41 protein-coding genes and 5 tRNA genes are annotated in these 51,784 nt (G+C 57.9%); 18 read left to right on the top strand and 28 right to left on the bottom strand.

Annotation, left to right across the window (positions count from 1 at the left end):
• Positions 1 to 619: 619 nt before the first annotated feature.
• The 5 genes from F4Y00_00615 (at position 620) to F4Y00_00595 (ending at position 6,520) form a co-directional block, all read left to right on the top strand.
• Positions 620 to 1,201, top strand: coding sequence for an SPOR domain-containing protein (locus F4Y00_00615; GenBank protein MYE03468.1), 582 nt, complete (start codon positions 620 to 622; stop codon positions 1,199 to 1,201).
• Between the two features lie 199 nt (positions 1,202 to 1,400).
• Positions 1,401 to 2,435, top strand: coding sequence for a polyprenyl synthetase family protein (locus F4Y00_00610; GenBank protein MYE03467.1), 1,035 nt, complete (start codon positions 1,401 to 1,403; stop codon positions 2,433 to 2,435).
• Between the two features lie 59 nt (positions 2,436 to 2,494).
• Positions 2,495 to 3,340: a hypothetical protein gene (locus F4Y00_00605; GenBank protein MYE03466.1), complete on the top strand. Its 846-nt coding sequence runs from the start codon at positions 2,495 to 2,497 to the stop codon at positions 3,338 to 3,340.
• Positions 3,309 to 5,900, top strand: coding sequence for a hypothetical protein (locus F4Y00_00600; GenBank protein ID MYE03465.1), 2,592 nt, complete (start codon positions 3,309 to 3,311; stop codon positions 5,898 to 5,900). The genes F4Y00_00605 and F4Y00_00600 overlap by 32 nt, the downstream gene beginning before the upstream one ends.
• Entirely contained in the window at positions 5,897 to 6,520 is a 624-nt protein-coding gene (locus F4Y00_00595; GenBank protein MYE03464.1) for a cytochrome c, read from the top strand. The genes F4Y00_00600 and F4Y00_00595 overlap by 4 nt, the downstream gene beginning before the upstream one ends.
• Before the next feature lie 49 nt (positions 6,521 to 6,569).
• Here the strand turns inward: F4Y00_00595 and F4Y00_00590 are convergent, their stop codons facing one another.
• On the bottom strand, positions 6,570 to 7,016 hold the full coding sequence (locus F4Y00_00590; GenBank protein ID MYE03463.1) for a hypothetical protein: 447 nt from the start codon (positions 7,014 to 7,016) through the stop codon (positions 6,570 to 6,572).
• 164 nt (positions 7,017 to 7,180) lie between these two features.
• Here F4Y00_00590 and hemG point away from each other — a divergent pair, with 164 nt between their 5' ends.
• Complete coding sequence (hemG, locus tag F4Y00_00585; GenBank protein ID MYE03462.1) at positions 7,181 to 8,578, top strand: protoporphyrinogen oxidase; 1,398 nt, start codon at positions 7,181 to 7,183, stop codon at positions 8,576 to 8,578.
• A gap of 33 nt (positions 8,579 to 8,611) precedes the next feature.
• On the opposite strand, the gene F4Y00_00580 is transcribed toward hemG, so the two are convergent.
• From F4Y00_00580 to queA, 24 genes are all read right to left on the bottom strand, one after another.
• Positions 8,612 to 8,938, bottom strand: a complete 327-nt coding sequence (locus tag F4Y00_00580; GenBank protein MYE03461.1) for an XRE family transcriptional regulator — start codon at positions 8,936 to 8,938, stop codon at positions 8,612 to 8,614.
• Positions 8,939 to 8,942: 4 nt separating this feature from the next.
• Complete coding sequence (locus F4Y00_00575) at positions 8,943 to 9,311, bottom strand: addiction module toxin RelE (protein ID MYE03460.1); 369 nt, start codon at positions 9,309 to 9,311, stop codon at positions 8,943 to 8,945.
• 249 nt (positions 9,312 to 9,560) lie between these two features.
• Positions 9,561 to 12,047, bottom strand: a complete 2,487-nt coding sequence (locus F4Y00_00570) for an acyl-CoA dehydrogenase (protein MYE03459.1) — start codon at positions 12,045 to 12,047, stop codon at positions 9,561 to 9,563.
• 14 nt (positions 12,048 to 12,061) lie between these two features.
• Positions 12,062 to 13,243, bottom strand: coding sequence for a thiolase family protein (locus F4Y00_00565; protein MYE03458.1), 1,182 nt, complete (start codon positions 13,241 to 13,243; stop codon positions 12,062 to 12,064).
• 3 nt (positions 13,244 to 13,246) lie between these two features.
• Complete coding sequence (locus tag F4Y00_00560) at positions 13,247 to 15,661, bottom strand: 3-hydroxyacyl-CoA dehydrogenase/enoyl-CoA hydratase family protein (GenBank protein ID MYE03457.1); 2,415 nt, start codon at positions 15,659 to 15,661, stop codon at positions 13,247 to 13,249.
• Positions 15,662 to 15,701: 40 nt separating this feature from the next.
• A complete protein-coding gene (locus F4Y00_00555; protein ID MYE03456.1) occupies positions 15,702 to 17,630 on the bottom strand; it encodes a long-chain fatty acid--CoA ligase in 1,929 nt (642 codons plus the stop codon).
• 404 nt (positions 17,631 to 18,034) lie between these two features.
• Positions 18,035 to 18,955, bottom strand: a complete 921-nt coding sequence (locus tag F4Y00_00550; GenBank protein MYE03455.1) for a hypothetical protein — start codon at positions 18,953 to 18,955, stop codon at positions 18,035 to 18,037.
• A gap of 138 nt (positions 18,956 to 19,093) precedes the next feature.
• Positions 19,094 to 23,398 carry a DNA-directed RNA polymerase subunit beta' gene (rpoC, locus tag F4Y00_00545; protein MYE03454.1) on the bottom strand — a complete coding sequence of 1,435 codons (4,305 nt, stop codon included), beginning with the start codon at positions 23,396 to 23,398 and terminating at the stop codon, positions 19,094 to 19,096.
• Between the two features lie 74 nt (positions 23,399 to 23,472).
• The gene (gene rpoB / locus F4Y00_00540; GenBank protein MYE03453.1) at positions 23,473 to 27,306 is read right to left on the bottom strand and encodes a DNA-directed RNA polymerase subunit beta; all 3,834 of its coding nucleotides are present in this window, start codon (positions 27,304 to 27,306) and stop codon (positions 23,473 to 23,475) included.
• A gap of 87 nt (positions 27,307 to 27,393) precedes the next feature.
• Positions 27,394 to 27,777 (bottom strand): 50S ribosomal protein L7/L12, encoded by a 384-nt coding sequence (locus tag F4Y00_00535; protein MYE03452.1) that lies wholly within the window; start codon positions 27,775 to 27,777, stop codon positions 27,394 to 27,396.
• Between the two features lie 117 nt (positions 27,778 to 27,894).
• Complete coding sequence (locus F4Y00_00530) at positions 27,895 to 28,422, bottom strand: 50S ribosomal protein L10 (protein MYE03451.1); 528 nt, start codon at positions 28,420 to 28,422, stop codon at positions 27,895 to 27,897.
• Positions 28,423 to 28,521: 99 nt separating this feature from the next.
• Entirely contained in the window at positions 28,522 to 29,232 is a 711-nt protein-coding gene (locus F4Y00_00525; protein ID MYE03450.1) for a 50S ribosomal protein L1, read from the bottom strand.
• 91 nt (positions 29,233 to 29,323) lie between these two features.
• The gene (gene rplK, locus F4Y00_00520; protein MYE03449.1) at positions 29,324 to 29,758 is read right to left on the bottom strand and encodes a 50S ribosomal protein L11; all 435 of its coding nucleotides are present in this window, start codon (positions 29,756 to 29,758) and stop codon (positions 29,324 to 29,326) included.
• Positions 29,759 to 29,950: 192 nt separating this feature from the next.
• Entirely contained in the window at positions 29,951 to 30,505 is a 555-nt protein-coding gene (gene nusG / locus F4Y00_00515) for a transcription termination/antitermination factor NusG (GenBank protein MYE03448.1), read from the bottom strand.
• Between the two features lie 54 nt (positions 30,506 to 30,559).
• Positions 30,560 to 30,739 (bottom strand): preprotein translocase subunit SecE, encoded by a 180-nt coding sequence (gene secE, locus F4Y00_00510; GenBank protein ID MYE03447.1) that lies wholly within the window; start codon positions 30,737 to 30,739, stop codon positions 30,560 to 30,562.
• A gap of 44 nt (positions 30,740 to 30,783) precedes the next feature.
• Positions 30,784 to 30,856, bottom strand: a tRNA-Trp gene (locus F4Y00_00505).
• Positions 30,857 to 30,916: 60 nt separating this feature from the next.
• Positions 30,917 to 30,988, bottom strand: a tRNA-Thr gene (locus F4Y00_00500).
• A gap of 20 nt (positions 30,989 to 31,008) precedes the next feature.
• Positions 31,009 to 31,084 (bottom strand) — tRNA-Gly (locus tag F4Y00_00495).
• An 82-nt stretch (positions 31,085 to 31,166) separates the two neighbouring features.
• Positions 31,167 to 31,248, bottom strand: a tRNA-Tyr gene (locus tag F4Y00_00490).
• Positions 31,249 to 31,307: 59 nt separating this feature from the next.
• Positions 31,308 to 31,380, bottom strand: a tRNA-Thr gene (locus tag F4Y00_00485).
• 113 nt (positions 31,381 to 31,493) lie between these two features.
• On the bottom strand, positions 31,494 to 32,147 hold the full coding sequence (locus F4Y00_00480) for a DedA family protein (protein ID MYE03446.1): 654 nt from the start codon (positions 32,145 to 32,147) through the stop codon (positions 31,494 to 31,496).
• Complete coding sequence (locus F4Y00_00475) at positions 32,140 to 32,625, bottom strand: 2-C-methyl-D-erythritol 2,4-cyclodiphosphate synthase (GenBank protein ID MYE03445.1); 486 nt, start codon at positions 32,623 to 32,625, stop codon at positions 32,140 to 32,142. The genes F4Y00_00480 and F4Y00_00475 overlap by 8 nt, the downstream gene beginning before the upstream one ends.
• Entirely contained in the window at positions 32,622 to 33,296 is a 675-nt protein-coding gene (gene ispD / locus F4Y00_00470; protein ID MYE03444.1) for a 2-C-methyl-D-erythritol 4-phosphate cytidylyltransferase, read from the bottom strand. Before ispD ends, F4Y00_00475 begins: the two co-directional genes overlap by 4 nt.
• 126 nt (positions 33,297 to 33,422) lie before the next feature.
• Positions 33,423 to 34,469, bottom strand: coding sequence for a tRNA preQ1(34) S-adenosylmethionine ribosyltransferase-isomerase QueA (gene queA / locus F4Y00_00465; GenBank protein ID MYE03443.1), 1,047 nt, complete (start codon positions 34,467 to 34,469; stop codon positions 33,423 to 33,425).
• Between the two features lie 276 nt (positions 34,470 to 34,745).
• On the opposite strand from queA, the gene F4Y00_00460 reads away from it, so the two are divergent.
• Together F4Y00_00460 and F4Y00_00455 are read left to right on the top strand one after the other, a co-directional pair.
• Positions 34,746 to 35,261, top strand: coding sequence for a hypothetical protein (locus F4Y00_00460; GenBank protein MYE03442.1), 516 nt, complete (start codon positions 34,746 to 34,748; stop codon positions 35,259 to 35,261).
• Positions 35,258 to 37,507, top strand: a complete 2,250-nt coding sequence (locus F4Y00_00455; GenBank protein ID MYE03441.1) for a TonB-dependent receptor — start codon at positions 35,258 to 35,260, stop codon at positions 37,505 to 37,507. Before F4Y00_00460 ends, F4Y00_00455 begins: the two co-directional genes overlap by 4 nt.
• Positions 37,508 to 37,546: 39 nt before the next feature.
• On the opposite strand, the gene tkt is transcribed toward F4Y00_00455, so the two are convergent.
• From tkt to F4Y00_00440, 3 genes are all read right to left on the bottom strand, one after another.
• Entirely contained in the window at positions 37,547 to 39,604 is a 2,058-nt protein-coding gene (tkt, locus tag F4Y00_00450) for a transketolase (GenBank protein MYE03440.1), read from the bottom strand.
• On the bottom strand, positions 39,565 to 40,860 hold the full coding sequence (locus tag F4Y00_00445) for a vitamin K epoxide reductase family protein (GenBank protein MYE03439.1): 1,296 nt from the start codon (positions 40,858 to 40,860) through the stop codon (positions 39,565 to 39,567). Before F4Y00_00445 ends, tkt begins: the two co-directional genes overlap by 40 nt.
• 250 nt (positions 40,861 to 41,110) lie before the next feature.
• Positions 41,111 to 41,689 (bottom strand): hypothetical protein, encoded by a 579-nt coding sequence (locus tag F4Y00_00440; GenBank protein MYE03438.1) that lies wholly within the window; start codon positions 41,687 to 41,689, stop codon positions 41,111 to 41,113.
• 429 nt (positions 41,690 to 42,118) lie between these two features.
• Between F4Y00_00440 and trpE the strand changes: the two genes are divergently transcribed.
• From trpE to F4Y00_00390, 10 genes are all read left to right on the top strand, one after another.
• On the top strand, positions 42,119 to 43,603 hold the full coding sequence (gene trpE / locus F4Y00_00435; protein ID MYE03437.1) for an anthranilate synthase component I: 1,485 nt from the start codon (positions 42,119 to 42,121) through the stop codon (positions 43,601 to 43,603).
• Positions 43,604 to 43,649: 46 nt separating this feature from the next.
• Positions 43,650 to 44,114 carry a hypothetical protein gene (locus tag F4Y00_00430; GenBank protein ID MYE03436.1) on the top strand — a complete coding sequence of 155 codons (465 nt, stop codon included), beginning with the start codon at positions 43,650 to 43,652 and terminating at the stop codon, positions 44,112 to 44,114.
• 60 nt (positions 44,115 to 44,174) lie between these two features.
• A complete protein-coding gene (gene trpS, locus F4Y00_00425; protein ID MYE03435.1) occupies positions 44,175 to 45,200 on the top strand; it encodes a tryptophan--tRNA ligase in 1,026 nt (341 codons plus the stop codon).
• Positions 45,197 to 45,811: an aminodeoxychorismate/anthranilate synthase component II gene (locus F4Y00_00420; GenBank protein MYE03434.1), complete on the top strand. Its 615-nt coding sequence runs from the start codon at positions 45,197 to 45,199 to the stop codon at positions 45,809 to 45,811. Before trpS ends, F4Y00_00420 begins: the two co-directional genes overlap by 4 nt.
• A 27-nt stretch (positions 45,812 to 45,838) precedes the next feature.
• Complete coding sequence (gene trpD, locus F4Y00_00415) at positions 45,839 to 46,873, top strand: anthranilate phosphoribosyltransferase (GenBank protein MYE03433.1); 1,035 nt, start codon at positions 45,839 to 45,841, stop codon at positions 46,871 to 46,873.
• On the top strand, positions 46,870 to 47,664 hold the full coding sequence (gene trpC, locus F4Y00_00410) for an indole-3-glycerol phosphate synthase TrpC (protein ID MYE03432.1): 795 nt from the start codon (positions 46,870 to 46,872) through the stop codon (positions 47,662 to 47,664). The genes trpD and trpC overlap by 4 nt, the downstream gene beginning before the upstream one ends.
• Positions 47,661 to 48,350, top strand: a complete 690-nt coding sequence (locus F4Y00_00405) for a phosphoribosylanthranilate isomerase (protein MYE03431.1) — start codon at positions 47,661 to 47,663, stop codon at positions 48,348 to 48,350. The genes trpC and F4Y00_00405 overlap by 4 nt, the downstream gene beginning before the upstream one ends.
• Positions 48,351 to 48,408: 58 nt before the next feature.
• Positions 48,409 to 49,599, top strand: a complete 1,191-nt coding sequence (trpB, locus tag F4Y00_00400) for a tryptophan synthase subunit beta (protein MYE03430.1) — start codon at positions 48,409 to 48,411, stop codon at positions 49,597 to 49,599.
• A gap of 5 nt (positions 49,600 to 49,604) precedes the next feature.
• On the top strand, positions 49,605 to 50,438 hold the full coding sequence (locus tag F4Y00_00395) for a tryptophan synthase subunit alpha (GenBank protein MYE03429.1): 834 nt from the start codon (positions 49,605 to 49,607) through the stop codon (positions 50,436 to 50,438).
• Positions 50,439 to 50,520: 82 nt separating this feature from the next.
• On the top strand, positions 50,521 to 51,651 hold the full coding sequence (locus tag F4Y00_00390; protein MYE03428.1) for a DUF4837 family protein: 1,131 nt from the start codon (positions 50,521 to 50,523) through the stop codon (positions 51,649 to 51,651).
• Positions 51,652 to 51,784: the final 133 nt, after the last annotated feature.

Genomic DNA, 51,784 nt, shown 5'->3' with positions numbered 1-51,784 from the left:
TTCACTTCTTTTTCGCGTAACTCCGTTTCGCGAACTCCGCTTCACTTCTTTTTCGCGTAACTCCGTTTCGCGAACTCCGCTTCACTTCTTTTTCGCGTAACTCCGTTTCGGCGGTAAATCCTGGCGAAAAATGAAGGCGGTCACATCCTCTCCGCTTTTCGGCGCGGTCTTGACGGTGAATATGCGCCCGTGATGTTTCATCAGGTATGCCTTCAAGGGTTGTACCTGCTTCTTGGGGATAACCACCCGGAGAACGGTATCTTCCGTTAATAGAGCAGCTCTTTCGGATATGCCGGCATACTTGCTCCGCCGGCCGGGACGGTTATTGCCGCTGCGCGAACGCATGGATGCAAGTTGTGACAGTGCATCATCCTTGGAAAGCGTGGAAGTACGAAATGCCATGATCAGGGTAGGTAGATGAACAGGGAATACATAATGCGTAATGTGTTGTCAGGTATGAAACCAAATCAATGACCCGGACCGGGACACCTCTGTAAGATATTCACACATTTACTCCACAAAACGCGCTAACAATTTGCCAATATAAAACGCGTCAACGAACGGCGCAAATCTTCGGTATAGCAAGGAACCATACTTTTCCTTAAGTCATTCCACGGGCATGTTTATTCGGGACAACAAGCGTGATGGCCGAAATCTGAAAACAGGGATGAATGCGATGCGATACGGCACGGTGGTGCTGCTGATTACGATCACAGGGGGCTGTGCTTCTTCCGAGAGAAGCACTACCGTGGATGTACGCGCTGTGCCGACGCCGGTTGTCGATATTTCCCGCTACGAAAACTTTGATCCTGCCCTATATCCCGATACCCCCCTCGACACGCTGGCGGCCATTACACACGATGTTCCGGCCCACCTCATGGAAGGCCGTGCTGCCGAGGGTCTCCGATCGGAAGTGCCGGGATTCCGGGTACAGATATTTTCGTCCATAGAGCGCAACGCAGCCACAGAGGCACAGGAAAACATACAGACATGGTGGCGAAGACAGCATGACGAAGGCGCTGTGCCCGAGGATATTTTTCCCGAGGGACTCCCTGTCTACAACGTATACAGCCAGCCGTATTACCGCATTCGCGTCGGGGACTTTCTGTCGCGCGAAGAAGCCCGGGCGTTGCATAGTGTCCTTGTCCGACATTTCACGGATGCGTTCATTGTGCCGGACACGATCATTATTACCCGGTAACGCACGGCATGGCCCCCGCCGAGGCATGGTGCCTTCCGGAATACCATGTCCGGGGCGATAGGGCAACAGGCCACGCACCTGCCCGCACAAAAGCCCGGTTTCCTTGCCGCAGAGCAGGCAAACATCTGCAATAAATCGGCGTATATGTTACCTTTCGCCCAGGATAAGCGCACAGCAACTCTTCGCATTTCATCTCTGTATGCCGGAAACGGATACTCTCTTGCCCGAACGTTCCGATACGCTGCCGGCCGTCGGGGATATTCCCGGCACGCTACGGGACATTCGCGCTACAGTCGATGAGGAACTCGGTGTCTTCCGCCGGTACTTTCGAGACTCCGTACATTCCGACGCCAATCTGCTTGACAAGGTGACGCGGTACATGCTGCGCCAGAAGGGCAAAGAGATTCGCCCCATACTTGTTCTTCTGTCGGCGAAAATGTGTGGAGGCATCACCGAAACCACCTACAGGGCGGCAGCGCTGGTCGAATTGATGCATACCGCTACCCTGGTGCATGACGATGTGGTGGACACCGCCGAAAGACGGAGAAGCGCCTTCTCTATCAATGCACTCTGGAAAAACAAGATCGCTGTCCTCTTCGGCGATTTTCTGCTCAGCCGCGGCCTGTTGCTGTCGCTCCGGTACGGGGACTACGAAGTGCTTCATATACTCTCCGACGCGGTACGCCGCATGAGTGAGGGGGAACTGCTTCAGATCGAAAAGACCCGCCGCCTCGACATCGACGAAAAAACCTACTTCCGGATTATCTCGGACAAAACGGCTTCGCTCATTGCAGCCTGTATGGGATGCGGCGCCCTGAGCGCTTCGGCCGACCGCGACATATTGCACACCATGCAGGAAGCCGGCGAACATCTCGGATTGGCTTTCCAGATACGGGATGACCTTTTCGACTACGGCGCCAAAGATATCGGCAAGCCCATCGGGATCGACCTGCAGGAAAAGAAGATGACGCTCCCGCTTATTCACGCACTGACGGAAGCCGCCCCCAAAGAACGACGCGAGATTCTGCGCATTGTCCGTAAAAAAAAGCAGAACCGCCACGACAGACAGGCCATATATGCCTATGCCGAACGCCGGGGCGGCATAGCCTATGCCCGTCGAAAAATGCACGAACACGCGGATACGGCCCGCAAATTGCTCCAGGATATGCCCCCGACAGAAGCGCGGAACGCCATGCTCGGTCTGGTCGATTATACCATACAGCGCGACAAATAACCGGCTCGTACACGATAAATTGCAACGATTCTAATCCGCTCTGCCTGAACTCAGTTGCCATGAAAAGCCCTACGCGATCCCTTGCTCGTCGCTTTTTCGCCTGGTTCCTGCCCATCCTGCTCTGCGGAGGACCTTCCCTGGCGGCATCCGGACAGGACATCGGCCCGATCCTGACCGAACTCCATGATCTCACAGCAGGTGCGCTGGAGGCCGCACGGCAGGCCGCCGAAGCGCCTACCGTCGAAGCGGTTAAGGAGCATGCGGACAAGGTATTCGAAGCGGTCTGGGGCATTCCCTCCGGCCTGACGCAGGAAGAGGCCTCCGGAGCCGCCCACATGCATGGCTGGATGACTCGCTGGCAAGTGGCCTTCGCCGACTATGACAGGGCCTTCGCCATACGATACGAATCGGAAACGCCCGCTATCGACGACCCCTTGCTTCTTGGCATTGTGGGCAGAGGGCGGCACATCCGCCGCATCATCGAAAACAACATGCGGAGCGGATCGGCAGATCCGGCCATCGTTACGCACGGCCCCCATGTCGTGCATTCCCTGAACAATGTGATCGGGTGGATGAAAATCGACGACGGTGTCACAAAAGGAGAACGGCAACCTCGAGTAGATCTCACCTACGAATGGGATGCTCCCATCGAATTCTGGATGTCCACTGCGGACACGGGCTGGCTCCACGAAGCATTCGCTCAGGCGCTGAATATCCTGAAAACGGACTATGGCGACGATGTGGCAATGGCGCGGAGCCATGCTGCAGACATGGTTGGCCTCCTTGAAAAAAGCATGCAGGGGGTGGACGCCAACGGCAACGGCAGTATCGAACCCGTTCGCATGGAGGGCGGCCTTATGACCGCCCTGCAGCATGCCGGTTTCGCCGGAATCACAGGTAATTGACCCCGCTGCCGGACATTTTTCTGCGCTGCTTAGCCCCATCCCGCTACTTCCCCACCGTACAGACACCGTATACGCTATGAAGACACGCCTGCCCGGCATATTCCTGCTCCTCGTTTGTCTTCTCGGCACGGCTCGTGCGTTCCCTGCACATGCTCAGGATGCGGATGCCCCGCCGCCCATCAATGAACAACTCGACCCTGAAACGGTCGCACAACATCTTGCCGTATCCGAAGATCGCGCCCCCATTCGGGTGCTTGCCATAACGACGACGCACGGATTCCGGCACAGCTCCATCGAAACCATCAAGGAATTGTTGCCTGCGATCGCCGCGACCACCGAATTCGATTTCGATATCACAGAAGACCTTACCCTTCTCAACGACGAAAATCTCGCCGGATACGATCTGCTCCTGTTCGCAAATTCGACATTACGCGTCCAGGCAGAAGACGAGGAAAGCGAAGAAGAAGCCGAACCGGCAATCTACGGATTCACATTCCAGACCCTTGAAGGCGCTGCGGAAGCCTCTTTCTCCTTTGAAAACCTCGACAGCGACAGCCCTTCCGGCGCGATCCTGACCGCTCCCGGCGCCCCTCCCATACCGCTGGAGGATCTGACGTACGACCCGCCGATGCTGGAATTCAGTTTCGATACGCAATCAGCATACGGACACATTTACGTTTCCGGCGAGCTGACGCCCGACGCATTCGATGCCCGCTGGCGTTCCGGTCTCGGGGACGGCATCCTTCCCGTGCCCGCTACCCGCCTGAACCCGGAGGACACGGCGGTCCCCGACGGCATGACGGAAGATCAGCGTGAAGCAATCCGTACCTTTCTCGCTTCGGGCAAAGGCATCGCCGGCGCGCATGCCGCGCTGGATGCGTTGTACGGGTGGGACTGGTACCGGAATATGGTCGGCGGCGGACTGTTCAAGAATCATCCCTGGACACAATCCGTCCGCATCAAAATAGAAGATCCGGAGAATCCCGCCGTGGCCCACTTCGGGGACGGTTTCCAGATACACGACGAGATATACGTCCTCGATGAAAATCCGCGCTGGAACGTCCATGTGCTGGCTTCCCTCGACATGCGAAGCGTCGGTATTGAAGAAGGACCGGCAAGCATCCTCGCTAACGACTACCCGATTTCATGGCTCCAGGAGTACGACGGCGGACGCGTCTTCTACACCAAGCTCGGGCATTTCGAGGATGTCTGGACCACGCCCGCGTTCATGCAGCATCTGCTACAGGGCATGCGAATTGCCGCCGGGCGTCTCCCCGCCGATATGGGAGGTGGAAAGCGGACCTATGAAGTGCTCGCCGAAGACATATGGCCCGATGATATTGCAGTGGACGAGAAGGGCCATGTCTGGATCGTCGAATTGCGCGGCAGGATACACCGCTACGACGCCGAAACGGGCGAAATCCGGCAGATTGCACACCTCGACACCACCGATCCGACCAATGTCGAACATGGCCTGTTAGGCATCGAGGTCGACCCGGCATTCTACGAAGGCGATCCGTATATCTATCTGTACTACACCGAGCAGAAGACATTCATCAACACGCTCTCGCGGTTTACGTACAAGGACGGCGCATTGGACATGGCCAGCGAAGAGGTGCTGCTGCGCGTACCTACGGAGCCCCAGTGCTGCCACCAGGGCGGCGACATCGAGTGGGGCCCGGATGGGTCCCTGTACCTGTCTACAGGGGATACAGGCATGTCCGAAGTACGCCCTCAATGGGAAATATCCCAGGAACGCATCGATGACTTCATGGCCCGCCACGATTTGTCCCGGATACACTGGACCCGCCTGGTGGACTCGGAACGCAGTGCGCAAAATCTCCAGGACCTGCGCGGAAAAATTCTGCGGATTCATAAGGACGGTTCCATTCCGAAGGACAACCCCTTCTTCGGCGAACCCGGCGTGCGGTGGGAAATCTACGCGTACGGCCTGCGTAATCCGTATCGATTCAAGGTCGATCACGAAACGGGCGCTCTGTACATCGGCGTTGTGGGCCCCGATGCAGGGTACGACTATGACGAGTATAACATTTCGGAAAAAGGCGGCGAAAATTTCGGGTGGCCCCGTAATATGGGCAGACTGTTCTACAACGAAATCACGCCCGAGCATATTCCGAATTTCGTACCCCCCATCTGGGAATACACCTATGAATCGGGCGGGCGATCGGCTACCGTCGGCCCCATCTACCGGCATGAAGGCGAAGGCGCCTTCCCCGACCTCGTGCAAAACGGACTCTTTGTCTACGACTGGTCGAGACGGTGGATCAAGTGGGGGCATGTCAGCGATAGCATCTTCAGAAGCGATGTAGAACAGAGTGTGAAAAACACTCCCCTGGCCCTTGAAATTCCCGCCAGGCGCCTGCTGAACATCAAGACATTCGATGTGCTGACACGGACGGCCCCCATTTCCATAGAAACCGGACCGGACGGCAGCATTTACGTGGCGGAATTTGACGGCTTCTGGGATCCGGGCCCGAATTCCCGCCTCACGAGATACCGCTGGATACCAAACAACCCGACCAGTTCTTCGGAAGAATGAATCCCTTTGCCGATCGCATTACAGAAACAGAGCATAAAAACCGCTCCCGGCAGCTCATGCATCGCCCCGGTCCCTCCTCCCGACACAAGAAACTTGCAGCCCTGTTCCTGGCCGGCCTCATCGGACTGGTCGTTTCAGGCGCCGTTTTTATGGATCGCCCGGCGCCGTCCGATCACACAGGCCCGGCGACGGAATATTCCGAAAGCAAAGCGCATCCCGATCCGATCTCTTCCCTGCAGGACGGAGCCGAAATTTACCTGACACGCTGCATGTCATGCCACCAGATGAACGGGGGCGGCGTGCCGGGCGTATTTCCTCCGCTCACCGGAACCGATTGGGTAACGGGCGATGAGGGAGTACTCATCCGGATCATCCTGAACGGGATGACCGGGGAAATCGAAGTGAATGGCATGGTGTACACCGGCGCGATGCCGCCCTGGGGAAGTTTTCTGAACGACGAAGAGATGGCAGCCCTTCTCACCTATATCCGCACGGAATGGGGCAACGACGGCACAGAAATCACGCCCGAAACGGTAGCGCAGGTGCGGGAAACCGTAGCGGACCGCGCGGAACCCTGGACGGTTGAGGAATTGGAGGCGATGAGGGAGGCGAACAGGTAGCCAAGCTAAGGCGCCATAGAAACAGGGGGTGCGGAAAGCAAAACCCTAGTCACATCACCGGATAATACCGCGCCAGCATAAGCACGAGCACGAACAGCCAAATGAGGTGCCCGGCGCCGACGCTCATGGCAAGTCGCTTGCGAGCCGCTTGCCGGGTCTCTTCGTCCCCATCCGCGGCCACGGTTCCCCAGGCAGGGCGTATCACAAAGAACTGGATGCCCACCAGAACCAGCATGAACAGCAGGCTCGTGTGATATTCCGGCCCGTACGCTCCGAATCCTCCCCCGATCAAAAACGCGGCAAGCCCGAACAGGAACGTAAGCACGGCGAATATGCCGGTGAGGCTTACGGCCTTGGCTCCTATCTCGCGCACGGCGTCGCCGGAAGACGAAACCGCAGCGGCCCGGGCAATGCGGCCCAGAAGGATTGCGATGCCAAACCATCCGGCGGCGGTAACGACGTGAAACAGCACAAAAAGATTCTTGATCGTCAGCATGGCGGTATGGGAAGTCGATACGTTTTACGCGGTATCCGTGCAGATACGACCTGAGGTGATAGACAGGAACGAAAACACGACCGCATTTCTGCCCTGTATACGGGCAGGAGATCGCTTATAATACTATTTTTTGACGCGACAAACACACAAGACACCTTTGAACGATGCGCGTGGCGGTAATAGGAGCAGGAATTGCCGGGCTGACAGCTGCTTTTCGGCTGCGTCTGGCCGGTGAAGAGCCCGTCGTGTTCGAGGCACAGGCACAGACAGGCGGGGTAATCGGTACGGAGCGCATCGAGGGATTCCTTGTCGAATTCGGACCCACCACCATTCAGGCGGCGAATCCGGTCCTTGACGTGCTCATTCGCGATACCGGCCTGGAACCGGATCGCCTTCCCGCCTCAAAAACCGCCCGAAAGAGATATATCGTACGGGACGGAAAGCCGGTTGCCGCACCGAATTCCCCGGCCGATCTTGTTACAAACTCCCTGTTTTCCGCTCGTGCCCAACGACGGGCCCTTCGTGAACCCCTTATACCCAGGTCCCGTCCGACTGAAGAGGAAAGCGTGGCCGATTTTGCACGCAGGCGTTTCGGACCCGAGGCGCTGGACTATGGCATGGATCCGTTGGTCGCGGGGGTCTACGGAGGGGATCCGAAACGTCTTGCGATCCGCCACGCCTTTCCGGGCATCTGGCGTATGGAGCAGGAGTCAGGGTCTATCGTACGGGCGCTGCTTCGAGGGCGTAAGGATAAGAAAAGCCGGATGGCGAGCGGCATGTTTTCTTTCAGGAAAGGTCTTGGGCAATTGCCGGAGGCTCTCTCCGATGCCCTGGGCGACCGGCTGCGCCTGTCCACGCCCGTACGGCGTCTGGAACGGCAGGGAGCCCGCTGGATCGTTTCCGGAGACTGTCTCCTGGGCGGACATGAACAAACCGCATGGAGCGAATCATTCGACGCGGTGGTATATGCCGCCCCGCTTCACGCACTGGCCTCCATTGCGCTGCCCGAAGGCCCCTCCCTCAAACCATTGACCAATGTCGTTTATGCCCCGCTTGTCGTCACGGCAATGGGCTTCCGGCGCGAACATGTAGGGCATCCGCTCGACGGATTCGGAATGCTTGTTCCAGGTGTAGAACGAAGTATCCGTATCCTCGGCACGTTGTTTACGTCGTCCATCTTTTCAGGTATATCCTCTGCTTCATCGACGTTTCAATCGGATATCGCACGAGCCCCGGCGGGACATGTGCTGCTTACCACCATCATCGGCGGGATGCGAAATCCGGCATTGGCCTCGCTCCCGGAAAAAGAAGCGTATGATCTGGTGCTGGGTGATTTGCGGCGCCTGCTGGATATTTCCGGCGAGCCCGTTTTCCGGTGGCATACTTCATGGAAACTGGCCGTTCCCCAGTACAATATCGGGTATGGGAAAACTCTCGCGGCCATAGAGCGGCTCGAAGCATCCTGGCCCGGCTGGTTTATGGCCGGGAACTACCGCATGGGTGTTTCCATCGGCGATGCTGCGAAATCTGGAGAAGAGGCGGCCCGCCGATGCCTTCTATGACAAAGTAGTGTCAAGAGATACGAGGCCGGAGGCTTATACTGCGATGCGGAGCCTGCCTCGTCGCGGGGAGCGAGGTTCTCGAATAACGATTTCCACGTCACGCCCAAGCACCGTCAATAGACGTAGAAGACGCTCCATGGAATACTCTCGAAAACTTCCCCGCAAGAGGCGTGAAACGTCGGGCTGGGATAGTCCAAGCAGTTTTGCCGCCTCGACCTGTTTGAGTCCACGCTGACGGATAATCCTGTCAATGCGGGTAACGAGCTCAGCCTTTAGCAAGTGAGCGTCAGCATCGGGGCGCCCCAGATCCGCGAATACGTTCCCGGTACCCTGTTCGATCTTTATTCCGTCTGCTTTCATGAATCTACCCTTTGCCATAGTTATCGGCGTAATGGCGTTGCGCTGCCTTCAGTCTCTGTTTGACAAGATCAAGTTCCTGTTTCGGTGTCGCAATGCCCCGTTTGGACTTCTTTTGGAAGGCATGCAGGACATAGACGGCCTCTTTGAACCGGACCGTGTATACCGTCCGGTAGGCGTTCCCTTCGTGACGTGATACAACCTCCATGATATTGGCCCCCAACCCCTTGAGTGGTTTGGCGTCGCGGTGTTTGAGCCCGGTTTGTGCCTGATACAGAGCAAACCCGACCTGGTCCTGTACGGAGGCCGGAAACTGCTTCAAGTCCGCTCTGCTCGACCCTACCCATTCTACAGGTTTCAGTACGTCTGCCCCCATATCCGATTATAGTGATTTTACCATATTAATGCAAGCCTATGAAGAGGCGCGAATCAATCTGACTGGACAGATTTGCGCGGGAATTAAGGTATAATGTTGCAATCTGTTTCCAGCCAATCAACCCGACGAGAGTGCATGGCAAGACGAACACGCAGAACCCACAGTCCTTCGTCCGAGGCGCAGTTAGCCCTTGCCGCTGTACACAGCGACACCACGCCAGCCACCTCATCTGGCTGTTCGTGCTCGTGCTTATGCTGGCGCGGTACTACCCGGTGATGTGACCGAAGCATCTGCACTCCCCCGCATCGCCGCATACTCCTCGAGCGTGAACGCATCCACTTCTATGTAGGCTGCGCGGGCGGCTTCCGCCTCCTTTACGAGATCGCATTCCTCTGCGGAAATCACCCCCGCTTCGCAGGCAGCATCAAGGGCTTTTTCCGGACGGCTGCGCGTCAGTGCACCCTGGCGCATCGAGTTTCTGATCCGGGCCAGCACCGGTTCCGCCTCCGCCGAAAGCCGGAAGGCCCGTTCCAGCCGGCCAAGGCTGCCCGAGGCGGCTTCGTCGTCTGCATGGTATACCCCCGCCGTGAACCGATCCCGCTGCTCGCCGGGCGTTTGCAGGGCCCGGGCCACCTTGCGCCCGAGCCGATCGGAAGGATAGCTGCCGAAACGATTCATCCGAAACCAGAGTGCGCACGGACCGCTAAGCAACCAGGTGACGCCACCCGGCAGACGCAGATTCCCGAAAAGCCCCTCGAACCCCGCCTGAATGCGGGTCAGCGTATGCTGCATGGCCCAATGCATGAACGGCGCATCCTCCTTGCGGCGCCCCTCCGCCTCGAAACGGCGGAGCACTGCCGTCCCGATATACAGCGAGGAAAAAATGTCCGCAAACCGACCGGTGAGTTTTTCCTTGCGTTTGAGATCCCCTCCAAGCACACCCATCGCAAGATCCGCCATGAACGCAAACGTAGCGGACGCCCAGTTCAGCTTCCGCACATACCGCGCCGACGGTCCCCGCACGGGCGAACGGCTGAGCCTCCCCCGGGTGATGTAGAGCGCCTTGGCCCGGCAACCGTTCCGGAACACATGGCCTATGTGTTTCCACAAATTCCGATCGAAGGCGGCAAGATCGCCCCGCGCCAGTGCATCGATTTCCGCATACGCGTACGGATGGCACCGGATAGCCCCCTGCCCGAAAATCATAAGCGTACGCGTGAGAATGTTGGCTCCCTCGACCGTGATCCCTATCGGGGCCGCCATGTACGCATGGGCCAGCAGATTGCGCGGGCCGCACGATATAGCGTTCCCGCCGAGGATATCCATGGCGTCGTTTACGATCCGACGCTGCATCTCCGTTGCATTGTACTTGGCGATAGCTGTCACGACCGCAGGCTTCGCCCCTTGATCTATGGCCCCACAAGTGTAGCGGCGCATGGCCTCCATGGCATACGTGTAGCCCCCAATACGCGCCAGCGGTTCTTCGATACCCTCGAACCGTCCGATAGGTAACCCGAACTGTTTGCGCACCGCCGCATGCGCCGAGGCGATGCGGCATGCATACTGCGCCCCGCCGGTACTTTGTGCGGGGAGCGAGATACCCCGTCCCGCAGCCAGCGATTCCATGAGCATGCGCCAGCCGCGACCGGCTCCTTCCTTGCCCCCGATGATGACATCCACCGGCACAACCACATCATGCCCCTCCGTCTTCGAGTTGACAAACGCCATTCCAAGAGGATCATGTCGCCAGCCGGTCTCCACACCGGGAGTATCCGTCGGAATAAGCGCGCACGTAATACCGGGGTCGGTCCCCTTGCCAAGCAGGTTTTCCGGGTCTTTCAGGCGAAATGCCAACCCCAGAATGGTCGCTATCCCCGCCAGCGTAATGTACCGCTTGTTCCAGTTCAGGCGTAACCGGATCGATCCGTCGTCCGCCCGGAATACCACACCTTCCGAAATGATCGAACCCGCATCGGAGCCGGCTCCCGGCTCGGTGAGCGCAAAAGCAGGAATCTCCTCGCCCCGCGCCAGACGCGGGAGGTAATAGTCGCGCTGGGCCTGCGTACCGTAGTGAATAAGCAATTCGGCAGGCCCCAGCGAATTCGGCACCATGACCGTAATCGACAGCGGCAACGACCGGGTCGCCGTTTTCATCACGACCGTACTATTGGCAAGCGCCGAAAAACCCAGGCCGCCATATTCCCTGGGTATGATCATGCCCAGGAAACGCTCTTCCTTGAGTACGTCCCACACGGCTTCGGGAAGGTCTCCACGCCGGTGCACTTCCCAATCGTCGGTCGCGGCGCACAGTCGTTCCAGGGGGCCTTCCATGAATGCGCGTTCCTCGTCCGTCAGAGCGGGATACGGCATATTCAACAACTTTCCGAAATCGGGCCGTCCGGAAAACAAATCCCCATCCACCCATACATCCCCCGCTTCGATGGCCATCCGTTCGGTTTCGGAAATCGCGGGCAGGAAACCCGAGGAACGAAACACCTGCATCACCGGGCCGGAAACAAGGGCGCGGCGCAGTGCGGGCACATGAAAAACCAAGGCAAACACACCCAGCAGTATCCAGAGCCAGACGGGTGCGCCCAGCCCGTAAAGCAGGGCCGACCACAGGAGGGTATGCACGAGCAGCGACGCACCTGTATATCCCGCCGCGAAAAACGCCAGAATAAACACGATCACTACCCAGATGATCGCTACATCCTGCAGGAAATGGTAATAGGGCATAGTTCCTTACTCCGTCAATCCCCGAGATACTCGATCACGCCGGCGGCGCCCATCCCCCCGCCTACGCACATCGTGCACAGGCCGTACCGCACCTTGCGCCGCGCCATTTCGCGGATCAGCGTAGTCGTCAACTTGGCGCCCGTACACCCCAACGGATGGCCCAGTGCAATCGCACCGCCGTTCACATTGACAATGTCCTCGTCGAGCCCGGCCTCGCGAATCACTGCAAGCGCCTGCGCGGCAAAGGCTTCATTCAGTTCCACCAGGCCTATATCCTGAAGGCTCAGGCCCGTTTGCGCAAGCACTTTGCGTATCGCAGGCACGGGCCCCATGCCCATGATTTCAGGGGCTACGCCGGCGACCGCAAATCCTGCAAGCCGGGCCTCGGGCGTCACGCCCAGTTGCTTCACGCGATCCCCGCTCATAAGCACCACTGCGGCAGCCCCGTCGGAACGCTGTGACGCATTGCCCGCAGTCACTGTGCCACCGAGGCGAAAAACCGCAGGCAAGCGCCCCAGAGCTTCGAGGCTGGTATCGGAGCGCGGGCCCTCGTCCGTATCGAACATCCGGCGGACCGTCCGGGCAGCTCCCTCTTCATAGCGCGTCTCTTCTACCTCCACTGGAAGAATTTCGTCCGCAAAACGCCCTGCCTCAATGGCCGCCAGCGCCCGTTCGTGAGAACGCAGCGCAAACCGGTCCTGATCTTCCCGTGAAATGCCGTAGCGTTCGGCCACATTCTCCGCCGTAATGCCCATCGAAACGTAGACATCCATATCATCGGCCGACAATACGGGATCGGGCTGAAAAAAGAACCCGGTCATCGGCACCATACTCATCGACTCGACGCCCCCCGCCACGACCACATCCGCCGTGCCCGTACGAATCGCCTGACTCGCCATGGCGACGGTCTGGAGGCCGGAGGAGCAAAATCGATTCACCGTGGCGCCGGGTACTTCGTCCGGCAAGCCCGCTTTCTGTGCAATCAGGCGGCCGACATTCTGGCCTTGCGCGCCCTCGGGAAAGGCGCATCCCATCAATACATCCTCGACGGCGTTTGCTTCGAGTCCTTCGACGCGGTGGACGGCTTCGCGTACGACCGAAGCGCCCATGTGTTCAGGGCGGACATACCGGAGCGCTCCCCGGTCGGCCTTTCCGACGGCAGTACGTACACCGCGGACGATGAAAGCATCCTGCATGGGTTAATTCCTCAACGGCTTTTTCGTCTTCAACATGTGTACAATGCGGGCCTGCGATCTCTTGTCACGGATCAGTTCGAGAAACACACTGCGTTCGAGATCGATCAGGTATTCCTCGTCCACTTCCTGAGGAGCGCTCAACTCGCCTCCGGTCATCACGAAGGCAAGACGTCCCGCAAGAAAGGCGTCGTACTCGGATATGAACCGGCCTTCGACGAATTGCCGCACCATGACCTCCAGCGCAGCGCCTCCGGGCCGCCCAAGCACCCGGATGCGTTGCGGGACAGGAGGACGATACCCTGCGGCGGAAAGGCGCAGTACCTCTTCTCTGGCTACATGGAGCCGCCGATCGTCGTGCATGACGATGCGGGCATGCGGCGCGAGAAAGCCCAGTTGCCGGGCTTCCACAGCACCCGACGAGACGCGGGACATCGCCACCGTCTCGAAAAATTGCCGGATCCAGGCCTGAATCTCGGAAGGATGGTCGTTCGCCGCACGCCGGGACGCCTCTGCCGCCAGACGCATCGTGCCCGTCCCCGCAGGGATCAGGCCGACGCCCAGTTCCACCAGACCGGCATAGCACTCCGCCGACGCCACCTGATTCGGACAACCCATAAGCAATTCGCACCCGCCGCCCAGCACGCGCCCGTGGGCCGCAACGACCACCGGCTTGCGGGCATAGCGCACTTGCTGGATCGTTTCCTGAAATGCCTTGATGTGCCGATCTACCACTTTCATGGCCCTCAGTTTCACGGCGCCCGCCAATTCCATAAGATTCGCACCCACCGAAAAATTGCGCCCCTCGTTGCCTATCACAAGCCCCTTGAGCGAGCGATCCGCTTCGACGTGTTCGATCGCATGCACGACGGCTTCCATCACGCCTTTCCCCAGCGTGTTCGCCTTCGAGCGAAACTCCAGCAACGCGACGCCGTCCCCGACATCGAGCAGCCCGGCGTCGCTCGATTCCCACAGCGTACGCCCTGCCTCCGACCGGATCGAAGCAAGCCCCACATAATCTTCCGGAACAGGATCGGGCGCATATTCCTCGCTTGCCGGCACATAGACCGTACGCGCTCCCGCGTCGTCCCGGTAAAACCCGCCGGCCCGCACGGCATCGTTCACCCAGGCAGGCGCCTCCAGTCCGGCATCGCTCAAATCATTCAGGACCCGCTCCACGCCAATCACGTCCCAGATTTCAAACGGACCCAGTTCCCAGCCGAATCCCCAGCGTACGGCGCGGTCCACATCGGCAGGCCGATCCGAAATTTCAGGAATTCTCCGGGCGGCATACGCCAATAAATCCAGTGTCGTGCCGCGAACGAAGGCTCCGGCGCGTCCCTTAGCCTCGTACAGCGCCCGTAGCCGGTCGCCTGCGGTGCGCAGCTTGCGTATTTTCTTCAGGCCGGGCAGGAGGATGGGCTTGGCGGAAGAATACTCCAGGGTTTCCGGATCCACGGACTTTATTTCGCCATCCTCTTTCCTGTAAAATCCCGCACGGGTCTTCTGCCCAAGCCGTCCGGCCTGCACAAGCCGGCCCAGCAATTCCGGGGGACTGAACGCGGCGCGGCTTTCGTCATCCGCCACGGCCTCGTGCAGATTGCGGGCCACAGCCCAAAGCACATCCAGCCCCACCACATCTGCGGTACGGAACGTGGCGGACCGGGGACGTCCCACCAGCGACCCGGTCAGGGTGTCGATCTCTTCGATCGTGTAGCCCTGCTCCGTAAAAGCCCGGACCGCCTGCATCATGCCGTACACCCCGATGCGATTCCCGATGAAGTAGGGCGTGTCCTTTGCTACGACGATGCTCTTTCCAAGATGAATCCGGCCAAAATGGGCAATGCGGGCAAGAATCTCCGGATCCGTATCCGAAGAAGGGATCAGTTCCAGCAGCCGCAAATAGCGAGGGGGATTGAAAAAGTGCGTGCCGAGGAAAGCGCGCCGGAATGCCTCGCCGCGTCCGGCTGCGATCTGCTCTACGGAAAGCCCGCTCGTATTGGTGGACACGATGGTGCCGGGCCGGATGATCGACTCGACCTGCTCAAACAGGGCGCGTTTGGCATCCAGTTGCTCCACGACTGCCTCGATCACCCATTCCACGCCGGACAGCCGGTCAAGGTGGTCCTCGAAATTGCCGGGCTCGACACGACGCACCGCCGCCTCATCAAAAAACGGGGCCGGTTTGAGGTGGGCGGCTGTTTTCAGCCCCCGCTCGACGATGGCATTCCGGTTTTTCCCTTCCCCGGCCGGCACATCGAACAGAAACACATGCAGGCCTGCATTGGCGAGGTGCGCTGCAATCTGTGCGCCCATGGTCCCGGCGCCCAGTACAGCGGCCTTGCGAAACGGAACATGGGCATGAGGTGGAGCGAATGCGCCCGAAGCACGGTCACCGGCTGCCGTTGAATGTGCGTGCATGAATTAATTCCTTACTGGCTGAAATCGTAATGGACGGCGATCAGTCATCGTGGTCCTGTCTCTCTTTCTCCACAACTACGACGGCTGCGGGCAGATCCCCGTCGCCGTACATCTCCCTGATATCTTCTGCAAATGCTTCTTCGACCTGCCGGCGGCGCACCTTCAGCGTGGGTGTAAGGAGATTGTTCTCCGTCGTCAGCGAAGCGGACACGATGCGAAATCTTTTTATGCGGTTCCATGGATCCATGCCCGTGTTGGCCTCCTCAACCAAATGACGCAGATGCGATTGCACGCCGGGCAGGGCGAGCAACTCCTCCCCCGATATGCCTTCCCCTGCACCGAGGGATCGAGCATAATCCCCCAGCTTGTCCATGTCAGGAAAAACAAGCGCCGTACAATACCGGTATCCGCTGCCCAGAACCATCGCCTCTTCAACCACCGGGTGCGCCCGGAGCCGGTTCTCTATAGGTTGGGGAACCACATATTTCCCGGTCGAGAGCTTGAAAAGAGACTTCTTCCGGTCCGTAATCCGCAGGTATCCCTCCGGTCCAAACTCTCCTATATCGCCTGTATGAAACCATCCTTCCTCGTCGATCACCTCGCTCGTCAAGGCATCGTTCTTGTAGTATCCCTGCATGATGTACGGACCGCGCGTCAGAATCTCTCCATCTTCCGCAATCGTCACTTCCGCTCCCGGAATCATTTCGCCCACCGTACCGGGCTGGACACGCCCTTTCCGGTTAAAGGAAATCACCGGGCTGGTTTCCGTGAGACCGTATCCCTCCAGCACCGTAATGTTCGCCGCAGCGAACAGATTCGTCAGCTTTGCGCCCAGCGCCGCGCCGCCCGAGATAAGAAAGTTTACGCGTCCGCCCAACGCCTTCCGCCATTTGCTGAACAGGAGGCGGTCCGCCACCTTGAGGGACAACGCATGGATTCCGCCCGGCTTCGATAATACGTTATAGCGTTCACCTGTAGACAGCGCCCAGGAAGCAATGGCCTTTTGAATGCCGCTCATGCCGGCAATGCGAGTCGCTACCGCGGCATACACCTTCTCCAGAACCCGGGGCACCGTGGCGAATATGGTAGGCTGCACTTCGGCGATGTGCTGCATAAGGAACTCCTGCGAGGTGAAATACACCGGCGAGCCATGATACACAAAGCCGTAATGAAGCGCTCTGGCGAAGATATGCGTCAACGGTAAAAACGAAATGACCTGCTCGCCATCCTCGCCTGTACGGTAATCCGGCATCCCCGAAAAGGATGTGAGGGCGTTGGCGCTGATATTTTCATGCGTCAGCACGACGCCCTTCGGCTGCCCGGTCGTGCCGCTCGTATAAAGAATGGTGGCTATATCCTCCGGTCCGACCCGAGCGCGCAGCCCCGCAATGGCCTCTGCATTCTCTTGCAGCCGACGACGACCGGATTCCCGCACGGCTTCGAGCGTGTATGCTTCTATGCCATCCGGAAGAGAAAGTCCGTCAGGAATATCCCCTTCCGCTACAATCACCGCAGAAACCGCGGGGCATGCAGACAACGCATCCCGGATTTCTTCCAGATGCTTTCCGCTCGAAACGGCTACCACCTTCGCTTCCGAATGCACCAGAACATACCGGATCTGTTCGGACGCATGCGCGAGGTACAGAGGCACGTTGATCACGCCCGCAAGCAAGCAACCCATGTCCACCACACAGAACGACACGTCGCTCTCCATATAGAGCGCAAGACGATCCCCGTGGGACAAACCCAGCGCAGCAAGACCCAGCGCCGCTTCCTCGGAATGGCGCCGAAATTCGTCCAGCGAAAGAGACTTCCAGCCATCCCCCTCCGGCTGATTGAGCGCCCGGCGATTCACGTACCGGTCCGATGCTTCGTACAACAGATCCGGCAAGGTCTTCCCCAGGGTAAGCGTGCCGCTGCCCGGCGGCGCAATGTATACCTTTTCCAGTTCCGATACGGCGTCTCGCATACCTGTTCCTCGTTCTGATCAAAAAGGGTAACCCGACCGCACTACGTAACCCGAAAGAAAAGAAAAACCGCGACAGGATAAAAGCCCCGTCCGCGCAAGAAATGCGGGATGGAACGAACGTTAAGGAAACAATGATTGGGTCCTGGAGCGCGCAACAAGACCATCCAACGCCGAACCGCAAAATCGCAACCGGGAAAAGGGACCTTGGGACGCGCATTCGAACAAAACATAGGGCCCGGGATATCCTGCAAACTCGCGGCCAACCGCACGTTTATGTTTTGAGAGAAGGCGCGTCCCAAGGTCCTCGCCCATGCGGTTTTGATCAGAGTATCCTGATTACATAAAAAAGGCCGCCCGATGCTCTCGGACGGCCCTATACAAAACGGAGCATTATGCTCGTGTCGTCATTTCTTTCGTAACGTCACATTGCCCACGGCGGCATACAGACGCAGGTCCGGGCCGCCGCCATTGACACTGCCGGAAAAGGATTTTCTGGTCCACTTGCCTTCCACTTTCAGTGGATAATCCGTACGCGCCGATCCTACGGCGCACTCCGCATCGACATCTACCCCTACACTGCCGGCCAGGTACACCATTACATTCCCGGCCCCCGTGCTGAAATCAGAATCTCCATCCGGTTGTTCGGTGATGAACACTTCGATGTTTCCGGCGCCTGCCTTGACAGTGGCTTCGCCGCGTACGGCCCGGACATCCACATTGCCGGCGCCCGTATGCACTTCCAGTTCCTCCCCCACACCTTCGATAACGATATTTCCGGACCCGGATACCACATCGACCGACCCGCTTACCTCACCAATCTCAATGTTACCCGCCCCGGTCACGCCGGAAATGTCTCCGGAAAAGGATCCCAACTCGACAGTGCCTGCTCCCGCCTTGAATTCAATATTGTAATTCTCCGGAATCCTGGCCCGCACCCGAACCGTGAGCCGATCCGTGCTGGAGCGGATACGATTCCAGAAGGTATCTTCATTGTCGAAGCGCGACCCGACGTAGATACCACCGTCCCGTTCCTCGATCTCGAGATCGTGTCGTTCAAAGATAGCCTCGGCCTTTGACCGATCGTCGGTCGTCACCGTCCGTTCCACCTCAATGAGCACTTCCCTGCCGGGCCCGGGGAGTACTGCAACCCGGCCCCGGTCTATGTCCAACTCCAACGTACCACCGGGTCGAACTTTGTAGGAACGCTTGACCGTATCCTTGATATCGATCAAGTCGGGATCGCCGGCATAGGCGTTCGCCGCAATCAGCAGCGCAGCGACCAGCAGGGGCAACTTTCCGGTATATCGGGGGAAGCGTTTCGGCATGGTGCAACCCTCGTCGTTTGGCAGAGCAATTTGTGGGGCATTACTCCGTAATACGGGAAATTTCTCCCGGAGTTACGGAATGTCGCGAAAAATTGCTACGAAACCCCTTCGCGCATGCAGACTCATCAGAACCACACCCTATGCCTCCACCTCCTCCGCCTTTTCGTCCGGCGTACCGGGCGCTGCCGGAACCCCGTCTCCATCGCCGCCCAGCGCCGCCTGCAACTCGGCAAGTTCGGTCTTCGAACCGACGACCACATCCCGGAAACGGCGCTGGCCGGTTCCTGCCGGGATCGGATGCCCCACGATCACATTCTCCTTGAGTCCGTAAAGCGGATCCACCTGGGCCTTGATAGCCGCGTTGGTGAGCACCTTGGTGGTCTCCTGGAATGAGGCTGCCGACACGAACGAATCGGTCGAGAGTGCAGCCTGCGTGATGCCAAGAAGAATCGGCTGCGCCACAGCCGGTTGCGCTTCGCGGGCCTCCGCCTGCTTGAGATCCTGGCGCTTCAGAGCCGAATTCACTTCTCTCATTTGCCTCCGGCTTACGATATCCCCGACCGACAGGTCGGAATCGCCCGCATCGGTGATCACAAACCGGTCGTAGAGACGGTCATTGAGTTCCTCCATGGCGAACCGGTCCACCGTGTCGTCTTCCAGCAATGTCGTATCGCCCGGATCCGACACACGCACCTTCTGCATCATCTGGCGCACAATCACTTCGATATGCTTGTCGTTGATGGTTACGCCCTGCATCCGGTATACTTCCTGTATCTCGTTCACGAGATACTCCTGCACCGCGCGCGGCCCCTTGATGGACAGAATATCCTGCGGGGATACCTGCCCGTCCGAAAGCCGTCCTCCCGCACGCACGAAATCATGCTCGTGCACAAGCATATGCCTCGAAAGCGGCACAAGGTATGTCCGGGTTTCCGAACCGTCGCGGGAAGTCACAACGATTTCCTGTGCGCCGCGCCGGCGCCCCCCAAAACGAACCACGCCGTCGATCTCGGAAACAACCGCCGGATCGACCGGCATCCTGGCCTCGAACAACTCGGTCACGCGGGGAAGACCCCCCGTGATATCGCCCGTCTTGGCAGACTGACGCGGAATCTTCACCATGACCTGCCCGGCCTGGATCTTCTCTCCCTCATCCACCTGAATGCGCGCCCGTACGGGGAGCGTATATTCGCGGTCCGCCTCGTCCTTCCTCTTGACAATGAGGGCCGGGGTCAGCAAGCGCTCGCGACTCTCGGTAATGACTTTTTCCTTGTGGCCGGTCTGCTCATCCGATTCTTCCCGATATGTGGTGCCTTCCACAATATCCTTGAAGGATATCGTGCCGGCGACTTCCGAGAGAATCACACTGTTGTAGGGGTCCCAACTGGCCAGCACACTTCCCTTCTCGAGGATCTCTCCGTCAGAAACCAGCATCTCGGCCCCGTACGGGATCACATACGAAATCAGGCGCCGGCCTGCATCCTTGGGATCAACGATCCATACCTCTCCCTGGCGGGTGAGCACCACATCTTTCTCCCCTTCGCCGCCGTCAAGCGTAACAGTCCGTAGATTTTCGTACACCGCCTTACCGGCGAATTTCGTCTGGAGCGTGCTTTCCGCAGAGATGAGGCTTGCCGTACCTCCGATATGAAAAGTCCGGAGCGTAAGCTGCGTACCCGGCTCTCCAATGGACTGCGCGGCAACCACGCCGACCGCTTCGCCCGTTTCCACAAGGTGTCCCGTGGCGAGATTTCGCCCGTAGCACAAGGCGCACACGCCGCGGCGCGACTCGCATGTCAGGGCCGAGCGTATTTCAACCTCCTCGATCGACGTTTCGGAAATCTGCCGGGCCCGCGGCTCATCGATCATCTCATTGGCGGCAATGATGAGTTCACCGGAAAGCGGATCCCGAACATCGTGCATGGAGACGCGCCCCACGATACGATCTGCCAGCGGCTCGACGATTTCCTCATTATCCTTCAGGGCGGATATCCGGATTCCGCGCAGCGTGCCGCAATCCTCCTGAATGATGGTCACATCCTGGGCGACATCTACCAGACGACGGGTCAGGTACCCGGCGTCAGCCGTTTTCAGCGCGGTATCGGCAAGCCCTTTGCGGGCGCCGTGCGTCGAAATAAAGTATTCGAGGACGGAAAGCCCTTCCTTGAAGTTGGAAATGATCGGGTTCTCGATAATTTCCCCTACCGAACCCACAAGGCTCTTCTGCGGCTTGGCCATGAGGCCGCGCATGCCTCCAAGCTGGCGAATCTGCTCCTTGGAACCCCGCGCGCCCGAGTCCGCCATCATATAAATGGCGTTGAACCCTTCCTTGTCATTCCGAAGGGTTTCAAAAAGCGTTTCGGAAACCCGATTGTTGGTCTTCGTCCAGATGTCGATCACCTGATTGTAGCGCTCGCTCTCGAACATGAAGCCCATTTCGTAATTGCCGCGCACACGATCCACCTCTGACTGCGCGTCCGAGATGATCTTCTCCTTCATGTCCGGCACGATGATATCGGCCAGCGAGAATGTGAGCCCTGCGGTGGTAGCCTGCTCAAAGCCCAACTGTTTGATGTCATCAAGGAAACGGGCAGCCTTTTCGAACCCGCTGGCCTTGAGCACGCGTGCGATAATCGGGCGCAGGTTGCGCTTCGTAAGCACTTCGTTGATAAAACCGACTTCGTCGGGAACCACCTCATTGAAAAGAACCCGGCCCACCGTCGTCTCCTCCACCTTTCCAGGTGCTATGCGCACATGGATACGGGCATGCATAGCAAGCTGCTCCTGGTCATACGCCTGCCGCACTTCCGCAACGCTCGCGAATCGCATGCCGTCTCCTTTCCGGTCCGACCTCATTTTCGTGAGGTAATACAAACCAAGAACCATGTCCTGCGTGGGCACGGCCACCGGACCGCCGTGGGCGGGACTGAGAATGTTGTGGCTCGAGAGCATGAGCACCCAGGCCTCCAGGCAGGCGTCATGGCTGAGCGGGGCATGCACCGCCATCTGATCCCCATCGAAATCGGCATTGAAGGCCGTACATACCAGCGGATGCAACCGGATGGCTTTGCCCTCGATGAGAATCGGCTGGAATGCCTGTATGCCCAGGCGGTGCAACGTCGGAGCCCGGTTCAGCATCACAGGACGCCCTTCGATCACCTTCTCGAGAATATCCCAGACGTCCGCGGTGCGCCGGTCCACCACTTTTTTCGCACTCTTGACCGTCTTGACGATACCCCGCTCAATGAGCTTGCGAATGACGAAAGGTTTAAACAGTTCGACCGCCATCTCTTTCGGCAAGCCGCACTGGTGTATATCGAGCTCGGGACCCACGACGATAACCGACCTGCCCGAATAATCCACGCGCTTGCCGAGCAGGTTCTGCCGGAACCGCCCCTGCTTACCCTTGAGCATATCGCTAAGCGACTTCAGGGCCCGGTTCGAATCACTGCGGACGGCGTTGGCCTTCCGGCTGTTGTCAAACAACGAATCGACCGCTTCCTGCAGCATGCGCTTCTCGTTGCGCAGAATGACTTCAGGGGCCTTGATGTCGATGAGTCGTTTCAGGCGGTTATTGCGGATGATAACACGGCGGTACAGATCGTTCAGATCGGAAGTGGCAAACCGTCCGCCCTCGAGCGGAACCAGGGGACGCAGTTCCGGCGGAATAACCGGAATAACCCGCATGACCATCCACTCAGGCCGGTTTTCGAGCCGCGTGTTAGCGTCACGAAACCCTTCGACGACTGCAAGGCGCTTCAGGGCATCGGCCTTGCGTGCCTGACTTGTCTCCGTCTTGATCTGGGTACGAAGTTTTTGCGACAGAGACGACAGATCCAGGCGCCGCAGGATCGTCTCCACGGCCTCGCCCCCGATTCGAGCGATGAATTTGTTCGGGTCGTCGTCGGAAAGCCGATTGTTGTCTTCCCGTATCTGGTACAGAATGTTGAAATACTCGTCCTCGTTCAAGAGCTGGTTTTCCTCGACACCATGCTCTGCCGCACTTCCAGGCTGGATGACGACATAGTTCTCATAATAGATGATTTTCTCAAGGTCTTTCGACTTCAGACCAATGAGGTGGCCGATCTTGTTCGGCAGCGTCTTGAAATACCAGATATGCACGACGGGCACACTAAGCGTAATATGCCCCATGCGCTCGCGGCGCACTTTTTTCTGCGTCACTTCCACGCCGCAGCGGTCGCAGACGATGCCCTTGTAGCGGATGCGCTTGTACTTGCCGCAATGGCACTCCCAGTCCTTGACGGGCCCGAATATTTTCTCACAAAAAAGGCCGTCCTTTTCCGGCTTGAAAGACCGGTAATTGATGGTTTCGGGCTTGAGCACTTCTCCATGAGACCGCTCCAGCACACTTTCCGGGCTGGACAGACTTACGGTGATTCGGCTGAAATGCTTCCTGATCTGCTGCGTCTTTCCGTAGGGCATATTGGCTCTTTCGCAATTCTGAATGCTGGAAGGGGCCGCGGCCCCTTTCCGTGCAGGACGGCTACAGTGCGTGGTCAATCAAGGCGGACTTCGAGGCCAAGTCCCTGAAGTTCTCGAACAAGCACCTGAAAACTCTCCGGCATACCGGCTTCGGGCATGTTCTCCCCCTTTACGATCGACTCGTACGCCTTCGACCGCCCCTGGACATCATCCGACTTGTAGGTCAGCATCTCCTGCAAGGTGTGAGCAGCCCCGTAGGCATACAGCGCCCACACCTCCATCTCTCCAAGGCGCTGGCCGCCAAGCTGCGCCTTACCTCCCAGCGGCTGTTGCGTAATAAGGCTGTACGGTCCAATGCTGCGAGCATGAATCTTGTCCTCCACAAGGTGACTCAGCTTCAGCATATAGATGTAGCCCACAGTGGTTTTTTCATCGAACGCATTGCCGGTGCGTCCATCGTAAAGCTGGGCGCGCCCGTCGATCGGCAGGCCCGCTTCCTCGAGTTTAGTCCGGATGTCGTCCATCTTCGCCCCGTCAAAAATGGGCGTCGCGAACGAAGTACCGAGCTTTTTGCCGGCCCATCCGAGAAGTGTCTCGAATATCTGACCGAGGTTCATGCGGGAAGGCACGCCAAGCGGATTCAGCACGATATCGACCGGCGTTCCGTCCTCGAGGAACGGCATATCTTCCACGGGAACGATACGGGCAACCACCCCCTTGTTTCCGTGGCGACCGGCCATCTTGTCCCCCACCTGTACCTTACGCTTGCGCGCGACATACACCTTCGCAAGTTGCACGATGCCCGGGGGAAGCTCGTCTCCCATCTGCACCTGATGCTTGTCCCGCTTCATTTCGCCGTCAATGCGACTGCAGGCACGCGCATAATTGCGAAGCAGTTGACGAATGCGCTCGTTGGTTTCCTGATCGTTCGTCATGTCCTTGCCGGGAGCAAGCTGATCAGGCGTAATATCCTTCAGTGCCGTCTTCGTAAACTTTGCCCCCTTCGAAAGCAGCACAGCGCCTTCACGGTCTTCCACGCCGGCGGATGACTTCCGGCCCACGATCCGGAAGAATTTCTCCCAGAACAACCTGTCGAGTTCTTCTTTTTTGCGATCGAACCGCGCCTCGATCTCGGCAAGGCGCTTCCCTTCCAGTTTCTTCGAGGCGGAATCCAGTTTGCGCCGGCCAAACAGTTCCGTAGCAATTACCACGCCCTTCATACCCGGGGGCGCCGTAAGGGAGGCGTCTTTTACATCCCCGGCCTTGTCGCCGAAAATGGCGCGGAGCAGTTTTTCCTCCGGTGTGGGATCCGTTTCGCCCTTGGGGGTGATCTTTCCCACAATGATATCGCCGGCATTCACCTCGGCGCCTACGCGAATGATTCCTCGCTCATCAAGGTCCTTTGTGGCTTCTTCCGAGACGTTCGGAATCTCGCGGGTAAGCTCTTCCTCGCCGCGCTTCGTATCGCGCACCTGCAACTCGAATTCCTCGATATGTATCGACGTGTATACATCCTCGGTTACGAGCCGCTCGGACAACACGATAGCGTCCTCGAAATTGTAGCCGCGCCAGGGCATGAAGGCAACCAGCACATTTTTGCCCAATGCAAGCTCTCCGTTTTCCGTGGCAAACCCATCCGTCAGCACCGTACCCGCGGAGACGCGCTGTCCTTTGCTGACGATCGGTTTCTGGTTGACACTGGTGTCCTGGTTCGTTCGACGGAACTTCACCAACTGGTACTCACGCACGGATTCTTCGAAATTCAGATCCGCATTTTCCATGTTCTGATCATAGCGTACCACGATGCGCATGGCGTCGACATATTCAACGACACCCTCGCCTTCCGCAACGAGCACCGCGCGCGAATCTTTCGCCACGCGTCCTTCAAGACCCGTGCCGACCAGAGGAGCCTCGGCACGCAACAGGGGAACGGCCTGGCGTTGCATGTTCGACCCCATAAGCGCGCGATTGGCGTCATCGTGCTCGAGAAAAGGAATCAGACTTGCCGCGGGAGACACGATCTGGTTCGGCGCCACATCCATATATTCGACGCGGCTCGGCGGCACGATGGGGAAATCACCCCGGTGGCGGCACTTCACGTAGTCATTGACGAAATTGCCCTTTCCGTCGATCGGGGCATTCGCCTGGGCAATGACTGCGTTGTCTTCCTCCTCTGCGGAAAGAAAACGAATTTTCTTCGTCACCTTGCTGTTTTCAACGACCCGGTACGGCGTTTCGATGAAGCCGAAATCGTTGATGGTGGCATGTACGCAAAGCGAGGAAATCAGGCCGATATTCGGCCCCTCGGGCGTCTCGATAGGACACAACCGCCCGTAGTGCGTGTAATGCACGTCGCGGACTTCGAAACCGGCGCGTTCACGCGTCAGGCCACCCGGTCCCAGTGCTGACATGCGGCGCTTGTGCGTCAATTCGGCCAGCGGATTCGTCTGATCCATGAACTGGCTGAGCTGATTAGTCCCGAAAAAGGTGTTGACCACACTCGAAACCGTGCGGGCATTTACCAGATCCTGCGGCGAAAACTTGTCTGCGTCGCGCAGGTTCATGCGCTCCTTGATCGTACGAGCCATGCGGGCAAGACCCAGCGAGAACTGGGTTGCAAGCTGTTCACCCACGGTACGCACCCGGCGATTGCCAAGGTGGTCGATATCGTCTACACTGCTCTTGCCGTTCTGAAGATTAACCAACTCACGGATAATCGCCACGATGTCGTCGGGCGTCAACGTCAACGTATCCGAAGGCGTGTCGAGATTCAGGCGGCTATTAATGCGGTACCGGCCCACCTCCCCAAGGTCGTAACGCTTTTCACTGAAGAAGAGCCGGTCCAGAATGCCCCGCGCACTTTCCAGATCGGGCGCTTCGCTGCCTCGAAGCTGCAGGTACATATATTCCAGCGCCTCAGCATACGAATGGGCAGGATCCTTCCGCAGGGTTTCGATCAGCGTGGACTTGTCGAGTTGCTCCTGTTCATCCTTCTTAAGCAGCCAGACGGTCTTTACGCCCGCGTCCTTCAGTTTTGCGTAATCTTCCTCCTGCAGTACATGGTCTGCGGGAAGAATAATCTTGCGATTTTTCTTCTCCTCGAGAATCTCCCCGGTGTCCTCATCCACGATCTCGTGCACTTCCTCGACAGTAATCGAAGCAGCCAGATTACGACCGATCCACTTGCCGAACAATCGCTTCGTCGAAACATCTCCCTCGTCAGCGAGATCGAATATCCTCAGGATTTCATCGTTGGATGAGTGCCCCAGTGCACGCAAAAGCGTCGTAACCGGAAGTTTCTTCTTCCGATCGATATAAGCCCACATCACATTGCTTACATCGGTCGAAAATTCAATCCAGGAGCCGCGGAAGGGTATTACGCGGGCTGAAAAAAGCTCGGTGCCGTTGGGATGAATGCTCAACCCGAAAAACACCCCGGGGCTACGGTGCAACTGGGAAACAACGACACGCTCCGCGCCATTGATGACGAAGGTGCCCTGCTGTGTCATGAACGGCAGGTTGCCGAGGTACACCTCCTGCTCGATCGCCTCTTCCGGTTCATCCTCGTCCTCGTCTTCCTTGCTCGAAAGGCGAAGCCGCGCCTTCAGCGGCACGGCATAGGTCAGCCCCTGCGCGATACACTCCGATACCGAATGCTTCGGAGCATCCAGTTCGTAGTCTATGAATTCGAGGGTATACCGCTCACGGCTGTCCTGAATCGGAAAATGCTCCCTGAAAACCCCCTGGAGTCCGATATCCTTTCGTTCTTCCGGCGATACATCGGGTTGCGCAAAATCCGCGAACGACTGGAGCTGGATATCCAGAAAATCCGGGTATTCGTGTATGGTCGGAATGCGGGCATAGGATATGCGCTTGCTTTGGGTTGCTTGACCGTTCGTATGGGGCATGGATGGAGTGGCTGGAAGGGAGAAAAACGTGTCGAACGATAACGATGCAAAGGATGCATGACGCGCAAGGCGCCATGCCCTTCGCGTTTACTTGAGTTCGACTTCGGCGCCTGCTTCTTCAAGCTTGGTCTTTATCTCCTGCGCTTCGTCTTTGCCAACCGCTTCCTTCACGGTGTTCGGTGCGCCGTCCACAAGTTCCTTCGCCTCCTTGAGGCCAAGGCCGGTGAGGCTGCGTACCTCCTTGATCACGGCAATCTTGTTGCCGCCGATGCCCTTCAGCACGACATTGAATTCCGTTTGCTCTTCGGCGCCGGCTGCCCCGTCGCCTCCGGCGGCGGGTCCGGCTATAACTGCCGCAGCTGCTGCAGCCGGCTTGATACCGTACTCCTCCTCAAGAAGCGTGGCCAGGTCATTGGCATCCTTGACCGTGAGGTTAACAAGTTCTTCTGCAATTTTTTTGATGTCCGCCATGTTGGATTCGTTCTCCTGCGAGCAGTCTCTGCCGCCGTACTCCGGCAACTGTGCCGCACATTAAGGATGGATGGTGAAAGTGACGATGATTGTTTCCGAGCCGGGCATGACGCACGGTCATGCGGCGCGATCTGCGATTTCACGAATCGCGGCAACAAGGTTGCGGGCAGGCGCCTGCACCTTGCCGACCACATTCGAAACAGGAGCAAGCAACAAACCGACTACGTCGCCTATGAGCTCGTCTTTCGACTTGAGCGATGCCAGTACATCCAGCGAGCCCTCCCCGTAAAAAGCGCCATCTATGTAAACGGCTTTGACTTCAGGGCGAATCGCTGATTCATCTTTCAGAAAATCCCGGATGACCCGGGCCGGCGCCGACGGCTCCCCGCCGAATGCGATAGCAGTAGGGCCTTTCAGGTATTCCAGCAATTCGCTATACGCAGGGCGCTCCTCCATTGCGAGGCGCACCAGGGTATTCTTATACACCTTGAACGACACGCCTGCATTGCGGAAACGATTGCGCAAATCGTTTGCCTGGCTGACCGTCAGCCCGGAATAATTGGTCAGGTAAATGATCGTGTTTGCGTCGAGCATTTCCGCGATCTCCGCAACGACCGTTTCCTTCTGTGTTTTTGTCATGGGCATGTCGGCGCCTCGCTATCTCGATCGGTTGCTTTCGGGCTGTCCGGCATAAACCGGCTATGCTACTTGTAATCGGGAACAGGGATGAACCGGCGAAAAGCGCTATCGCAGCGCACTCACGACCTGGATACGATCCAGCGGGATCGGCGGCCCCATCGATGTCGAGATCGAAGCGGATCGGACGTACGTACCCTTCGCCGAGGCGGGACGCAACCGAAGCACTTCCTTGAGAAACACCTCCGCATTTTCCCGGAGATGATCTGCGGAAAACGAAACTTTGCCGATCGGTGTATGCAGATTTCCGGATTTGTCCACGCGAAAGTCGATTTTACCCGCCTTGACCTGTTGCACAGCCGGACCGACATCCATAGTGACCGTACCGCTTTTAGGGTTAGGCATAAGCCCTCTGGGTCCCAGTACGCGCCCGAGCTTGGCGACATCACGCATCACATCAGGCGTAGCAACCACCACATCGAAATCGGTCCATCCCTTCTTCTGGATACGTTCGATAAGGTCATTCAGGCCTACATAATCGGCGCCGGCCTCTCTGGCCTCTTCCTGTTTGCCCTCGCTGGCCAGGACAAGCACGCGCACCTCCTTGCCTGTGCCGTGCGGCAGCGCCGCCGTACCCCGCACCATCTGGTCGGCATGGCGCGGATCGACCCCGAGCCGCAGGTCGATATCGACTGATTCGTCGAATTTGGCGGCGCCCGTCTTCGCAATCAGGGCACAGGCATCTTCGAGCGTGAAGGGACCTCCCGCCTCCTTGACCACCTCAGCCGCCTGCCGGTAACGTTTTCCTTTTTTCGCCATCCGATTCTGTAGCGGACGTAGTGTTTGTATCAACGATGATGGAATGCGACGGGTGCAGGAACCCTGCCCCGATCCTGCAAAAGGGCCTTATTCAGGAGGGCCCGCCTTCGACGCGTACCCCCATGGAACGCGCCGTACCGGCTATCATGGAAGCCGCCTTGTCCATGTCGAATGCGTTGAGATCCTCCATTTTCTGCTCGGCAATCTTGCGGCAATCCTCCCAGGTCACGGTTCCCACTTTTTGCCGCAGGGGATCTCCGGATCCCGACGGGATATTCGCAGCAGTCTTCAGAAGCACTGCCGCAGGGGGGCTCTTGACGATGAAGCTGAAGGTTTTGTCGGTATATACCGTGATCACAACAGGAAGAACAAGCCCCATCCTGTCCTTCGTCGCCGCATTGAACTGCTTGCAGAACTCCATGATGTTCACCCCTTTCTGCCCCAACGCAGGACCTATCGGGGGGGCCGGATTCGCCTGTCCGGCCTTGATCTGAAGCTTGATGTACCCGTCGATCGGCTTGGCCATACTGTAAAGCGCGGTGCAAACGCCGGAAAAATCGTACGTACCTGTTCGTTACGCCCGGCTCCCGCTTCTGTTAATTACGGCAACAAAACTCAGCCCGACATTATCGGAAATTTTTGGGAAATATTCCACAAAAAACGCGGAACGCGCGCATAGGTTCTAATATTATTCATAATCAGATTATCCTATCGCACGTTAATCGTCCCGCTCCACCTGGAGATAATCCAGTTCCAGGGGCGTCTTGCGCCCAAAAATGGATACCATGACCTTGACTTTCATTTTGTCGGGATACACCTCCTCGACAAAACCGCTGAAATTGTTGAACGGGCCGTCCACCACCTTTACGAGATCCCCGTTCTTGAACGGCATCTCCGGCTGTTCGCCCGCCTCCCGGACCTCGTTCATTTTGCCCATGATCCGGTTTATCTCATCGGGCCGAAGCGGCGTGGGCTCGTCGCCTGTGGTCAGAAAACCAATCACCGAGGGAAGATTGGAAATGACATGCTGTAACTCGGTGTCCAGAGCGATATGCAGCATCACATATCCCGGAAAGAACGTCTTCTCGCGCGTACGCTTCTTGCCGCTGCGCATCTCGAAAACGGTCTCGGTAGGAATCATCACCTCATTGATTCTGTCCTGCAGATTGAGACGCTCGATCTCCTTTTCGAGATATTGCTTGACCTTTTTTTCGTGGCCCGAAAACGTGCGCAGCACGTACCATTTGCGGATTATTTCCTTTTCCTTGACCATCTTTCCTGTACCTGAGAGAAATTTCTCGACGAGATATGCCTCGGCGCGACCGGATCAGCTATATATGAACTCCAGCGCCCGGCTGATGATCTGATCGGCTCCCCAAATGTACAGGGAAATGATCATCGTCGCCAACAGGGTAATCAGCGTGTTGCTGATCAGCTCGTTACGCGCAGGCCAACTGACCTTGCGCATCTCCTTGCTTACGTCGCCCAGATATTCGGCCACCTTCATATTTGATCCTGGTTAACGGCGTGTCACGCCATGAATGTTGCGGGCACGGGCGGCAGGACTCGAACCTGCAGCCTGCGGTTTTGGAGACCGCTGCTCTGCCAATTGAGCTACGCCCGTGTGTACGGCGATGGTTCCTGCTGCATGATTCGTATGCGAAAAATGGCGTTGCATCGCATGAGCCGCCTATCGGATTTGAACCGATGACCCCTTCCTTACCATGGAAGTGCTCTACCACTGAGCTAAGGCGGCCGAAACCGGCATGCGCTTGCTGGAGCGGAAGACGGGATTCGAACCCGCGACCCTCAGCTTGGAAGGCTGATGCTCTACCATCTGAGCTACTTCCGCTACGATACATCATACGGTACTCCGGCCCGGAAGGTGCACCGCACGGGCGCCCCGTCCTGTAAAGCCGTCGAACGCAAAAGGGTGGGCAGGGGAGGATTCGAACCTCCGAACCCTGAGGGAGCAGATTTACAGTCTGCCGCCTTTGACCACTCGGCAACCTGCCCGGTACTGCCGGAGAACATGCCCCGAAAAGGTCCTTTCAAAAACACCTGTTCAAATGAAGAGCTGGCGAAGGGACTCGAACCCCCAACCTGCTCATTACAAGTGAGCTGCTCTACCGGTTGAGCTACGCCAGCTTCGCCGCCTTCCGAGCGACTCCAGTCTTTCAAATTACGTATTTGCGGCACATGGTGTCAACCTGCATGCCGCAAACAGGGGCTGCATATCCCGTAGTAACCTCAAAGTTTCCTTACCGGCGTTTGCTCACCGCATTTTCGCCTGATTTCCTTGACGAACGCTTCTTGCGAACATATCGGCGTACCCCGCCCGCGAGCAAGGCCAAACCGATCAGGCACAGGACAACCCGCCCGTAATCCCGAAGCCAGAGGCCGACTTGCTGCCAGTTATCCCCCACGGCGTATCCGGCCCAGACAATCAGAAATACCCACGCCAGGGCGCTCAGCGCAGCTATCGCCGCAGTGCGCAAACCGTCAAGGCGGGCCATGCCAACCACAAGCCCGACGACTCCGCGAAGCCCCGCCAGAAACCGGTTGGCCGCCACAAGGCCATACCCCCAGCGGTCCAATTGACGCCGGGCCCCGTCAATGCTCTCCGGTGGGACCCATCGAAGCCAGCGTGATCGCAGCACGGCATCGCCAACCAGATACCCGATAAAATACATCGTCATAAACCCCATCACGCTGCCCAGCGTCGCTACGCCGACCACAAGCAAAAAATGCAACTTGCCGATGCCCACGAGATATCCGCCGAACACCACCGCCATGTCACCGGGCACAGGAGGAAGCACATTCTCCGCATAGGCAACCAGCAAAATACCGGTATAGGCCCATGCCGGGGACAACCCGTCCAACCAGATCACCAGATCCTGCAGCAGATCACCCATGCCGGTCCATTGCTACGATTGTGCACACCGCAAACGCAGACACTCCTTCCCCCCTTCCTATAGCATCCATTTTCTCATGGGTCGTGGCCTTCACGGAAACAGCACCCTCATCCACGGAAAGACAATGGGCAATGATCGCGCGCATCCGGGAGATGTAAGGCTGAAGACGCGGGCGTTCAAGCACGACCGTGGCATCGATGTTATGCGTCCGGTATCCGGCTTCCGAGAGCTTGCCGGCCACCCTGCCAAGCAGATCGGCGCCCGCCATACCTGCCCAGCGCGCATCCGTATCGGGAAAGTGGCTACCTATATCCCCGAGCGCCGCAGCACCCAACAGCGCATCGGCTACGGCGTGCAGGAGCACATCGGCATCGGAATGCCCATCGAGTCCCTTGTCGAAAGGGATCTCCACTCCCCCGATAACCAGGGGGCGGCCTTCGACCAGGCGGTGCACATCGTATCCGAAACCGATCCTCATGTGTCTGCAAACGACGTGCGTTCGAAGGAAGACTGAATGATCCCGGCCAGCTCGTAGTCCGCCGGCGTGGTCACCTTGATATTCAATGCACTACCCTCCACCAGAACCACCGGCCGGCCGATATCCTGGACAAGCGCCACATCGTCCGAAGCATCGCGTTCCTCGCTGCGAGCCGCACGGTGCGCTTCTTCAAGCCAGTCCCGGCGAAATGCCTGCGGCGTCTGCATACGGCACAGCCGCTCCCTGTCGACGGTTTCTGCAAATACGCCCCGGGATACTGCACGCAGTGTATCTGCAACAGGCAGCGCAAGGGATGCTGCGCCCTCCTCAAGGGCTGCGGAAATCACCGCGTCGATGCACTCTGCGGGGACAAAGGGGCGTACTGCATCGTGCACAAGCACAATATCCATATCGGAAGATACGGATCCGATGGAAGGCGCAGCATCGAGCGCTGCCGCAACAGAGGCCTGCCGGCTGGCCCCGCCTGATATCACGGTATGAATCTTCCGAAATCCGCGGGTATGCAAATCCGAGGCCAGCCAATCCGCGTCCCCCGCCGGAGCGGCCACCACGATATAATCAACCCGGGGGTGCCTTTCAAATACACGGAGTGTTTGCACCAGAAGAGGCACACCCCCGAGATTCCGATATTGCTTGCGTGAGCCGCCCATGCGCACGCCGCGGCCCGCAGCCGGAACGAGTACGGTAACGATAGGCAATACTTTCTTCACAGAGATCTCCGTATCCACAGACAGATATGTGCCGGCTCACCGCTAAAACACAGGCGACGCGCCGGATCACAATATGAGCATGGCGTCTCCAAAGGAGAACAGGCGATACTTCTCTTCTATCGCAAGCCGGTAGGATTCCATGATAAAATCATAGCCGGCAAATGCCGCTGTGAGCATGAGAAGCGTACTTCCAGGTTGGTGAAAGTTCGTGAGCAACCGCTCAGTAATTCTGAATTTATAGGGCGGGCAGATGAATTTATCGGTCCATCCGCTGCCGGCCTTGCACAAGTACGAAGCGGAAAGACTCGACTCAATAGCCCGAACTACGGTCGTACCGACCGCCGTTACCGTATTGTCCGCGGACAACAGCGCCTCGTTCACAGCGCCGGCGGTTTCCTCCGAGATCAGAAAGCGCTCCGAATCCATCCGGTGCTTGGTCAGATCTTCCACTTCAACCGGACGAAAGGTGCCCAGTCCGACATGCAGCGTAGTGGGTACGATCCTGACCCCTTGCGCACGCAGCGTTTCGATCAACTCCGGGGTAAAATGCAGCCCCGCCGAAGGAACAGCGACCGCTCCCCGGTTCTCCGCAAAAATGGTCTGATAGCGATCCCGATCCCGATCCTCGACATCGCGCTTCACGTAAGGCGGCAAAGGGGTCTGTCCGATTTCGTCTATCTTTGCATAGAGATCCCGGTTTGTCCCCTCGAATACAAAGCGGATGGTTCGCCCCCGCGAGGTCGTATTGTCAATCACTTCGGCAATCAGCCCCCCGTTGAAATACAACTTGTTGCCGATGCGAATCTTCCGTGCGGGATCGACAATGACATCCCACAACCTGCTTTCGGGGTTCAACTCCCGAAGCAGGAACACCTCGATTTTCGCTCCTGTCTTTTCCTTGTTCCCGTACAGACGAGCCGGGAAAACCTTCGTGTCGTTTACAACAACGACGTCGCCTTCCCTGAAGTACTGCGGGAGATCACTGATATGCCGGTGCTGGACCGTCCTGTTTGTACGATCAAGCACCATGAGGCGAGCCGCATCGCGCGGTTCGGCAGGGTACTTTGCTATGTGCTCCCTGGGATAATTGTACTTGAAATCCGATAGCTTCATACGGGATGTACATACAGGAAGGAACGGGAACGCGCCCCAAACGCCCGAACGGGCGTGGTGTTTCCAACGCAGCACGGGTGCGTTGTACATCCGCTGATTTCAACGACATCGTTATGATATCCTGTACGCACGAACATGAAGCGCTGATCGAAGTGGAATTAATCAGAGTATCCTTCACTCAATAATGATGTTTTTGATATTTTGGCAAGGTCCGCATTGCCCCTTTGCGGCACTGTTATTTCTTTGTTTGTGCGCTCTCCCGTTTTCTTTCCGGCCGTGTTCCGACGCACGTCATACCTGCTCCCCTGTCTCACCACGCTGCTCCCTGCGGTACTGGCGCTCGCCGTCTTTCTTGCCGCCTGCGACCAGGGTTTTACCCCACCCGAAGATCCCCTGACCGGCACCCTCGTCGTAGACATCACCTACGAAAATCACCCCGAAACCTGGCCCCCCACCGAGGAGATTTACGAACTGCTGTTCGTGGCCCTGCGGTTCGTTCCAAAAGATACTGCCGACTTTCTGCAACTCAACCGGCTTATTTTCAGCGAGCGTCTGCAGTTTCATGTGGAGCGGCAAACCGTGATGCTCGACAGTGTCAGAACGGGGGTTTACCCCTACTCCGGGGTTGCCCACAAATACAGCCCTGATCTGTTCGCCTGGCGACCCATCGGCCTTGTGGAAGAAGGTGGGGGTATCTTCGTCATCTCTCCCGGGGAAACCACCCGGGTCTCCGTATCGGCCGATTTCCTCAATCCGCCTCCATTCCCTCCGCCTGAGATTGAAATCCAATGAACATCCTTAAAACATGCTGGAGCGTCGCAGTCTGCCTGTGCATGTTGTGGATACTGGCCGGAACGAATGCGGTCAGGGCACAGGATGGCGCCGTGGCCGGCCGCGTGACCGGCGCCGAGGGCGATTCCTTGCCGGGCGTTAATGTCGTGCTCCTCGAAACGACGTATGGAGACGCCACAGCGACAGACGGAACATACCGTATCCAGGCAGTGCCGGCCGGAGCTTACCGCATACAAGCCTCCAGCATAGGATTCGCGACGGAAATCCGGCAAATCGAGGTGATGGCGGACGAAACGATTCTTGTCGATTTCGTCCTCGAGCCCATCGCGATAGAGTCCCGGGAAATCGTCGTCACCACCACGCGCCGCACTGCAGACGCCAGGAATATCCCCGCCAGCGTAAGCGTGCTCACCGCCGACGATCTGATAGTCCGCAACGTACTGGCGCTGGACGACGCGCTGCAATACGTCCCCGGCGTACAACTGACCGGCAACGAGGTGAATATCCGGGGTTCGTCGGGATTCTCATACAACACGGGAAGCCGGATCCTGCTGCTCGTGGACGGCATGCCCATGTTGAGTCCCGACGCGGAACGTATTCCGTTTGAACTGATCCCGATACATCAAATAGAGCGGATCGAGGTACTCAAGGGACCCGGCTCGGCACTATACGGGGGTGGGGCGCTTGGCGGAATCATTCACATCCTCACGAAAACATACCCTTCCAAACCCGAAACGTTTGTTGAAACCTACGGAGGAGCGTACCAACCAGCACACCACGCTATATGGCGCCGGCAGTGGGAGGCGTCAAAGAAACCCAGGCCACTGGGCGGCATCGCAATCAACCATGCCCGCCCCTTAAGCTCGAATACGGGCTTATGGACCAGCCTGACCTACCGGTACGATGCAAGCCACCTGAATATGAACAGTTCCCGAAGCCTGCAGGGGTTCTCCAAATTCACCTGGCGCACTTCCCCCGATTCCCATGTAAATATCCTCGCGGGAGTCAACCGAAAAACGAGTGACACCTTCATCTACTGGAATGGCGCCCGCGATGCACTGAATCCGGGCAGTACCAACCTCGGCAGTTCCATCTCCTCGTCAGGAACAACCGATAATCGAACGCAGCACGTCAGCCTGATGCCGGCATATACGAACGCGCTCTCCACCAGCATACTTCTTCAGGCAAAAGCACGCCTGTTCGGCATATTTATCCAGCCGCTCGACGACGAGAAAAAGCCGAAGCCGCTATCGAAAGGAACGATCGGGTTCAGGTACGGCGGCGAGGTGCAACTCGACTACGAACCGGCTCCGGGACGATATATCATTGCCGGCATCTCTGGTGACGCCAACTTCACGAATTCAAGTTTTACCGGTGACAACGCGCCCCGCAGCCAACCCGAAGTGGCGGCGTTCACGCAATGGGAAGAAGAAATCGGGCGGATCAAAATCACTGGCGGCCTGCGCTTCGATACGTACCGCATCCGGCAGGGCGAAACCCTGCACAAGCTCAGTCCGCGCACCAGCGCAACGATCAGTATAGGATCGTCGTGGACCGCCCGGCTTGCCTACGGCGAAGGATTCAGAGCGCCCAGTGTGCTGGAACGATTCGTCGAAAGCAGTGACCACCTGCCTATCGTATCGAATCCGGACCTCAAGCCCGAAATCAGCCGGAGCTACGAGATCGGAATACGGGGGCAGCCCTTGTTTGGCGGTGCACCGCTATTCACTATCGATGCGGCCCTGTTTCTGAGTCAGTACCGGGAAATCATCGAACCGAAGTTTACGCCGGAAGAACGCGCTTTCCGCTTCACAAATTTCACGAGAGCACGTATCGGAGGCGGCGAGCTGGAATTGCGTGCGCACATACTGCCCGGGCGCGCCTCACTGCATGCGGGTTACACGTATCTCGATGCGCAGGACCTCGAAACAAAAGAATCGCTTGCATTTCGCTCAGCCCATCTCCTCAAGACCGGGGCTACCTTAACGGTCGGGCCGATTGAATCCGGCGCGGATCTGCGGCTGGCGTCCGCTCCGGAACGGGTCGATTCCGACTTTGCCCGGTTCATTGCCGATGCAGAATTGAGCAGTCCCATTCAGGTCATGGATGTGCGAATCGGCTCATCCTGGCGCAGGATCCGGGTCACGCTGCATGTCCGAAATGCACTCAATTACCACTACCTCTCGCGGCCTGCGCTTCTCGGCGCCCCAAGACACGCCTTGCTGCAAATCTCGACCCGGATGTGACGCCGGTCGGCGGCGTATCGCGAAGGAAACGTTATTTCCTCATTCCGCAAGCAGCGCCTGGGCCCGGGCCAGCACATTTTCGGCGGTGAAGCCGAATTTCTGCATGGTTACGCCGCCCGGCGCGGACGCCCCGAACCCTGTCATCCCGATCGCGGCCCCTTCAAGGCCTACATAGCGTTCCCAGCCTGTCGTCACACCAGCTTCCACTGCAAGACGTTTGCGAACCGCACGGGGGAGCACCTCTTCCCGGTATGCCGCCGGTTGTCGCTCGAAGAGTTCCCACGAAGGCATGCTGACCACCTGCACCGCTACCCCCGTCTCCCGGAGCATCGCTGCCGCCGCCACCGCGTGCTGCACCTCACTTCCCGTTCCGATCAGCACGATGTCAGGCGTTCCCTCGCAAGCAACCACGACATAGGCGCCTCGACGGAGCCCCTCGCCAGTCCCTTCAAGCACCGGCAACCCCTGCCGGGTAAGGATCAATGCGAGGGGACCGTGCTTCCACTCAACAGCCAGTTTCCAGGCCGCAGCTGTCTCGGCGGCGTCGGCGGGACGAATCACTGTCAGGTTGGGCATGGCCCGCAGAGACATAATATGTTCTACGGGTTGATGCGTCGGGCCATCCTCTCCGAGACCGATGGAATCATGGGTAAAAATGTAGAGGACAGGCAACTCCATGAGTGCGCTCAGGCGCACGGCGGGCCGCATGTAGTCGCTGAATATCAGAAACGTTGCGCAATACGGCCGTACGGCGCCATGCAATGCAATCCCGTTACAGGCCGACGCCATAGCGTGCTCTCTGACCCCAAAACGCAGGTAACCGCCCATCGGCGATGTCTTCTGGAAATCCTCACGATCCTTCACTGCCGTATTGTTAGAGGGGGTGAGGTCGGCGGAACCGCCGATGAGAAACGGCACGGAAGGAGCCAACTCATTCAGGGCCTTTCCACTTGCAGCCCGCGTGGCCTGTACGGCCCCTACCTCAGGAGTCTCCACACGCGTTGCCCACCCTTCCTCCGGAGAGCCGTTGCGCCATGCATCGAATATCTCCGCCTGCCCGGGATGGCGATCCCGATAAGCGGCAAGCCGATCTTCCCACGCAGCATAGGCAGCATGCCCGGCTTCCAACGACGCATCCCGCATGTGCGCATAGACCTCATCCGGCACAAAAAATGTTTTATCCTCAGGCCATCCGAGAGAACGCTTGGTAAGCACGACCTCCTCTTCCCCCAACGGCGATCCATGCGAAGAAGCGGATCCTGCCTTGTTGGGGCTGCCGTACCCGATCACGGTGCGCACGGCAATCAGTGACGGGCGGTCCGTCTCGGCGCGTGCTCTGTGCAACGCCTGATCGATGGCCGCCAGATCGTTTCCATCGGCGACCCGGTCCACATGCCACCCATACGCTTCGAAGCGTTGCGATACGTTTTCAGTAAATGCGAGTTCCGTACTACCGTCAATGGAAATGCCATTGTCGTCGTACAGAAAAATGAGTTTGCCCAGGCCAAGGTGTCCGGCCATCGACGCCGCTTCATGCGAAACGCCCTCCATAAGATCCCCATCCGAGCATATACCATACGTGAAATGGTCAACGATCTCAAAGCCGGGCTCGTTGAAACGCGCGGCAAGGTGCTTTTCGGCTATAGCCATACCTACGGCATTCGCGAACCCCTGACCCAGCGGGCCGGTCGTCGTCTCAACGCCCTCTGCAAGAAAGTTTTCCGGGTGACCCGGCGTGATGCTTCCCCACTGCCGAAATTGTTTAATCTCTTCCATCGGCATGGCATAGCCGGTGAGGTGCAGCATCCCGTAAAGAAGCATGGAACCATGTCCGGCGGAGAGCACGAACCGGTCCCGGTCGAACCAGTCCGGATGTGCGGGACTATGCTTCATGTGGCGCTTCCAAAGCACATACGCCATGGGGGCTGCCCCCATAGGCATACCAGGGTGTCCGCTGCGAGCCGCTTGCACGGCATCCACGGCGAGAAAACGCAGGGTGTCGATCGAAAGGCGGGAAAGGCCTTCGCTTGCGGAAGCCGATGATAGAGACGAAGTACTCACTGGGCGGCGGCCTCCTCGATCATGCTTTGCAGACATTCGACGGTATGGGATTCAGCGGCGACGAAACGTCCGTTGATCAGAACCGTGGGCGTTTGGTTCACGCCGATCTCGATCGCCTCGGTTCTTTGCTGCTCCAGCGTGCGGCGATAAAGCCGGCTTTCCAAACGCTGCATGAGCACATCCGGATTCATCTCGATCCGTTCGGCAATCTCACGCAATTGCTCCAGCGACAGGCCCGTCCCCGGATTCTGCATTTCGTACTGCGCTTCAAGCATCGGGAAAAATTTCTTTTCCCGGGTAGCCGCATACAGCGCTTCCGACTGCACAATGGAATAATTCCACAACACAAACGGCTTGAACACGAAGAGTGCGCGGTCGGCATGAGACCGCACCACAGGCGTGATCACGTCATGAAAGGTCTTGCAGTGATAGCAATTGGGATCGAAATATTCGATCACCGTAACCGGGGCGTCCGCTTCCCCTACGGTCGGGTCGAAAAGGTTGATAAGGCGCCGAAAATCCTCCACCGGTTCTTTCTCCGGATCGTATGGACATTCGGCCGGCGTCCGGTCCGGCACAACCGCCAAGGGGATTTCTTCCTCTGCAGGCACCGGCAGAAGAGCCTCCGGAGAAGAAGCCGCTTCCATCTCTGCTTCGGCGGCAAACACATCGGGAAGTTCCGGTTCGGAATTGCTGAAATACATGGCATCTGCTGCTATAAGTATTCCCGCAAGCAGGAGAAGCGCACCCATCCAGGCTATTTCTCGCAGGGGTTTAGGAATCATGTTACTGGAAGGTTCGGTAGTCGAAACAGGAGATAATGTTACATCAATGCCATGCAAGATGGCAAGCAGGACGACAATACCTGCGGAAACGAGACAAAGAATGCAGAGCTGTTCCAGCACGGCCACCTGGTAATATACAAGATAGGCTGTGTAAGCCAACCCGCCTGTTACAAGCACCGTACGGACTGCCTTGTACAGGGCTCGCTTCTCTCTGAAATTCCAGACGGCCGCAACCGTAAGGAGCGCTACCGCCGCGTAGAACAGCAAGCCCCATATTGCATTGGGTACACCCAGAAAAACGCCGGCCTCGCTGCCGGTTACGGCAGCACAATCGAAAAGGGAACCGGTAAACGCCGAGGAAGAGAACCCCGTACAGCCTTGTCCGAATCCGCTTTGCTTCTGAACCGCTATGTGCGCCGCATCCAGTATGCCGACGAGGGAAAGGCCATACACCGTGCGGTCGAGCGGGGCGCGCCAGGAATCGAAACGATACAGATAACGGTGCATGGAACGCGCTATAGAGAAGGCATTCGCGGAATTTATGGACTCGACGGATGCAGAAATGAAAAACCACGCCGCACCCGGTTATGATCCCGGCGAAACACAAAGATAAAACCGTATCGTGCCGGGATTTTGCAGGAAATTGCACGGACGCTGCAACATCATGCAGCGCCCCGACACCTGGCGGTCGGGAACCTGCAATTCGGCGGCAAGGCCTTCATCGCCCTGCTCCTCCATCCACGCGCGCAACCGCTGGTTACTTCAGCTTCCGGACCGCATCCCAGGCGTGCATCGCGGCCTCATAAGCCTCTGCTGCGGCATTAACGGTCGGGATATACCGTTTTTTCTCTTCTATTGCAAGACGAAGGCTTGCCGCCACTTCTTCCCAGTCGCCTGAAGAAGATGACTGGATCCTTTCGACCGCTATACGCAGTTGCTTCTCCTGATCTTCGACATCTGCGGTGGCTACAACAGACATTTTTCGGAGATTTGCTGCTCTGGACCGAAGGGTCCGGACCTTTTTTTGCGCCTGCTTCCGCAATGTTCCTTGAGATCGCGCCAGCTTGAAGGTGCTCTTGTTTTCCCTGTACTTCTCAGCCTCCTGCTCGCACGCTTCTGCGCTCTTCGAGGCATCTATCTGCATTTTATCCCTCTCCGCATATCCTCTCTTGCCCAGCTCGAATTCCGCCAATTCAGGTCTCTCAGGAAGGGGGTCGCCCGCTACCCGTCTCCAATTGAAAGTCGCAGTTGCATCCGCTAACTGGATTTTTTCATCCGCTTCATAAAAACGGACGAATGTTCTGTGCGCCTCTGCCTCTATCTCGAATGCTTTCACACAGGTTTCCCGTTCTGCCGGTGTTTGCATCAGGCCAACATGCTTAAGTCCGAGGAGGTGCAGGAAAGAGGTTCCGAATCCGCCGGAGCGTTTGGTGCTACTCATAAAATGAAGAATAATGCGGCCGTGCCTACGCGACCGTTCTTGTAGTGGAGTACCCTGTAATTGCGCAAAATAACATCTCTTTCCACAATATCCCACAGTCCTTGCTTTTCACTGGTTCAAGGTATATCTTGGGCGATTATGACTGAACAATGTGTACATAGCAGCATCCACACTCATGCCGGCGGCTGGTGGCGCAGGTCGCCGGACAGTGGGATCCGCCTTGCGTGTACGCCATAATTGCCGCCATGTAGTAGTGCGGCGGGCCGCACCCCCACTGTTCCCCTGTGAACAGTGGGTTTTTTTGTGGATTTTTATTTGCAAACCATGCTGCTTGAAGATTTCATACGCCTTATTGACGCCCATCGGGACAAGGGCAATCTGGTCGTGCCGATCTGCCGGCGCCTCAGCGCCGACCTTGTGACGCCCGTCTCGGCTTTCCTCACATTCCGCGAAGGAAGCCGGTATTGTTTTCTGCTGGAAAGCGTCGAAGGCGGCGAGAATCTGGCACGCTACTCATTCCTCGGAAAAAACCCGTTCCGCATTGTGCGCGCTTTTGGTCCGCGTACGATCACCGAAGACGCCAATGGAACCGTCCGCGAACCGGAGGGAAATATTTTCGAGGTGATGCAACGGGAAATGGACCGGTATACGGAAGTCCGAACAAGTGACCTCCCCAAGATTGCAACCGGCGCGGTGGGATATCTTGGCTACGACACAGTACGCCTCGTGGAACGCCTGCCCAATGCGCCGCAGGATGACCTGCACATTCCGGACGCCATCTGGTGTTTTTACGATACGCTGGTCGCCTTCGATCACGTAAAGCGCCAACTCGTTCTGATCTCCTGCGCATTCGTAGATGAGGGGGACGATCCTGCCGAAGCCTGGTTCAAAGCATCCGGACGCATCGACGCCCTGGAGGCGGAGCTCTCGGAAGCCGTCCCGTCAAAACCGGAATCCATACGGATTACGCAGGAAAATATGGACTCCAATTTCGAGCGAACAGAGTTCGAAAAGGCTGTTGAAAAGGTCAAGCGATATATCTACGAGGGAGATATCTTCCAGGCCGTGCTGTCGCAACGTTTCTCCATGCCGTACGAGGGGGATCGCATCAACCTGTATCGCGCGCTGCGGCAGGTGAATCCGTCCCCGTACCTGTTCTACCTCGATTTCGACGATTTTTCGCTGATCGGCTCCTCCCCCGAAGTGCTTGTACGTATCGAGGGCGACACGGTGGAGGTGTTGCCCATCGCAGGCACACGGCCCCGGGGCGCCACGGAAGAAGAAGACCGGCGACTCGAGGCAGATCTGCTCGCCGATCCCAAGGAGCGTGCCGAACACCTGATGCTTGTGGACCTTGGCCGGAACGACCTGGGACGGGTCTGCCGGCACGGTTCCGTCAAAGTAGACAGGTACGCATATGTGGAACGGTATTCACATGTCATGCATATCGTGTCATCGGTATCCGGCGAACTGGATCGCAGAAAAGGAGCGATGGATGTCCTCGCGGCCTGTTTCCCGGCGGGCACCGTAAGTGGAGCGCCCAAGGTGCGCGCCATGGAAATCATTGACGAACTCGAACCGTCCGCAAGAGGCGCCTATGCCGGCGCGGTCGGCCATGTGGATTATTCGGGTAACATGGACACCTGCATCGCCATCCGAACCATGCTCGTTCAAAAAGATCGGGTCTACGTGCAGGCAGGATGCGGTCTGGTCGCAGACAGCAGGCCGGCCAGCGAATTCGAGGAAACGGTCAACAAAGCGCGCGCGCTGAAAGAAGCGATCCTTCTTGCCTCCGAGGGATTGCTGTGAACGCCGTGCATCGTATATCTGTATCACTGGCTATTTGCCTTGTGTCATGAGAATAAAAGACCTTTTGCTGAACAAGGGCTGGGCGGGGAAAACCCTCTCTCGCGAAGAAACCGCCGGACGGTTGAACCCCGTCATCCGTTCTCATTGCGCACTGAATCATTCGCATGAATATGCGGTGCGGGCCCTTGAAGACCGGGATGCTGCCGAACAATTGTCCACCCTCCAAAGGACCGCCCGCATGGATGTAGGAAAACTGAGTGAAGTGGTACTCAGTGCGGGAGGCGTACCGTTCAACGGCACAGAGATGGAACCGGAGGATTTTGACCTCGGAAAATGTGACAGCGACATCGTGACCGAGCTCAGAAATATGGAGCGCGACTTCGAGAAACTGCTCCATGCCGAACTTGACATGGAACACCAGATGCGCACACGGGCCATCCTCGAGGTGGTCCTGAAAAACACCCGTGTCCGGCTGGAGTACGTGCGAAAACTGGTCTTGCAGCATCGCTGATCTCTTCAGCCAACCTTTGGTACCTTTCCGCCCATGTCTTCCGAACGTATCGATACATCCATGCCCTCCCCTGCTCTCCGCAAAGACCACGAAGTGATCGTTTCCGGCATTCAACCGTCGGGAGCATTGCATCTCGGGAATTATTTCGGGGCGCTCCGGCAACACATCCAGCTTCATGAAAAACATGAGGCATACTACTTTATAGTCAACTACCACACACTGACGACGCTCCGGGACCGGGACAAACTGAGGCGCTATACCCTGGATGTAGCGCTCGACTACCTCGCCCTTGGATTCAACCCTCGGGCCGCATGCCTCTTCATGCAGAGTGACGTGCCGGAAGTCACCGAACTGGCATGGATTTTCAACAACCTGGCCACGGTATCCCAACTGGAGAAAGGGGTGGCCTACAAGGACAAGGTGGCTCAGGGTCTACCTGCAAATGCGGGTCTGTTTACCTATCCCGTGCTGCAGGCCGCGGACATCCTGATCTACGGGGGCACGCTGGTGCCGGTGGGTGCGGATCAGAAACAACATATCGAAATGACGCGGGTCCTGGCGGAACGGTTCAATCGTACGTATTGCCCGGAGGACGATCCGGTCTTTCCCGTACCCGAACCCTACATCCTTTCCGACGTGGCGGTCGTGCCCGGGCTGGACGGCCGGAAAATGTCCAAGAGTTACGAAAACGCGATTGGCATCTTCGAAGAAGGAAAGGCCCTGAAGAAAAAAGTGATGAGTATCGTGACCGATTCGACGCCGCTCGAAGCGCCGAAAGATCCGGAGCGCGACAATGTGTTTATGCTCATCCGGCTGTTCGCCGACGAGGAAACGCGGGAACGTATTGCAGAGGCCTACCGTGCGGGAGGATTCGGATACGGGCATGCGAAAAAGGAATTGCTCACCCTTATCGACGAGCATTTTGCGGAAGCGCGTATCCGACGCAAGGAACTGGCCCGGCGTCCGGACGATGTGTTCGACATATTGCGCGAAGGGGGTCGCAAGGCCCGGGAACGGGCCGGTGAATACATGGAACGCGTACGAGAGCGCGTTGGACTGATTACCACCTATAAGACAGCGCCATGATTCTCGTCATCGACAACTATGATTCGTTCACGTACAACCTCGTACACCTTGTGGGGCGCCGCACGAGCGACCTCGAGGTGGTGCGAAACGACGTACTCGATGTGGACGCTGTCCGTGACCTGGCGCCGAGAGGTATCCTCATTTCGCCGGGACCGGGACGTCCTGCCGATGCAGGCGTGACGGAAGAACTCGTAAGCGCATTGGGGGCCTCGGTGCCGATCCTCGGCGTATGCCTCGGGCACCAGGCGATCGGCGAGGTATACGGTGGACGCATCGGCTATGCCCCCACGCTGATGCATGGAAAAACGAGCGAAATAGCGCACGACGGCCACGGCGTGTTCCGGAACGTCAGCAATCCATTCACGGCCACGCGGTATCATTCTCTCGTGGTGGACCGTGCCAGCGTACCTGCCTGCCTGGATATATCGGCGGAAACGAAAGACGGCGTCGTCATGGGCCTGCGGCACCGGGAGCATCCGGTTGAAGGCATCCAGTTTCACCCGGAAAGCGTGCTGACGAAAGAAGGGCCCCGGATCGTCAACAACTGGCTGGAAGAGGTGCTGGGCAGCACCGTAGATAGTACAACGGGGACCCCGGCGGCAATTTCCTGACCCGATCCGGCTCTTTCACGCGTAACCATGCAAAAATACCTGAACATTCTGACCGGCGGAGATACGCTGCAAAGCGAAGAGGCCGAGAAAGCAATGCGCCTGTTAATGGAGGGCGCATCGGAACCCGAGTGCACAGCCGCTTTTCTGGTGGGTCTCAGGGCGCGCGGGGAATCGCTGGACGAACTCGTCGCCTTTACGAAGGTCATGCGCGAATTCGCCGTCCCGGTAGAAACCGGTGATCCGGACGCCATCGACCTGTGCGGCACGGGTGGAGACGGCGCGGACACGTTCAATATCTCTACCGTCGCTGCTATCGTGTGTGCAGGCGCCGGGGTTACCGTAGCCAAACATGGAAACCGGTCCGTTTCCTCGAAATGCGGCTCGGCGGATGTGCTGGAAGCACTCGGTGTAAAAACGGCGCTGGGCAAGGAAGGCGTCGAATACTGTTTTGAGAAGGCAGGCATGGCGTTCCTGTTCGCTCCGTTCTTCCACCCCGCGATGAAGCATGTAATGCCGGTGCGCAGGAAACTGGGCGTACGCACCTTCTTCAATATTCTGGGCCCTTTGTGCAACCCTGCCGGGGTACGCCGCCAGCTGACCGGTGCTTTCGATGAGCAAACGGCGAAGGTCATGGCCGCCATTCTCGAGCGCCTCGGCGCCCGGCATGTGCTCGCCGTGCATGCGCGGGATGGACTGGACGAGATATCGCTGGCGGACGAAACGGGGGCTTTCGAAGTGCGGGAGGATACCCCTGCGACGACCGGTCCTGTGGAGCGCCTCTTGCGTCCCGAAGATCTTGGTTTCACCCGCTGCTCCCGGAATGCGCTTGCAGGCGGCGGCAGTGACGAGAATGCGCGCATCGTGCGGGCGATCCTTGCAGGCGAGCCAGGGCCATGCCGCGATGTCGTCGTGCTCAATGCAGCCCATGCCCTGTCGGTTTCAGGAAAATTCGAGCACCTTGCCGCCTGCCGCAGCGCTGCGGAAGAAAGCATTGATTCGGGAAAGGCGCAGAACACGCTCGAGCGGCTGGCTCATGCTTCGCACAACGCACCCGCCCCATGACTATTCTCGACCGTATCGTAGAGGACACGCAAGAAGTCGTGGCCACACGGAAAGCTGTAGCGCCGACGGGACGGCTTGAAGCCATGGCGGGCTTCGACCGGGATCGCCGTTCTCTGGAAGATGCGCTACGGAAAAACGGACCCTCTATTATCGCCGAGATCAAAAAAGCTTCGCCATCAGGCGGTGTGATCCGGGATTCCTTTCGACCGGTCGAGATTGCCCGGGAATACGAGGGAGGCGGCGCCGTTGCTGTTTCCGTTCTGACCGAGCCTCATCATTTTCAGGGTTCGCTCGACGATCTTTCCGTTGTCCGTCAATCCATTTCTGTTCCTCTATTAAGAAAAGACTTTATTATCGACACCTATCAACTCATCGAAGCGAGGGCTTACGGTGCGGATGCGGTACTGCTCATTGCCGCCGTACTTCACAAAACGCACCTTCGGGACCTTTTGCAGGCAGCACATGAACTGGAGCTCGATGCACTGGTAGAGGTGTACGAACCGACTGAACTGGACCGCCTCGATTTTGACGAGACCCGCATCGTAGGCGTGAATAACCGTGACCTGCGCACCTTCGAAGTGGATATCGAACACTCCCTTCGGGTATTTGCGGACGTTCCGGAACACGTGGTGCGCGTGTCGGAAAGCGGCCTTACGTCGGGAGCGGAACTGCGATTTTTACACGAACGCGGAATCGATGCCTTTCTGATTGGTGAGACCTTCATGCGGTCCGAACGGCCAGGGAATGCATTGACAAGACTCCGGAGCGAAGCGGAAAGAATCAAAGCATGACGACCAAACTCAAAATATGCGGCATAACCCGGCTGGAGGATGCCCGGTATGCCGCCGCCGCAGGCGCCGATTACCTTGGATTCATACAGTATCCCGGCAGCCCGCGCTATATCACGCCGGAGCGCGTGCGGGACATCGCTGAATGGATCCATGGACCGCAGCCGGTGGGCGTGTTCGTGAACACCCCTGCCGACGTAGTCAACCGGACCGCCGAAAAAGCCGGCTTCGCTTTGGTGCAGCTCCATGGCAAGGAATCTGTGTCCGATATAATGGACATCGAATACCCTGTCATCAAAGCGTTTCGCATCGCTCCGGACATGACCTCCGACGGGTTATATCGCCTGATGCGGACATATGAGGACGTGGCCGCGCATTTCCTGCTGGATGCGTACAGCGACAAGATGTACGGCGGCAGCGGCCGGACTTTCGACTGGCGTGTGGCGAGCCCTCCTGCAGGAGGCGCTCGCGAGCCGGTTGAACAGCCCACCCGCTCGGGAAGCCCCGGCATTTTTCTGGCGGGGGGCATCCATGCGGGCAATGTGGCCGAGGCGATCCGTACGCTCCGTCCATTCGCCGTGGATGTGTCAAGTGGCCTCGAATCGGCTCCCGGGGAAAAGGATTTCTCCAGAATTGACGCCTTTATGCAGGCATTCCGGTCGGTACATTCTGAACTCGAGACCGGATGATCCATGTGCTGCGCGGCAGCACGCATCGCCATACGGCGCAAACAGAACCGTACTCATTATGGAAAAAACGCATCCCCTCCCCGACGAACGCGGGCATTTCGGGTTGTACGGCGGCGTGTTTGTGCCCGAAACGCTTATCCCTGCCATCGAGGAACTCCGTGAAGCATACGGAGCCGCCCGCAAAAACCCGGCTTTCCGGCAGGAACTCAATGCAATGCTCGCAGACTATGCCGGGCGTCCCACGCCGCTGACCTTTTGCAAACGGCTTACCGCAGCGCTCGGCGGACCAAAAATTTATCTGAAACGGGAAGATCTGTGCCACACGGGAGCCCACAAGATCAACAATACGATAGGGCAGATATTGCTGGCGCGCCTTATGGGGAAAACGCGCATCATCGCAGAGACAGGCGCGGGACAGCATGGCGTGGCCACCGCCACCGTTTGTGCACGATTCGGCCTGCAGTGCATCGTCTACATGGGCGAAGAAGATGTCGAGCGGCAGCACCTGAATGTGCTGCGCATGCAGCTGCTCGGCGCCGATGTACGCCCCGTATCCAGCGGTAGCCGTACCCTGAAAGACGCCACCAACGAAGCCATTCGGGATTGGGTAACCAACGTACATGACACGTTCTATATCATCGGTTCGGTCGTAGGCCCGCATCCCTATCCGATGATGGTTCGTGATTTTCACCGGGTTATCGGGGACGAAACCCGACGGCAATTGGATGAAATGGAGGGGCGCCCCACACCGGATGCAGTGGTAGCCTGCGTGGGCGGAGGCTCGAATGCGATCGGACTTTTTTATGCCTTCCTGCGGGATACGCACGTACGACTATATGGCGTGGAGGCTGCAGGAGAAGGACTGAACGGACGACATGCGGCCACACTGACACAAGGCTCGCCGGGCATCCTGCATGGAACCATGAGTTATTTGTTGCAAGACGAGGAAGGACAGGTGCAACTCGCGCACTCCATTTCGGCGGGACTGGACTACCCGGGGGTAGGGCCGGAACATGCCTGGCTGCGGGATACGGGCCGCGTACATTACGCATCCGCAACGGATGCACAGGCCATCGAGGGGGTAAAACTGCTGTCGAAAACGGAAGGGATCATTCCGGCGCTGGAGACCGCACATGCGATAGGCTGGCTGCCGGATGGGATACGCGGAATGGCGCGCAATGAGGTAGTGGTTGTCAATTGCTCCGGGCGCGGCGACAAGGATATGGGTACGATCGCAAAGCACCTCTGAAAACCATGCAGCGACTTCAGGAAAGGTTGGCGGCCTGCGTACAACGTCGTGAGAAGGCCATGGGACTGTTTATGACCAGTGGCTTTCCCGATCCCGAAAGCACACTCCCGATTCTGCGCGCGATGGATCAGGGCGGCGCCGATTTCATCGAGCTTGGCATGCCTTTCAGCGATCCGCTTGCAGAGGGGTTACCTATCCAGCGCTCGAGCGAACGAGCCCTGAAAGGCGGTGTCCGCATGAAGGATACGTTCAGGACGGCTACCGCTTTCTGCGCGGAAAGCAACACTCCCCTGCTCCTGATGGGATACGCCAATCCGATCCGCCAATACGGTATTTCCGCATTTTGCAGAGACGCGCGTACCGCCGGAATCGAGGGATTGATTCTCGCGGACGTACCCCTTGAAGAACATCTTCCCTTTGCAGGCGAGGCTGCAGCCGCCGGACTGGCGGCGGTGCTCCTGATTGCCCCCAACACTCCCGATGACCGCATTCGGGAGATCGATAACGCTGCGACGGGGTTCGTATATGCGGTATCCATCACGGGATTGACCGGCTCGGGGCTCGGCGCCATAGAGCATGTGGAAGCATACCTGAAGCGGGCGCGCGACATGGTGCGTGAAAACCCCTTGCTGGCCGGATTCGGCATTCGAACCCATGAGGATGCGGTACGATTGAGCCGCCATACCGACGGGTTCATTGTCGGGTCGGCGCTGATCGAAAAGGTGGAAACGCTGTGGGATGCCGGTTCGAAGCCCACCAAAACACACTATGAAGAAATCTGCCGCTTCGTACGTACTCTGAAAGACGGCAACCAGGCAGTACAGGAGAAAAACACGTAGCGTTTTGCACGGCAACCGAAACCGATCACAGACGTTATTAGTTGGGCCTTTTTCTTTTCCGGACCATCTTCCTCAACAGGTTATGATATGTTCCCCGAGGAGAATCGCGCGATTCTGTACTAAAATCGCTCTCCTTTCAGCAGGTCTTTTTGTCTTCGCCGGCTGCAGCGGCGAAACCGATTTTCGTCCGAGGGCCGTTGGGCTGGACACCGAAATCCTCGTGGTCGCCGATTCCATGGATTGGAACGGCGCCGTCGGAGAAGCTCTGCGTGAAACCGTCGGGCAATTCATCAGCACGCTGCCCGCCCCCGAAAGACAGTTCGAATTACGGCATGCACCTCTTGAAACGGAAGGAGACCTCGAGGCGGCGCGCCGGCGAAAAAATGTGATTTTCGTGGCGGCATTCAGTGATTCGACCAACGAAGCAGCATACATCCGGAACGTATTTGATTCGACCGCTCAGCAGGTCATCCGCGAGGAAGGCGGAGTCGCTGTATCGCGTGAAAACATCTTCCGGCGGGATCAGCAGGTCTACTACATCACCGGCGAGAACAAGGAAGATGTCATTGACGCGATCTACAGTGAGTCGGATGGGGTTTCCCGCGACTTCAACAGAGCCGCCCGGCGACGGCTTACCGAAGAAATGTTTGATCGGGGACGTCAGTTTGAGGTCGAGGAGGAACTGGCGGCAATGTATGATTTCGCGGTGAACGTACAGCACGATTATCTGATTGCTGTGGATACAAGCGACTTCGTCTGGCTCCGGCGTATCCTTCCTGAAACATGGCGGAGCGTTTTCGTGCACTTTGTTGACTACGCCGACCCCGAGCAGCTTTCTGCGGAATGGATTTACAACACGCGCGACTCGCTTGCCCGCCAGTACATTCAGGGCAACCTGGGAGGATGGGTCGAGATCGACCGCCGGGAAAACCGACCGCTTGAAACGAAAAATATCGATTTTCTGGGGCGGTACGGCTTTGAAACACGCGGGCTTTGGCATATGGTTGGTGTCGAGAACGGTCAAAAAGTGGAATTCGGCATGGGCGGACCTTTTATAACCTATACGTTCTATGATCAGCCGACAGGACGGCTGTACATGATTGACGGAATGGTTTTTGCCCCGGGATACAACAAAAGAGAGTTTCTGCGCCAGATGGAAGCCATTGCCTATACCTTTCGCTCCCGCGACGTTTCTGCAGAAAGCCAAGGATAACGAGCCGATCATTCGACACACCCATACTCTGTCGTCCGGCACGGTCATACCCGACTGGCGGCACCTAGGGCCTGTTAACACTATGCAGCGGCGCTCTGCGGGGCCTGTTTTTCTGCCAGGCCAGGCGCCGCGA

The sequence above is a fragment of the Bacteroidetes bacterium SB0662_bin_6 genome (assembly GCA_009839485.1).
Lineage (GTDB): Bacteria > Bacteroidota > Rhodothermia > Rhodothermales > VXPQ01 > VXPQ01.
This window is presented reverse-complemented; position numbering and strand designations above follow the sequence as displayed.

Coding starts and splice junctions, on each gene's coding strand:
- F4Y00_00615 (MYE03468.1), top strand. CDS start 620: ATGTTTATTCGGGACAACAAGCGTGATGGCCGAAATCTGAAAACAGGG.
- F4Y00_00610 (MYE03467.1), top strand. CDS start 1,401: ATGCCGGAAACGGATACTCTCTTGCCCGAACGTTCCGATACGCTGCCG.
- F4Y00_00605 (MYE03466.1), top strand. CDS start 2,495: ATGAAAAGCCCTACGCGATCCCTTGCTCGTCGCTTTTTCGCCTGGTTC.
- F4Y00_00600 (MYE03465.1), top strand. CDS start 3,309: ATGCCGGTTTCGCCGGAATCACAGGTAATTGACCCCGCTGCCGGACAT.
- F4Y00_00595 (MYE03464.1), top strand. CDS start 5,897: ATGAATCCCTTTGCCGATCGCATTACAGAAACAGAGCATAAAAACCGC.
- F4Y00_00590 (MYE03463.1), bottom strand. CDS start 7,016: ATGCTGACGATCAAGAATCTTTTTGTGCTGTTTCACGTCGTTACCGCC.
- hemG (MYE03462.1), top strand. CDS start 7,181: ATGCGCGTGGCGGTAATAGGAGCAGGAATTGCCGGGCTGACAGCTGCT.
- F4Y00_00580 (MYE03461.1), bottom strand. CDS start 8,938: ATGAAAGCAGACGGAATAAAGATCGAACAGGGTACCGGGAACGTATTC.
- F4Y00_00575 (MYE03460.1), bottom strand. CDS start 9,311: ATGGGGGCAGACGTACTGAAACCTGTAGAATGGGTAGGGTCGAGCAGA.
- F4Y00_00570 (MYE03459.1), bottom strand. CDS start 12,047: ATGCCCTATTACCATTTCCTGCAGGATGTAGCGATCATCTGGGTAGTG.
- F4Y00_00565 (MYE03458.1), bottom strand. CDS start 13,243: ATGCAGGATGCTTTCATCGTCCGCGGTGTACGTACTGCCGTCGGAAAG.
- F4Y00_00560 (MYE03457.1), bottom strand. CDS start 15,661: ATGCACGCACATTCAACGGCAGCCGGTGACCGTGCTTCGGGCGCATTC.
- F4Y00_00555 (MYE03456.1), bottom strand. CDS start 17,630: ATGCGAGACGCCGTATCGGAACTGGAAAAGGTATACATTGCGCCGCCG.
- F4Y00_00550 (MYE03455.1), bottom strand. CDS start 18,955: ATGCCGAAACGCTTCCCCCGATATACCGGAAAGTTGCCCCTGCTGGTC.
- rpoC (MYE03454.1), bottom strand. CDS start 23,398: ATGCCCTACGGAAAGACGCAGCAGATCAGGAAGCATTTCAGCCGAATC.
- rpoB (MYE03453.1), bottom strand. CDS start 27,306: ATGCCCCATACGAACGGTCAAGCAACCCAAAGCAAGCGCATATCCTAT.
- F4Y00_00535 (MYE03452.1), bottom strand. CDS start 27,777: ATGGCGGACATCAAAAAAATTGCAGAAGAACTTGTTAACCTCACGGTC.
- F4Y00_00530 (MYE03451.1), bottom strand. CDS start 28,422: ATGCCCATGACAAAAACACAGAAGGAAACGGTCGTTGCGGAGATCGCG.
- F4Y00_00525 (MYE03450.1), bottom strand. CDS start 29,232: ATGGCGAAAAAAGGAAAACGTTACCGGCAGGCGGCTGAGGTGGTCAAG.
- rplK (MYE03449.1), bottom strand. CDS start 29,758: ATGGCCAAGCCGATCGACGGGTACATCAAGCTTCAGATCAAGGCCGGA.
- nusG (MYE03448.1), bottom strand. CDS start 30,505: ATGGTCAAGGAAAAGGAAATAATCCGCAAATGGTACGTGCTGCGCACG.
- secE (MYE03447.1), bottom strand. CDS start 30,739: ATGAAGGTGGCCGAATATCTGGGCGACGTAAGCAAGGAGATGCGCAAG.
- F4Y00_00480 (MYE03446.1), bottom strand. CDS start 32,147: ATGGGTGATCTGCTGCAGGATCTGGTGATCTGGTTGGACGGGTTGTCC.
- F4Y00_00475 (MYE03445.1), bottom strand. CDS start 32,625: ATGAGGATCGGTTTCGGATACGATGTGCACCGCCTGGTCGAAGGCCGC.
- ispD (MYE03444.1), bottom strand. CDS start 33,296: ATGGGCGGCTCACGCAAGCAATATCGGAATCTCGGGGGTGTGCCTCTT.
- queA (MYE03443.1), bottom strand. CDS start 34,469: ATGAAGCTATCGGATTTCAAGTACAATTATCCCAGGGAGCACATAGCA.
- F4Y00_00455 (MYE03441.1), top strand. CDS start 35,258: ATGAACATCCTTAAAACATGCTGGAGCGTCGCAGTCTGCCTGTGCATG.
- tkt (MYE03440.1), bottom strand. CDS start 39,604: ATGTCTGCAAAGCATGATCGAGGAGGCCGCCGCCCAGTGAGTACTTCG.
- F4Y00_00445 (MYE03439.1), bottom strand. CDS start 40,860: ATGCACCGTTATCTGTATCGTTTCGATTCCTGGCGCGCCCCGCTCGAC.
- trpE (MYE03437.1), top strand. CDS start 42,119: ATGCTGCTTGAAGATTTCATACGCCTTATTGACGCCCATCGGGACAAG.
- F4Y00_00430 (MYE03436.1), top strand. CDS start 43,650: ATGAGAATAAAAGACCTTTTGCTGAACAAGGGCTGGGCGGGGAAAACC.
- trpS (MYE03435.1), top strand. CDS start 44,175: ATGCCCTCCCCTGCTCTCCGCAAAGACCACGAAGTGATCGTTTCCGGC.
- F4Y00_00420 (MYE03434.1), top strand. CDS start 45,197: ATGATTCTCGTCATCGACAACTATGATTCGTTCACGTACAACCTCGTA.
- trpD (MYE03433.1), top strand. CDS start 45,839: ATGCAAAAATACCTGAACATTCTGACCGGCGGAGATACGCTGCAAAGC.
- trpC (MYE03432.1), top strand. CDS start 46,870: ATGACTATTCTCGACCGTATCGTAGAGGACACGCAAGAAGTCGTGGCC.
- F4Y00_00405 (MYE03431.1), top strand. CDS start 47,661: ATGACGACCAAACTCAAAATATGCGGCATAACCCGGCTGGAGGATGCC.
- trpB (MYE03430.1), top strand. CDS start 48,409: ATGGAAAAAACGCATCCCCTCCCCGACGAACGCGGGCATTTCGGGTTG.
- F4Y00_00395 (MYE03429.1), top strand. CDS start 49,605: ATGCAGCGACTTCAGGAAAGGTTGGCGGCCTGCGTACAACGTCGTGAG.
- F4Y00_00390 (MYE03428.1), top strand. CDS start 50,521: ATGATATGTTCCCCGAGGAGAATCGCGCGATTCTGTACTAAAATCGCT.